Here is a 55,925-nt window from a genome sequence, read left to right as displayed (position 1 = left end):
CGGCGCCCGGATAGTGGTCGGCCGGGCGGATCTTCTCGATCGGGAAGCCCAGGCGGTACAGCCGACCGAAGATCGTGATGACCTCCGGCACCAGGTCCTGGTGCACGATCAGCTCGCCGCGGTGAGTTCGGCCGTCGAATCCGATGTGGTCGACTTCGACCCGTCGAAGCTGCGCGGGGTCCACCGGGCAGCCCGGCCGCCAGCTCGGGCCGAGCTCGGCCGCGGTGACCGGCCGAACGCTAGCGGCGGGCGCCGGCGGCGGGCCGGTCGGCGACGACGCCACCGACGTTGGCCCGGCCGCGAGAGGTGGCGGCGCGGCAGCGCACTGCGTCAACGCGACACCGGCCGCCAAGGCGCCCGCCAGCATGGCAACTACCCGCCTGCCGGAGGTCAACGGGGGTGGGTCCTCACCGCTTGCTCCATCCCGCCAGACCGCCGCGACCAGGTGCCGCGAGCAAGGTCCGACGCCAACGCTACTGCACATTGGATTATGCGCTTGCTCGCTGCGCGCTGGGACCTGGTGCGCAACAGCCGCTTTGCGCCGAACCTGAAAGGCATAGTGCGGGCCGCCGGTCCGTCGACTTACCCTTGCCGTATGCCGGTAGTCAGGGGCAGGCGGAAGTCCTGGCCACCACCGCTTCGCAAGACGGTTGTTGTCGCCGTTGTGTTGCTTGCCCTCATCGCGGCTTCCCCGTGGGCCTTTACGGCACACACACCGGTCACCGACCGCCCACCGCAGCCGGCGTCCGCGCCCGCACCCCCGCCGGCCGCGGTTCCCGCACCGGCTCCCGCACCCGAGTTCGCGGCCATCTCCACGCTGATGAACGATGCGATCGCCGCGGACGGGTTGCCGGGTGGCGTGGTGGTGGTCGGTCATGGCGGACAGGTCGTCTTCCACCAGGCCTACGGGTCGCGCAAGCTGCCCGGTGAACCGGGCCTGGACGGGTCACCCGCACCTGCGGAGCCGATGACCGAGGACACCATCTTCGACTTGGCGTCGTTGACGAAGTGCCTCGCAACGGCGGTCGCCATCATGCAGCTCTACGAGCAGGGCAAGGTTGCGTTCGACGATCCGGTGCAGAAATATCTGCCCGACTTCAACGCGGCGAACGATCCACGGCGGGCGCAGGTCACCGTTCGCATGTTGCTGACCAACACCTCGGGCGAGGGGATCGACGTGAGCGTCGGCGATCCGTGGGGGCTGGGTGCACCCGACAAAGCGGAAGGTGTGCATCGGGCTCTCACCACGCCGCTGCAGTCGGGGCCGGGGGAGCTCTTCCGATACTCCGACATCAACTACATCCTGCTGGGCGCGCTGCTCGAGAAGGCCACGGGCGAGGCTGAAGACACCTACGTTCAGCGCAATGTCTTTGCGCCGCTTGGCCTGCAAGACAGCCGCTATCTCCCGGTGGCCAAAGCGTGCGGCCCACACGTGGTGCGCGGTGCTGCGGTCGCCTTGGCCCCCGTGCCGACGGGCGGCGAGCCTTGTCCCGCGGGAACCTGGAACACGGGCATCCTGGCGCGCATCGCGCCGACGGCGCGAGACGAGGAAAGCAGGGACGACCCGAGCAAGAATCCGGATTTCTATGCCCTGCTTCGGGGTACGGTGCATGACCCGACCGCGCGCCGGATGGGGGGAGTGGCCGGCAATGCCGGCGTGTTCTCGACGGCGCACGATGTCGGCATCTTTGCGCAGGCGCTGCTTGATCGGCTAGCGGGCCGCCCGAGTGAGTTTCCCTTGAGGCAAGACACTCTCGAGCTGATGACGACTCCGCAGCAGCCCGGCCACACCGCCGGACAAGTCGAAGCGGCCAACCGTGCCGCCCAACAAGCTCGCGTTCCAACGTATCCGGCGATCGAGGGGCAAAGCCTGTTCGGCTTTGGCTGGGACATCGACACGGCCTTCTCCAGGCCGCGCGGCAGGATCTTTCCCGTCGGAAGCTTTGGCAACACCGGGTTTACCGGTACCACGGTGTGGATGGACCCAGGCTCGGATACATACGTCATTCTGCTCTCGAACTCGATCCACTTGCGCGGCAGCCCGCCGATCTCGAAGCTCAGAGGCGCGGTTGCGACGGCGGCGGCGCAGGCCCTGCATCTCTACGGCGCGGCGCCACCGGCCACGATCTCGACGCCTGCACCGCGGAAAAAGCCGTAGCTCCTTGTCATTTCACGCAGGGAATGCCGTCGGCGGTCATCCGCGAGAGGTTGGTAACGGCAGGTTCCTGCGTCCCGGCACCGGTGGCCGGCACCGTGGTGACGGGCGCCGCGGCGGTCGTCGTCGTCGAATCCGACGTGTATGTGCGGTTGCGGTCAAATCGGGAGAAATCGGTCCCGACGGTCAGCCGCACCGTGTTGCGGGGCACAACGTCGGATGCGGTCGCCGTTATGTCGTACTCGTCGGCGAGCTCGGTCGCGGCCACCTTCGCGCCGGGGCCGTAGCTGATGGTGCTCGTCTCGGCAGTGGAGTCGGCGGTACTGACCTTGCCCTCACTGAATTGCCCAGTCGCCAAAAGTATTTGGACATTGGTGGCCTCGCCTCCCCGGCCCGAGGCGTTGACCACATCGAGCGCGATGCTGCCGGGGGTGCTCTGCGCGCCGCTGTCCGATTGGGCCGCCGTAATGGGGCTGCTGGTCGAGGGTGCGGTCGACGAATCGGCGCCCACCAGGTTGTGCACGATGGAGCGGATGGTGGGTATGTCGATGAAGTTCACGTAGGCGCCGTTCGAGAGCTCGCCGAAGCTGGTGACCGGCAGGGTGTACAGCGCGACGGGCCTGTCGGGGAATGCCAAGGCATTGTGCACGAATTCGTCGAAGTCGAAGCCGGCGTCGACGGCGACGTTCTGCTTGGCGACGTTCAACAGGGCGTGCAGTTTGGTGGGGTCCGACAACGTCCCGCCGCGACGCATCGCACCGACCACCGAGACGATGAAGGCCTGCTGGCGCCTGCTTCGATCAAGGTCGGTGAACGCCGCGTCGTTGGGGTCGCGGCGTTGCCGAACGAAGGCCAACGCCTGAGTCGCGCTGATCTGTTGCACCCCTTTATGAAAGTCCGCGCCGGAGTAGTAGCGGTCCGACGTGTCCGCGGCGAGGCACACCGTGATCGGTTCGACCACCCGCGCGAGTTGAAAGAACCCGGCCAGGGTGATTTCGATGAAATGATCGATCGGGATTTGCAGAAGACTTTTGACGGTGCTGATTTCGGCCCTGCGGCCCGCCTCCCGCGCCGCCTGTTCTTTGGCCGTCGAGTCTTGCCCTTGCAGCGGCGTCGGATTCGGCTGCGAGCCCGCGGAGCCATGGCCGGCCATCACCCGCTGGTAGGCGTAGGCGTATGCCTCCTTGATCTTGCCGCGGCAATCCGAGGTTGGGCATCCGGCCAGATCGACATAGTCGTCGCGGGGGATCGAGATCGCCGTGGCTGGACCGTCGCCACCGGGTAGGTGCACGATGATGAGCGCGTCGGAATCGCCGTCAGCGGAGTCCTCGTTACCCGCGTGCAGGGCGTCATAGATCTCCGGCGGTAGCGGCTGTCCGTGCTGGTCACGGCGGCTATCGAGGCCCATGATCAGGATGTTTTGATCGCTTCCGGTGGACGCGGGTTCACCCGCCAATGCCTCGGATCTGGTGATGCCTGCCGACGCGCTGCGGTAGGCGTGCCAGGCGATGCCGAGGACGGCCACCACGATCAGCGATATCAACGCGGCCAGCACCTTGGCACCGGCCACCATCCTGTGGTTGCGGTGCGGGCGATTCCGGGGCCCGGCCGTCGTCGAATCTGCTTCTTGCTCGCCGGGCGGGCCCGCTCGACGCGTCATGACAGAACTGAGAATAGCCAGGTAGCGGCGCTTCAAACCGGGGATTGGGCGCATCGGCCATGTTCGTGCCGGGATGCGATTGACTCATCGAAGGGGAAGCGGGACTGTGAAGCCGGCCAGCGCACGGCACATCACCACGAGCAGATCCGTGACGACGAGGGTGGGCAAGGGGCCAGAAGGCGTCACAAGCCTACGGAGCGTCAATCTCCAACAGCCGCAACGGATGCAGGCCGTCGACATTGCCGACGAACGGCGGATGGATGCTGTAGCCGAGCATCCGGCGAATGTCGTCGGAGACCGCTCGCGCGATGTCGCGCGATGTCGACAGGGTGAAGGCCTCCATCGGCCGTAACCACGGTTCGCAGTACTGGGCGGTGACGGCGAGGCGCTCGCGCTCCGTGTTGTTGGCGCCCCCGCCGTGCCACAGGGTTCCCACGAAGAAGACGCACGACCCCGCGGGCATTACGACGGGTACCGCCTGGTCGTCGGGCCCCGGCCGGCGCTTGCCCCAGCGGTGGCTGCCCGGGTAGACGACGGTGGCGCCGTTGTCGGTGGTGAAGTCGTCGATCGCCCAGATCGTCGCGGCCGCCAACGGGGCGCGGGGCCGCGGTATCGGGTAGAAACCGTCGTCGTGGTGCGCCAGCTGCGCGGCCTCACCGGGCTGAATGTTGATGGCCTGCAAGGCCGAAAGCAGATAGTTGGGCATCAGCAGGCGATCGAGCACCGCCAGCACCCGGGGAGCGTCGACCAGCCGATCACATACCCGGGTCCTGCTCAGCACGCTGTAGATGCGCTGGGTGCGCAGGCCTTCGAAGGAATTGCGTCCGGAGTGCCCCAGCCACGGGCGCACGACGTCACGGATCTGCGAGCACTGCTCGGTGCTGAGCAGGTTCTCCCAGATGACGTAGCCGTCGCGATCGAGCGCGGCCATGTCGGCCTCGACGATCGCGCTGTCCACCGAACCCCCACCGGTCGGCGTCCGCTTGTACCGCTGCGCCAGGTCGCCCCGGAGGTCCTCCAGCGTGGTGACGGATTCGTCGTCGATGCTCATTGGTGCTCGTCCTTAGTCCACTGGCGCTTCTGCCCACACTAAGCCGAGTTCGCCGCAACCCACACCCAAATCGCCGACCGGTCAACCCCGAAGGCCGGTGATGAACCGCTGAACGCTGCGCGTCAGCGACCGTGGGACGTGGTCGGGATCCATCAGGTCGTTCTCGGCCAGCGGGCCCGCCTCGTCGGCGACGGTGCGCTCGGTGAATGGGCACAACGTCTTGCCGTCCCCCAGGAGAGACTCGACCGCCTTGCGGACCGACCGGTGTTCGTTGATCGCCTCTTCCAGCTCGCCCACCGGTACGCCGAGGTGCTCGGCCACCAATTCGTTTCGCACCGAGGTGATTTCGCGGCGCAGGTCGTCGTGTTCGGAATTGGCCGGCTGCGCCTCGATGGCGACGTCGCACTCGCTGTCGAACCCCATCGAGCGGTTGTTGAAATTCGAGGAGCCGATGCGCAACAGCCGATCATCGACCGCCAGCACCTTGGAATGGACGTAGATCGGCGCGCCGCCGTCGGTCACCGGCCAGTAGACGCCCAACCGGCCATGCTTGTCGGCTTCCCACAGCAGCTGGATAAGCCGGTGGCGCGCGCTGTCCATGGTTCCCCGCTCGAGCGGATTATTGCCTTTACGCGCGAGCACGATCACGATTTCGGGCCCGTCGTCTTCCCGGAGGCGCGCGGCCAGTGCCTCGGTGATGGTGCGGGACGCCAGGTATTGGTTCTCCACGTAGATGGTGGCGCGCGCGGCCGCGATGGCGGCCAGGTTGAGCGCCTCGACCTCCCGGACCTCCCGGCGATCACCGAGCTGCGGCACGGTGCGTGCGATTCCTACGTCGACGTTGCGCAGGCTCGGCGCCAGCTTGCTGGGCCAGGCGCTGTGCTTGGCCTCGACCGGCGTCAAGGATTGCTCCGTCGCGGCCTGCCAGCGAGCCAGCGCCTGGTCGCCCAGGGCCCGTGCTGCCGCGCCGTCAACCGCCAGCCCCACGTCGTGTCGCGGGCCGTAGCCGCGTCCCGCCGTCCGGCGGTGATGATTCTCATGGCGGTGGGCCCGGGTGTCCCATCGTTCGAGGGTGAGATCGATGCCGGCGCAAAACGCCACCGCGTCGTCGACGACCACGATTTTCTGATGATGCACCGAACCGATCGGGTGCGCGCCGTCAATGGCGAAGTGCATTCGTTTGCTGCTGATCTGGTTCAGCAGCGACACGGGTGTCAGACCGAACCAGATGCCGTCGAAGGCCGGCAGCAGCCGCAGATTCGACTTCAGTAGGTAGATATCCAGCCCCGGCCGTTTCCACAGCATCCAATAAAGGAAGGCGCCCAGCTGGTTTGGCCCGGGAAGGGTCTTCTCACCCCGCTCGAACAGCACCCTGGAATCGAAATCCCAGCCGACCAGCATCAGTCGGTGACGGGCGCGCAGCATCGCGGCCTTGACGTGTTTGAAGTAGTCGGCCGCGTCGACGATGGGGGCGAACCGGTCGGCACGTGCGGTGCGCCAGCAGGTCTGGCCGGGAGTCAGAAGTCGATCGTCGTGCACGCCGGGGCTCTCAACGATGTTGATGGGGCAGCGCGGGCATAGCCACTGTGTACCACATCGCGGCCGTGCGCCAGGATTGGTGAGGACGAGCCATAACCGGCTCGACTTGCGGTTATAAACAGCCCAGGGGCTCGGCAGGACAACGGAGGCGATCTATATGAGGATGAAGCCATGCGAATGCTGGTAGTGCTTGCCGGCTGCGCCGCCCTTATCGGTGTGGCCGCGCCGGCGTACGCCGACCCGGTCGGCACTTCGGGACCCGATGCGAGCTTCCTCGCCGCGCTCAACCAAGCGGGCATCACCTATCAGGACCCCGATGCCGCCGTCGGGGTGGGTAAAAGGGCGTGCCAACTGATGGACGAGGGCAGTCCCCAGGTCGAGGTCATCAAGAGCGTGTCGTCGAGCAATCCGGGGTTCACGGTGGACGGCGCCGCCCAATTCACCATGATCGCGGCGAGCGCCTACTGCCCGCAGCACCTGGGACAACAGGCCACCAAGGCGCCGACGCCGACGCCGGCGTCGACGCCACAGCCGGCGCCGGTCATCGACCTTCCGCCCCTTACGCCGGGCGCCGCGTAGTAGTCCGTATCGGGTTTTGCTGCAACGGGATTCGTTGTGACCCGAGCTACGCTGCGGCCTCGAGAGTGAGCAGGATGCGTTTGGCTTCCGCGCCGCCGAGATAGCCACCCATCGCGCCGTCGCTGCGTACCACGCGGTGGCAGGGCACCACGACCGGTAGCGGATTGGTGGCACAGGCGCTGCCGACGGCGCGAACCGCGTTGGGATTGCCGGCCAGCTTGGCCACCGCGGCGTAGCTTGCGGTGTGGCCGTAGCCGATCTCGGGCAGATGACGCAGCACCGTGGCGCGGAATCCGGCCGACAGCCGCCAGTCCAGCGGCACGCTGAATTCCTGGCGCTTGGCGCCGAAGTACTCGTCGAGTTGCCGTGCGGCCGCGTCGAGCCGGTCGGGTGCGAGCAGAATGCGGGGACTGATCCGGTCGGCGAGGCTTTGCAGGACGGTGTCGTGTCCCTCGCTGGCGTAGGCCACGCGGACGAGACCGAGTTCGGTGGCCGCCAGCAGCAGGGCGCCGACCGGGCTGTCGACGACGCGGTAGGCGATGTCGAGGATGCCGTCGCGTTGCGCCGCGGCGGCAAGCCGGGCGTGCAGTGCGTCGAGGTCGTCGGCGGTGGCGTCGGTGATCCGTGCCAGGTCGACGGCCATTTCGTGTTCGTTGCTCATCGGTGTTCTCCCGTCGTGCCGGCCGCGATGCCGGGGTATGTGCGTCTGAGGGTGGCGATGCCGTCGGCGGCGGCGCGCCGCGCGGCGTCGGAGCTGCCGCCGAGGATGGCGGCGATCTCGGAATAGGGCAGGCCGCCCAGGTAGTGGTAGGCCACGGCCTGCTTCTGTTTGGCGGGGAGCCGGGCCAGCGCGTCGGCGAGGTCGTCGTCCCTGCCGGGAGCTGCCGGGCCGCCGGTCTCGGGGACCTTGTCGGTCGGCACCGCGCGTCGCGCCCGGGCTCGGGTGAGGTCCATCGCCTTGCGGTGCGCGATGGTGACCAGCCAGGCCTCGACGTTGGCGTTCGCGGGCAGATCCGGGTAGCCGCGCAACGCGGACAAAAAGGTCTCCGACCAGGCATCGTCGGCATCGATCGGCCCGACGATGGCCCGGCAGACCCGCAGGACGGCGGAGCCGTGGTCGACGACCACCGCCTCAAACGGTTGTTTGACTGTCACGCTGTGTAGACGTTTCGCCGGGGGACTTTGTGAGATGTCCCCAGTGTCGAGCATCCGTGGCAGCGGCAGCGACTAGACCGACTGGAAGCTGCGCTCCACCTCGGAGCGACTGCGAACCTGATCGCTGCCGAGCACGTAGGTCGGCAGGGTGTGCGGGACCGTCGTGCCCCCCTTGACCCTGGCCTGCGCCTGCTGGAACTCGGGGGTCGGCCCCGATGCGGCGTTGATGCCGTTGATGATCGACCACACCGCGGTGCGGCGGGCGGTCCGTTCGACGATGTTGCAGTCGCGGTGTTGCAGCATCTGTTTCGCCCATTTCGGCATGGTGTCGCGGATGGCCCAGTCGACCGCCGCCTGCGGCATGGAGACGTTGGGGCCGGTGCCCATCGCTTTCCCATGGGTGACAGCCAATTTCGGCAAATATGACTCCAGGCACTCGAGCGTGTCGGCCTTGGTGGTCGGCAGATCGGTGCCTCCCAGCGCGTGCCCGACCCGGACGAACTCGCCGTAGTACCGGTCGAGTCTCTTGCCGCGCAACGGCATTGGGTGATATAGCTCGTGCGCGGTGGCCAGGCCCCAGACGACGGTCGCATAGTTCCACCGCAGCCATTCGGGGTCGTCGGCGTCGTAGCGGGCACCGTCGGGACGAGTGCCCTTGATGGTGTGGTGCATTGCGCGCACGGATTTCGCCAGGCGCTCGGCGGTTTCCGTCGACCCGTATGCCGTGCCGATGAAGAACGCCACCGAGTGACCGAGGCGGGTCGCGGCGCCTTCGGGATCGATTTGGGGCACTTGCGATATCGGGTTTCCGTTGCTGTCCCGCTTGATCAGCCGGGAGTGGTGCATGCCCATCCAATAGATCGACGGGTCCAGCGTTTCCATGAACGCGGCGCACTGCAGGCCGAAGATCAGCGCGGGCAAGTGCGAATGCACCCGCCACACCGCACTGTCGGGGCCGAACCAACCCGGATCGCCGACCGGCGCGGCGAACTCCATGCCGCGGAAGAAATACCGCCGCATGTTGTCGTCCAACCGTTTGTTGATCATCTGCCCGACGATCTGGTGTGGCAGAAACACAGCGCACTCCTCGAGAATTCTGGTCACGACTGTAACCAGAATAAAGTTTTGGCTACGGGTGTGACAAGTCCCGGGCCATGTCGACCTACGCTGTAGGGATGTCGAGTCCCACCCGGTGGGCCGGTATACCGCTCAAGGACCGCCGCGCCGAGCGTCGTGCGCTGCTGGTCGAGGCCGCCTATCGACTGTTCGGCAGCGGGGGTGAGGCGGCCGTCTCGGTGCGTTCGGTGTGCAGGGAATGTGGACTGAACACGCGGTACTTCTACGAAAGCTTCGGCGACACCGACGATCTGCTCGGCGCGGTCTACGACCGGGTGAGCGACCAGCTCAGCGAAGTGATCGAGGCCGCGGTCGAGCAGGCGGGGGATTCGCTGCGGGCCCGGACCCGGGCCGGCATCGCTGCGGTGCTCGGCTTCTCCTCGGCCGATCCACGCCGCGGCCGGGTGTTGTTCACCGATGCCCGCACCAACCCGGTGCTGGCCGCCCGGCGTCGCGCGACGCAGGACCTGCTGCGTGAGGGCGTGCTGACCGAAGGCTGGCGGCTCAATCCCGATTCGGATCCGATTGCCGCGGAGGTGGCCGCTGCCCTGTACACGGGCGCCATGGCCGAGCTCGCGCAGCAGTGGCTCGCCGGCCATTTGGGCACCGATCTCGACGTCGTCGTCGACTACGCTCTGAAACTGGTGTTGCGGTAGCGGGGAGTGCGGTCATGGGCGGAATCGAACACGCGATGGACCCGGTCCGGCGCATCCTCGGCCACAAGGTCAGCGTCGGCGGGCTGATCGAACTGGCGGCGTGGCTGGCCATCCCATACCTGTGTATTGGGTTCGGGTGGACCGTTGTTCACCCCGACCAGACTCAGCGAATTCAGGCGCGGATAGAGGCCGTGTCGCCCACCGGCGCTGACGCCATGGCCTTCGGGCTGGCCACGGTGCTGTGGCCGGCGTCGCTGCAGATCGCCGCCGCCTGCCCGGCGCCGTGAGCGACTCACGGAGGGAATGCGTGCACGATCGGACGGTTTACTCCTAGGCTCTGAAGACCATGTCAATTGACCGGTTCGGCCTTCTTGCGGGCACCATCCGACTTGCCTCTGGCGTTTCCTTTCTCGTCGACCCGCTCCGCGCAAACAAGCTGTGGGGCGACCCGGACGAGCCGACACCGACCGCGCAGTTGTTGCTGCGATCGATGGGCTATCGCGACGCGCTGATCGGTGTCCTGCTCGCGTCGGCGGCACTGCGCGGTAAGAACACCCGCGGCTGGTTCCTGGCCTCAGCCGGTGCCGACGTGGCCGACCTGGTCGGCGGGATGAGCGTGCACAGCGAGTTGAAGCCCTCGCAGCAGATCATCGGCCTGGGCGGCGCCGCCGTCGGTGTCGCCGCCGGGCTCTGGGGCGCGGTACGTCCGACCACCCGTACGGCGACCCGGGCGGCACCCGAAGAACCAGCGCCGTGAGCTGAAGCGAAGCAGTAAGTATTTGCTGTCCTAGACCTTGATGCAATCGGTACTCTCAATGCGTGCCGGAGACGGCGTATGCAAACTGCGGGGATCTCAGCCTCGCGTACCAGGTTTTTGGGGACGGGCCGGTCGACCTCGTCTTCGCTGGCTCGTTCGCCAGCCACGTCGAGCTGTACTGGACCATGCCCGAGTTCAAGGCCTTCATGGAGCGGCTCGCGACGTTTTGCCGCGTCATCCTTTTCGACAAAGCCGGCGTCGGGCTGTCGGACCCCGTTCCACAGGTCCGCACGCTGGACGACCGGGCGGCCGAGATCGAGGCCGTCATGGACGCCGCCGGCTTCGACAGGGCGGCCCTGCTCGGGGTGAGTGAGGGGGGCCCGGCGGCCGTCCTGTTCGCCGCGACGCGACCGGAGCGAACGCGGGCGCTGATCCTCACCGGCACGGCGGCGTATCTCCCCGGCGAAGGTTGGGATGACCTCGATGCCGATCCGGCCGAGCTCCGGGCCCGCTCCCTACGTGAGGTCGGCGAGGAGTACACGCCCTCGGAGGACCAGATCATCGGCTTCCAGAAATTCGGGCGGGCTGTCTTGTCGGCGTGGGGAAGCGGTGAGGCACTCAAGTGCCTGCTGCCGTCGGTCCGGTCAGTGCGCCAGCTGGGAATGCTCGAGCGGATGTGCGCGAGCCCCGGAATGGCGCGGGCCACCCTCGAAGCCGCGTTCCACATCGATGTACGGCCGATCCTGCCGACCCTCACCATGCCCACGCTGATCGTGCACGCCAAGCGAGATCCCGGCGTTCCGGTGCAAGCGGGCAGGTACCTCGCCGACCACATCCCCGGTGCGCGCATGGTCGAGCTCGACGGCACCGATCACGCGCCGTGGTTCACCGATCCCGACAGAATCGCGACCGAGATCGAGGAGCTTCTCACCGGCAGCCATGCGACCCCGGCGCCGTTGAGTCGCGCCCTGCGGACCGTGCTGTTCACCGACATCGTCGCGTCGACCGAACGCGTCGCGGCGACGGGCGACGAGCGATGGCGCGCGGTCCTGCAGCGCTTTGGCGACATCACCGCCGAGGCCACCGAACGATACGGCGGGACGGTGGTAAAGAGCACCGGTGACGGCTACCTCGTCACGTTCGACGGCCCGACCCAGGGCATCCGATGCGCCGAGAATTTGCGCGACGATGCCGAGAAACTGGGTATCGAGATTCGCATCGGCATCCACACCGGCGAGTGCGAACTCTTAGATGCCGACATCGGGGGGATCGCAGTGCACATCGCGGCGCGGATCCTCGGGCAAGCCGATGGCGGGGAGATCCTGGTGTCACGCACGGTTCGTGACTTGGTCGTCGGCTCCGGGATCGGTTTCCAACAGCGAGGTGTCGTCGAGTTGCGTGGTGTTCCCGGCGCCTGGGAACTGGTCGCCGTTGACCGAACGAGCAGGGAATCTCGCGAAGTGCAGCTGGCCGCCGCGCCCACGCCCGGTCCGCGAACGTCGATGCGTCGATCGGATCGCGCCATGGCGGTGATAGCGAAGCGCACGCCGTGGATCCTGCGCGGAATGGCGCGGCTGGCCCCGGTCACCGAACGCGGCCAAGTGGCCGCCGGAGCAAGTGCGCGCTGACAGGCGAGCGGTGATGCTGTTGACTGGGCGTCATGGGTTTCGGTGTGCTGACATTTGTTACCGACGACGGCATTGGCCCGGTGGACTTGGGCAGGGCACTCGAGCAGCGCGGTTTCGAATCGTTGTTCCTTGCTGAACACACCCACATCCCGGTCGACGCCAAGACCCCGTACCCGAGCGGCGGCCCGATTCCGCCGAAGTACTACCGCACGCTGGATCCGTTCGTGGCGCTGACGGCCGCGGCGGCGGTCACCGAGAACCTGCTTCTGGGAACCGGGATCGCGCTGGTCCCGCAGCGCGATCCGATTCACACCGCCAAAGAGGTGGCATCGCTGGATCTGGTGTCGCAGGGGCGATTTCGATTCGGCGTGGGGGTGGGCTGGCTACGGGAGGAAATCGCCAATCACGGCGTCGACCCGTCGGTCAGGGGACGCGTCGTCGACGAGCGACTCGACGCGATGATCGAGATCTGGACGCACGAAAAGGCGCAATTTCACGGCGAATTCGTGAACCTGGACCCCATCTACAGCTGGCCCAAGCCGTTGCAGAAGCCCTATCCGCCGCTGTATCTGGGCGGCGGGCCGGCGGGCTTCAAGCGCATCGCCCGGCTGAACGCGGGCTGGCTGTCGATGACGGCTTCAGCAGAACAACTGGCGCCTCCGCTGGCCCAACTGCGTGACGTGGCCGGCAAGGACGTGCCGGTGATCCACTTCCACGGCGGTGAGCCGACGGCGAAAGAACTCGAGGGTTACCGCGACCTGGGAGTGGAGCACCTACTGGTCGACCTGCCCACCGAACCCCGCGACCAGACGCTGCGCCGCCTCGACGAGCTACAGGCTGAGCTCGCAAAGGGGCGTAAAAGCTAAGTGCCGCAGAAGGTTTGGTACTTGCCGAAGTCCTCGGGGGCGGGAGCGGCGTAGCGTTCGAGGCCTGGCCGTTCCGTGTAGGGCTCCGTTACCGCGGCCACCAGTTGTTCCATTGGGCCCAGTTCGCCGGCCGTCGCGGCGGTGAGAGCCTCCTCGACCAGATGGTTACGCGGAATGTAGACCGGGTTGGTGCGGTCCATCGCGTCGGCGTCGGGACCCAGGGCGCGCCAACGCGTCAACCACGCGTCAAAGCCGGCGAGGTCCATGAACAATCCGCGGACGGGTTCGGCATCCATTCGCGCCGCGTGGCTGAGCCGGCGGAAGAACGAGGTGTAGTCGACGTGGTTCTGCTTGAGCAGCAGAAGCAGTTCCTCGACCAGCACAGTGGCGAATTCGGCGTCGACGTCGGCCGGCAGACCGAGTTTGGCGCGCATCCCCGAACCCCACACCGCGTCATAGCGGGTATGGAAAACCCCGAACGACTGCTCGGCGAGCGCGATCGCCTCCTCGGAGTTCTCCGAGAGCAGCGGAAGAAGCGTTTCGGCGAAACGGGCGAGGTTCCATCCGGCGATCACCGGTTGGTTGCCGTAGGCGTAGCGACCCCAGAAATCGATCGAACTGAAGACGGTGTCGGGGTCGTAGGCCTCCATGAAGGCGCACGGTCCGTAGTCGATCGTTTCGCCCGAGATCGTCATGTTGTCGGTGTTCATCACGCCATGGACGAATCCGAGCAGCATCCACTGGGCAATCAGCGAGGCCTGAACGGCAACCACCGCCTCGAACAGGGCGAGGTAGGGATTCGCCGCCTCGGCGGCGCCGGGGTGGTGACGGGCGATCGCATGGTCGGCAAGGCGGCGCAGCAGGTCCGCGTCGCCGGTGGATGCGGCGAATTGGAAGCTGCCGACCCGCAGATGGCTGCCGGCCACCCGGGTGAGCACCGCACCCGGCAGCGTTTCCTCGCGATGGACCGGACGCCCGGTACCCACCACGGCCAACGATCGTGTCGTCGGCACGCCCAGGGCGTGCATCGCCTCGCTGACGACGTATTCGCGCAGCATCGGCCCCACCGCGGCCAGGCCGTCCCCGCCGCGGGCGAACGGTGTGGCACCGGAACCCTTGAGGTGGAGGTCGCGCATCCGCCCGTCACCGTCGACCACCTCGCCGAGCAGCAGCGCGCGCCCATCGCCCAATCGGGGGACGAAGCCGCCGAATTGGTGGCCGGCGTAGGCCTGGGCTACCGGAGTGGCGCCGCCGGGCACCAGGTTGCCGACCAGGAAGCGCAGCCCCTCGGGGCGACGCAGCCAGGCGGCGTCGAGGCCCAGCTGCGCGGACAGCGGCTCATTGAGCACCAGCAACCGCAGCTCGGGGAAGGTCTCGGCCTGCCAGCGGACCGCCATCTCCGGCAACTCGCGGAAGAACCGGTCGTGGAGGGCAACGGTGGTATCCGGGGCAACACTCATCTCGTCGAGCCTACGGAAGCCCGAAGCCGCGCCGGGTTCGCTAGCCGAGGGCTTTGCCGATCAGGTCGCGGGCGCGGTCGAGCATCGACGCGAACGGGCCGAGCGCGAAGTTCAGCTTCGCCGATTCCACGCCCGGATGGGGGCGCGTCGGAGCGATGGCCTCGGCGGCGCGTACCGCCGCGCCCATTCGCTTGAGGTCGTCGGTGTCCACTTTGCGCTTCAAGACGGGAAACTCTTGGTCTTCCTCCTGCCGGGCATGCTCGAGCACGGCTTCGCGCAGTTTGGTGAGCTCTTTGATGAACTGGTCCGAGGTGATATCGAGCTTCTCGATCGCCGACAGCAGCTCCTTGGCTTCGTGCTCTTCTTCGAGCCGGGCGTCGACGATGGCGTCGCCGTCACCGTCTTCCCGCCGCACACGCGGATGCACGACCATTTCCTCGGCCGTCTCGTGCACGGCCAGCAACTGGCGCAACGTTGCGAACGGCTCCTCACGGGCTTTCGGATCCGACGCGTGCAGCACTTGGTCGAACATGTCCTCGATGAGGTTGTGCTGCGCCTTCAGGAACGCGACAACTTCCTCAGGGGACTCAACAATGAGATCTCCCATCGCCGGTACCTCCAATGACTTGGGAGTGGGATTGCGCACTGTGGGCTGAGTGCGGCTTGACCAGGAAATACCCGGCATACTCGCTGCTAAACGCCGCAGCATGTCAGGGCATCGGTGAAGCCCTATTACCCTGGGATGCAACCATTTCGGTGAGGCCGGAGACTGATCGGCGACCGCCGCGCCGCGGCCGGTCCAAACCGCCTTTCGATTACGCGGGGGAATCTGGGACCCCCGGTTCGAGATAATCGCTACGGTTAGGGACAACAAGCCCGACACCGACGCACAGAGACGACGGATCAGCCGAAATGTACGAACAGGTCAACAGCACCGCCGAGGCCGAGGACATCGGCTCTCGCATCGACCCGGTACTCGCCCGGAGTTGGCTCCTGGTCAACGGTACGCATGCCGATCGGTTCCAATCCGCGGTGAATTCGCGCGCTGACATCGTCGTTCTCGACATCGAGGACGCGGTGGCGCCCAAGGACAAGCACGCCGCCCGCGACAACGTGGTGGGTTGGCTGGGTGCCGGCAACGTCGACTGGGTGCGCATCAACGGCTTCGGCACCCCCTGGTGGGCGGACGACCTGGCCGCCCTGGCCACCACCCCGGTCGGCGGAGTGATGCTGGCGATGGTCGAATCGGTCGACCACGTCACCGAGACGGCGAAGCGCCTGCCCGATGTGCCGATTGTGGCCCTGGTCGAAACGGCCCGGGGTCTGGAACGCATCACCGAGATCGCCGCGACCAAGGGCACCTTCCGGCTCGCCTTCGGCATCGGCGACTTCCGCCGCGACACCGGCTTCGGAGACGATCCGGCCACCCTCGCGTACACGCGGTCACGCTTCACCATCGCCTCCAAGGCCGCCGACCTGCCCAGCGCGATCGACGGACCGACCATCGGCTCCAATCCCCTGAAACTGATCGAGGCCACCGCGGTGTCCACCCAGTTCGGGATGACCGGCAAGATCTGCCTGACGCCCGACCAGTGTGCCGTCGTTAATGAGGGGCTGTCGCCGTCGCAGGACGAAATATCCTGGGCGAAAGAGTTTTTCGCCGAGTTCGAGCGCGACGGGGGAGAGATCCGCAACGGCTCCGATCTGCCCCGCATCGCTCGGGCCACCAAGATTCTCGAGCTGGCTCGTGCGTACGGCATCGAAGCGCTGGACATCGACAAGGAAGAACGAGATCACTCGCCCGCCCCGTCGGATACTTATCACTACTGAGCGCCACTACCGAGCGGCGGGACGGATCCGAGATGAGCGTTGTGGTGGATTTTCATTTCGACCCGATGTGCCCGTTCGCCTACCAGACCTCGTTGTGGATCCGCGACGTTCGCGAGCAACTCGGCATCACCGTCGACTGGCGGTTCTTCAGCCTCGAGGAGATCAACCGGGCAGAGGGCCAGAAGCATCCTTGGGAGCGGGAGTGGTCCTACGGCTGGTCGTTGATGCGGATCGGTGCGCTACTGCGCCGGACGGATATGGCGCTGCTGGATCGGTGGTACGCCGCCATCGGGCGTGAACTGCACACGCTCGGCGGCAAACCCCACGACCCCGCGGTTGCCCGACGCTTGCTGAGCGACATCGGTGTAAAGGCGTCGGTGTTGGACGCGGCTCTGGACGACCCGACCACCCACGACGAGATACACCGTGATCATCAGCGGGTCGTCGATGCCGGTGGCTACGGAGTGCCGACGCTTTTCCTGTTGGGACAGTGCTTGTTTGGGCCGGTGCTGGTGGATCCGCCGACCGGCGCCGAGGCCCTGAGGCTGTGGGAGGTGGTCACCGGCATGGCCGAACTGCCCCACGTGTACGAGCTGCAGCGGCCCAAATCGGCCGCCGATGTCGAAGTCATCGGCCGAAGCCTGCGTCCCTACCTGGGCGGGCGCGATTGGGTCAGCATCAACCGCGGTGAGGTCATCGACGTCGAGCGCTTCACCGGCCAAGGGACCTAGGTTCATCGCTACGCTGGCAGGGGTGAGCGCCAAGAACCGGATCCGGGTGGCGCGGGTCTACGACGAGGTCGGCCCCGACGAGGGGCAGCGCGTGCTCGTCGATCGCGTCTGGCCGCGGGGCGTGCGCAAAGACGACCCGCGGGTCGGGATCTGGTACAGGGACGTCGCCCCGTCGAAGGACCTCCGGGAGTGGTACCAGCACGATCCGGACCGGTTCGACGAATTCGCGTCACGCTACAAGTCCGAACTGCGCGACAACAGCGCCCTGGACGAGCTGCGCAAGCTCGCCAAGCGCGGCCCCGTCACGCTGGTCACCGCGACCCGCGACCTCGACATCAGCCAGGCCGCCGTCCTGGCCAAGCTGCTCAAGGCCCACTGAACCGGCGCCGAACCGGCAGCGTCGTAGGCTCGTGCCGTTGACATGACCAATGCCGGACCCATCCTTCCGCGGGAACTGACCGACCTTCCCGAGGCGATCCGCGCCGTCCCGCCGCCGCCCATCCCGCAGCTGCCCGCGCCGTACGGTCTGCGGGTTGCCGACCCGGACGCCGACGCCGCGATGATCTCGGAGTGGATGAGCCGGCTGCATCTGGTCGAGGCCTGGGAGTCCAACTGGCCGGTGGCGCGGTGGCGTCGCTACCTTCAGGCGCAATTGGAGGGCGAGTTTTCCCGTCCGCTCATCGCCACGCTGGACGGCGTGGACCGTGCATATATCGAAATCTACAGGGCGGCAAAGGATTCCATCGCACCGCGATATGAGCATGACCCCCACGACCTGGGTTTGCACGTCGCGGTCGCGGATTTGGACCACATCGAACGCGGGCACGTCAGTTACCTGCTGCCGCATCTGGTGGCCAGCGTCCTGGCCCTCGACCCGTTGTGTCGCCGCATCATGTTCGATCCCGATCATCGCAATGCGTTGGCGCGCAAGTTCTGTGAGCGCAGCGGCTGCGCCTTTCTCGGCGAGCATGAGATGGCGAATCGGCGGATGGCGCTGTACGTGCTGCCCCGCACCCCGGGTGACGTCCCCCGTCAGCGCGACACCTGATGGCCGGGCGGGGGCGTCAAAGGTGCTGTGCGAGCTGCTGTCCGATGAGCGCCGCCGCTTCACCGAGCAAGACGCTGACGGCGATGTTTGCGAGTGCGGCATACAGTCGGCGCTCCTCGCCGAGTCGCTGCGTTTCCAGCATCCAGGTGGAGAACGTGGTGTAGGCGCCGACGAAGGCGGTGCCCGCCAGCAGGGCGGCTTCCTTGTTCAGAGCCAGCCCGCCGAGGAAGCCCAAAAGCGCTGCGCCGCTGAGGTTCACGGCGAGGGTGCCGAACGGAAACGGCCGGGACACCCGGCGCGCCACCGTGCGGTCGACGACGAAACGCAGCACCGACCCGATGCCGCCGATGAGCACGACGGCGACCCAGACCAGAGCCGTCGTCACCGTCGCCGCGCTCACCGGCGCACCCGTACCCGGCGCACCAACTTGGTGGCCAGGTGGACCGCTAGCAGTCCCAGCACGATGCTGGTGAGGCTGTAGCCCACGGCCAGCCCCCAATGGCCGTGTTGGACCATCTTCAGCGTCTCGACCTGCATCGTCGAGAAAGTGGTTAAACCGCCGCACAATCCGGTGCCGAGCAGCGGCCGCCGATAACTCGACGTCGGCAACCGCTCCAGCAGCCGGGTGGTGAAGTAACCCACCAGGAACGCCCCGACGATGTTGACCGCGAATGTGGGCCAGGGCCAGCTCGCCGGGTCACCGCCGGCGAGCGTGCTCAGCGCGGCACGGGCCAGGGAGCCGAGCGCCCCGCCGGCAAACACCGCGGCCAATTCGCGATAGTCCCGTTGCGCCACTGGTGTTGATCCCCTTCGTTCGCCGGTGCGCTACGCAGCGTATGGCCGAACTCCAGACCGGCGCAGCCCGGGGGCACGCGGAGACGGGCAGAATTGAGAACCATGGTGGCCAACCCTCGCGCCGGTCAACCGGCCCAGCCCGAAGACCTTGTCGATCTGCCCCACCTGGTGACGGCGTATTACTCGGTTCAGCCCGATCCCGGTGACGTCGCTCAACAGGTGGCATTCGGCACGTCGGGTCACCGGGGGTCGGCCCTGGCCGGGGCGTTCAACGAGGCGCACATCCTGGCGATCACCCAGGCCATCGTCGAGTACCGCACCGCGCAGGGCACGACGGGGCCGTTGTTCATCGGCCGGGACACGCACGGGCTTTCCGAGCCGGCCTGGGTGTCGGCGCTGGAGGTGCTGGCCGCCAACGACGTCGTTGCCATGATCGACTCCCGCGACCGATACACGCCGACGCCCGCAATCAGCCACGCCATCCTCACCTACAACCGCGGCCGCACCGAGGCGCTGGCCGACGGAATCGTGGTGACACCGTCGCACAACCCGCCCGCCGACGGCGGCTTCAAGTACAACCCGCCCAACGGCGGGCCGGCCGACACCGACGCGACCAACGCAATTGCCAAGCGGGCCAACGAGATCCTGCGCGACGGTGCGGGGGTCAAGCGCGTTCCGCTGGCCCGGGCTTTGCAGACCGTGCAGCGCCACGATTACCTGGGCAACTACGTCGACGACCTGCCCAACGTGGTCGACATCGATGCCATCCGCGCGGCCGGGGTGCGCATCGGCGCCGACCCGCTGGGCGGGGCCAGCGTGGACTACTGGGGTGAGATCGCTGCGCGGCACCGCCTGGATCTGACCGTGGTCAATCCGCTGGTCGATGCGACGTGGCGGTTCATGACGCTCGACCACGACGGCAAGATCCGGATGGACTGCAGCTCGCCGGACGCGATGGCCGGGCTGATCGCCAACCGGGATCGCTATCAGATCGCCACCGGCAACGACGCCGACTCCGACCGGCACGGCATCGTCACGCCCGACGGTGGGCTGCTCAACCCCAACCACTACCTGGCGGTGGCCATCGAATACCTCTACACCCGGCGGTCGTCGTGGCCGGGCGGCATCGCGGTCGGCAAGACCGCGGTCAGCTCGTCCATGATCGACCGGGTCGTCGCCGGCATCGGCCGCAAGCTGATCGAGGTGCCGGTCGGATTCAAGTGGTTCGTCGACGGCCTGATCGGCGGCACCATCGGTTTCGGCGGCGAGGAGTCGGCCGGGGCGTCGTTTTTGCGGCGGGACGGCTCGGTGTGGACCACCGACAAGGACGGCATCATCCTGGCGCTGCTGGCTTCGGAGATCCTCGCGGTCACCGGGCTGAGTCCGTCCCAGCGCTACCAGCAGCTGACCGCGGAGTACGGCACGCCGTTCTACGCGCGGGTCGACGCGCCCGCCGACCGGGACCAGAAGGCCCGGCTGTCGAAGCTCTCCGCAGACCAGGTGACCGCGACGGAATTGGCGGGGGAGCCGATCACCGGGAAGCTGACCGCAGCGCCGGGCAACGGCGCGCCACTGGGTGGATTGAAGGTGACGACGGCCAACGCGTGGTTTGCCGCGCGACCGTCGGGAACCGAGGACGTGTACAAAATTTATGCGGAATCTTTCAACGGGCCCGAGCATTTAGCGGAGGTGCAGGAAAGCGCGCGCGAGGTGGTTAATAAAGTCATCGGGTGACCCTTTCCCCTCGCCTCAACCGCACCGGGGGGCGCGGGCTGCGTTCTACGCGTCTGCCGCGCGAAGTCTGGATCCTCAGCTGGGCGAATATCATGGTCGCGCTGGGCTACGGGGTGATTTCGCCGGCGCTGCCGTCTTTCGCCCGCAGTTTCGGGGTCAGCATCAAGGCGGTGACATTTTTGGTCACCGTCTTTTCGTTGAGCCGACTGTGTTTCGCGCCGATCAGCGGCCAGCTGGTGCAGCGGCTGGGGGAGCGCCGGATTTACATCGGCGGCATGCTGATCGTCGCGGTCGCCACCGCCGCGTGCGCGTTTTCCCAGGCTTACTGGCAATTGCTGGTGTACCGCGTGATCAGCGGCGTCGGGTCGACGATGTTCTACGTCTCGGCGCTGGGACTGATGATCCATATCAGCCCGCCCGACGCGCGCGGCCGGGTGGCGGGCCTGTTCACGACGTCGTTCATGGTGGGGGCGGTGGGTGGGCCGGCGGTCGGCGCACTGGCGGCCGGCTGGGGCCTGACCGCTCCGTTCATCGTGTACGGCGTCGCACTGCTGGGCGTGGCGGTGGTGCTGTTTTTCAGCCTGCGGAATTCGGCCCTGGCCGCGCCGGGGCCGCCGACGCGATCGACGGTGACCATGCGAGAGGCGCTGCGGTTCCGCGCGTATTGGTCGTCGCTGGGCGCCAACTTCGCGACCGGCTGGTCGGCCTTCGGGCTTCGCGTCGCACTGATCCCGTTGTTCATCACCGACGTCATGGGGCGCGGCGTCGGAATCATCGGCATCGCGCTGGCGGCGTTCGCCGGAGGCAATGCGATGGCCATGATCCCCAGTGGCTACCTGTCCGATCGGATGGGACGGCGCACGTTGATGATCGTGGGCCTGGCGTTGTCCGGTGTGGCGACCGTCTTCCTGGGCGCCGCGTCGTCGTTACCGGTGTTTCTGGTCGTCGCGGTGGTGGTCGGTGCGGTGACGGGCATCTACATGTCGCCGATGCAGGCCGCGGTCGCCGACATCCTGGGCAGCGAGGCGCGCGCGGGCAGTCCGGTGGCAGCGGTGCAGATGATGTCCGACCTGGGCGCGATCGTCGGCTCGATGACGCTCGGTTGGGTGGCCGAGCGGCTGAGCTACGGCTGGGGCTTCACCATCAGCGGGGTCGTTCTGCTGATCGCCGCGGTCGGCTGGGTCGCGGCGCCGGAAACGCGGACGGTGCCCGTCCCGGAGCCCGAGCCGCTGCCGTCTCCGCACACGTTGAACCTGCCTGAGCAGCAACTTTGAACGGCGGTTGCCGGTGGTGTAACTTCGATGGGCACGACTTCTCGGGGCTATGGCGCAGCTGGTAGCGCACCACACTGGCAGTGTGGGGGTCAGGGGTTCGAGTCCCCTTAGCTCCACCGAGTACCGCGGGCCGCATCCCGCATCAACCTTTCCATCTCTGTAGCGTGACGCCGCGAATGGCGTCGATCCGGATCCCGCATCGCAATAAGCAGGACAACTCTCAGCATCCTGATACCGCCGGTATGCATAACCGGCCACTCGGGCGGGTACGCGGCCCAGTGAACGGTTGTTCGCAGCAATCCGCGCTTGCAGTCCGATTCGGCCGCGGGTCGACCTTCCTGGGACGAGAAGGGATCGACCGACACTGCAATGGTCGGTCGGCGGGAGGAGTTTTTGATGCCCGAGGTCCAACTTCACCACGACGGACACCCGCGCTACCGCCGGATGGTCCGATTCGACTGGTCCGAGACGCCACTGCACTGGGTGCCCGACGACCCGTTCTCAACGCACATGATGAACGTCCTGCATCTGCTCCTGCCCGAAGGGGAGCGGCACTTCATCAAGGCCGTTCTCGAGGCATCGTCGCTGGTCGATGACCCAGAGCTGGAGGCGGCGATCAAACCGTTCATCCAACAGGAGTCCTGGCACGCGTGGGCGCATCAGGTGGTGCTCGATCACCTGGCCGAACAGGGCATTGACACCAAGCCGTACACCTCGCGACTCCGGAAAATGCTGTCGGTGGCGCTGGGTGATCCGCCGAAATTCTTCCCACCGGCGTTGAAGCGCTGGTGGTTGTATCGGCGGCTGGCCGACGTGGCGGCGCTGGAACATTACACCGCGATGTTGGGCCAATGGGTGCTGCAGAACCGCGGCCTTGATTACGCCGGAACTGACCCGATGATGCTTGATCTGCTGCGCTGGCACGGCGCCGAGGAGGTCGAACACCGCTCACTGGTCTTCGACGTCTACCAGCACGTCTGCGGCAACTATTTCATCAGAGCCTTCTCGATGTTGATGACCACCCCGCTGTTTTACGGGTGGTGGATTGCCGGAGCGAAATACCTGATGGCCCACGACCCGACCATCGATCAGAAATGGCGCTGGCGCGATTGGCTGCGCGCGGCCCGAGAGTACAAGTTGCCCGGTCCCTGGCAGCTGATGGTGACGCAACCCGCTAGGTACATGCGACCCCACCATCATCCGGGTCCCGAAGCGGTCACGGAGATGGCGGTCGAGTACATCAGGAATTCGCCGGCGGCGAAGGCCGCCCGCGAACGGGCACAGATAGAAGGAAAGGCCGCAGTGCGATGAAGGTTTCGGTGGACCTTGACACCTGCGATGGCAACGGCGTTTGTATGAGCCTGTGCCACGAGGTTTTCGACGTACGCGAGGACGGGCTGCACCTGCTCCAAGAGCAGCCACGGCGGGAGCTGCGCGGACCGCTGAAAGCCGCCGAAGTGTCCTGCCCCACACGGGCGATCGTGGTGGAGGACTGACGCGATGCCCACCAATCGTCGACTACGTCAGGTCGTCGTCGTGGGCGCTGGGGTGGCCGGAATGCGGGCGGCGGAGACGCTGCGACGCGACGGCTACGACGGCGCCCTCACCATCGTCGGTGCCGAAAGGCAGGCGCCGTACCATCGGCCGCCGTTGTCGAAGAAGCTGCTCAGCGGCCAGGTGCACCGGGCGGGCATCGACATGGCGCCGCAGTTCGACATGGATGCGCGGGTGCTCAGAGGCGCAACCGCGGTCGGCCTCGACATGTCCGGACGTACTGTCCAGGTCCGCGACGACGGCCAGAACCTGTCCTTGGATTTCGACGGAGTCGTCATCGCAAGCGGCGCCGAGCCGCGCGAATGGCCGGGCGGTCAGGCCCCCGATGGCGTGCTGCTGCTGCGGACGGTCGAGGATTGTCTGAGCATCCGGGAACGACTCGGTTCGCGGCCTCGGGTCGTGGTGGTCGGGGGCGGATTCATCGGCAGCGAGGTCGCCGCGACCTGCCGACTGCTGGGGCTCGATGTGGTGCTGGTAGAGAAGGCCTCCGGGCCGCTGGTGCAAGCGCTGGGCGCTGAGCTGGCGCCGCTCTGGGCGAAGTTGCATCGCGAGCATGGCGTGGACCTGCGCGTCGGCGTGGGCGTCGACGGATTCGTCGGCAAGGGGCGGGTAGAAGCAGTTCGACTCACCGACGGTTCGCACGTCCCGGCCGACGTCGTCATCGTCGGGCTGGGCGTTACGCCCGCCACGGGCTGGCTGGACGGGTCGGGTCTGCATTTGGACGACGGGGTGGTCTGCGATGCCACCGGCGCCGCCGAGGGCACCACCGGCGACGGCACTGTGGTCGCCGCCGGGGACGTGGCGCGCTGGTGGCATCCGATCTACGAGCGGCATCTGCGTACCGAACACTGGGACGACGCGGCACGTCAGGGCGAGGCCGCGGCGCGCACACTGCTGGCCGGGCCCGAGCACGCCGAAGCCTTCGACGCGGTGCCGTATTTCTGGTCCGATCAATACGATGTCAAGCTGCAGATGCTGGGCGTGCCAACTGATTACGACGCTGTCGAGGTCATCGAAGGGAATCCGGAGGGCTGGGAATTCGTCGGCGCTTACGGGCGGGGCGGTCGCACCATCGCGGTGCTCGGGACGATCCCGGGCCGGGTACATGCCTATCGGGAGGCCATCGAGAAGCGCGCCGAATTCCCGCCGAGCCGACCCGATTAACAAAAGTCGACGGCCGTTGCTCCCGATTTGACTTGAGAGCGACTCGACACATGCCTTTTTGGGTACAGCATCCACAAGCCGACGGGAAGACTGAGCGGACCGACATGACCGCATGCGCGACGACGGCACCATGCGCGCCGCCGAGGGACGGAGTCATCACATGCATCGCCCCGACACGATCATCGAGATTCATCGCGAACGCGTGCAGGATCAGACGGTCGACATGTTCAGCGGCGACAAGTACACGCAGTCCGTCGACGGCGCCGGCTACTCCGCGACGGCCACCCTTGACCTCACCCTGGATCGCGTCTGGTTCATCCTCGACTCACGTCGGCGGCTGTGGCAGGAGGAAGCCGACGGTGAACCCCGCGACCCGCTGCGGCACTTCGCGATAGACCTCGCGATTTTCGATTCCAAGATCGTGATCGATTCGGTTACCTGCATCCCGCTGGTATCGCTGCCCCCGGCGACGATCACGATTCCGGATGGTCCGCGTGCCGGAGAGTCACGCGAGATCGTGTACAACGAGATTCCGCTGTTGGGACGGTTGACAATTCACGATCAGCTCGAGCCGCACCAACTCGAGCCCGGCAAGCAGACGATCGCACTGAACTTCACCGCCCAGGATGCCCCCGTACTCGTGGCCAACCCGTTGCCGGATGAGCACGTGGGGTGGCTGTTCGGTCCGCACATCGAGCGGCGTGAAGGCGGGCTCACGGCTCTCGGCGGACAAGACCCGCGGATCAGCTGGGAACTCGACTATGCAGAGGCCTACTGGATAACCCACTGCATCGCCGGGGAGCTGATGGTGAACCTGGAGAAATTGCAGCACCCCGGCCTCTCCGACGATGAGGCCCGCACCAGGGTGCTCGACTCGCTTGCCGCCCAAATCGCCGATGCGGTCCGCCCGCAACTGGAGGCGATGGGAGACAACGGGATTCAGGTGCTGCTGCCGTCGCCGGTGGACGTCGACCCCGAGGCCGCAGACGACAGCACGGTCAAGGAACTCGACGCCATCGTGCAGCGATTCGACGTCGGCGAGGCCGCCGAGGAATCCATGGTGGTGCAACTGAAGACACTGCGCGAATTGCCCGCCGGCGAGGAGCTACCCGCGTCGGTTCTCGCCGAAAACCCCCGCGAGAGGGCGGCTTTGGCCGTCACCGGATGGAGCATTCTGCGGCAGGTCCGTGACACCGTGATGAACAGTTTCGATCTCGAGGAGAGCGACTTCGACCCCGAGGCACCATGTGCGCTGGCGGGTCCGAAGACCATCAGCATCGGCGGACAGGACCGCAGCCTCGACGCCCTCGACGCCGACATCGTCCCGCGAACCGAGGACGGCCGATTGGTCGTCGACGGCACCGTGAGCGCCGATAGCAAGCTGTACGACTTCAAGGCCAACTTCAAGGTGACCTACGAAATGGGCCTCGGCGGCATCCCGCGCGACCCCAAGGGCAAAGAGCTGCTGCGAGAGGACACAGACAGCATCGAGCTCCTCGAACAGACGCTGAGTCTGGCCGGTCGCAAGAAGCGCGCCGGTCACCTCAGCACCGAGGAATACGAGGCGGAAGTCAAGCGAGTTCGCGACCGATTCGACCGGCTACCGCGAACCGTGGGGGTGCGCCCGGCGCAGAACTCCGAGCCGGACGTCAATGCGGACTTCAGCCTGACCGCCGCGGGGAAAGTGGCCACGGCCGCGGGTGCGGCGGCCATCGTCGGTCTGCTCGCGCTGCCGGTGACCTGGGTGGCGGGGGCCGCCGGTGTCGGGGCCGCCGGGGCGGGCGGCTTGTTGACCCTGGCGATCGCTCAGTACTTCACCACCGTCCTGACCATCGACTGGTTCGGCACTGGCATCGGTTCTCGTCAGGTCAAGAAATCGCTGAACGACCAACCCGAGGGCACCTCGCTTCCGCCGATCGGAATGCCGGTCGACCTGGACCTGAACCGCCAACGCCTCGCGGTGTACTTCCGGCCGGTGCCGGCGAAATTGTGGATCGATTGCGTCGAGGCTGAGGCGGACGAGGACCAGGCGGGTGATGGCGATGAAATTCGGGTCGTCGGTGGCCGGTGGCCCACCGATGGCCATCCGTGGAGGCTGTCGCACGATGATGCCGTGCTGTTCGTCGACTCCGACGAACTGCAGCTTCTCGTCGACCCGGCCGGCGCGGGCGGCGACGAGTTGCCCGTCGGCGTTGACGTCGACGAAGACGGGCGACGCCGCCTGTGTGTGCGGAGCGACCCCGACACCCTGCGCCGGCTTGCGCAATGCTCTGCCGACGACCGGGACGAGTCTGACGTCAGCGCATGACCTGGTGGCGCAACGCCGCCGCAGAGGTGGTCAGCAGAGGGCGGCGGCCGAGAACCATCCACCGGCCACGAGCGCTATGAGGAGAGCGGCGGTGCTTTGCCCCATCATCGCGGCTGCGACGACGCCCACGATCGCGCAGATGAAAACGGTGACGGTCAGGATGGCGACGAGCAGCCGGTGTGAATTGACCGCCGCGCCGGCACGGGGGGCGATCACGGCCTTCCTGGAACGATCCACGCCAACCATGAAATCTCCTTTGGTGTGACGCCCGCAACACACTGCGACTGGATGTGGTCTACGTCACATTATAGCGGCGCCGTCGGTGGTTCGGCGGTAAGCCGCGATGGCCGAGCGAATTCGAGCCACCCAGTCCAAAACCCCCGTCGGTTTGGTCAACACTCGATAACCGTCACCTGCAGCGTCGGCTACGCGCTCGGCGCCGCGGGCGAGCCGGTCGACGGGATGGTGAGCCGTGCCGACGAGGCCCTCTACCGCGCTAAAGCCAACGGCCGAAATCGGGTCGAGCCGTTGACAATTGGGCCGAACGACCCCCAACCGCGTCACCGTCCGGTCGTATGGCGCAGCAAGGAATTCGAGGCCTGCGGCGGCTAGCGCGACGCGGCCCGCGCTGACCGGCGGGTTTCACCGTTATCGGGGCGAGACTGCCGATTAGGTTTTCGCCTCGATGCGGATTAATCTTGCCCGCGGTTCGTTCGCGACTCAGGAAAGCAGCCATGTCTGTTCAGCCCACACTGCTGCGACGTCAATCGTTGCGCAGCGCCCGCCGCCAGCGGGTCGCTCCCCGCGTGAAGTGTCCGATGGTCGGCCAGTGCTTCGATATCGAAATCACTCGCGACGCGGACGGATGGATGATCCGGGTTCCCGAAATCGGCAGGGCCACCCGCGCCGGCAGCCGCGCCACCGTCGAGGTGGCGGCGCGCGAATGCATCGCGACCTGGACCGGCATCCCCATCGGGTACGTTGCGGTTTACGTCGCGAGCGAGACCAGCTAGCTGCCTAGCCCCTGGGCGCGATCGCGATTGATTTCGTGTCGAGGTATCCGTCGAGCCCTTCGGGTCCGAGTTCGCGGCCGTAACCGCTGCCCTTGACGCCGCCGAAGGGCGCGAACGGGTCCATTGTGTAGCCCTGGTTGATGCCGAGGGTGCCGGTGTGGATCCGCGCCGCCAGTGCCAGGGCCCGGTCGGTGTCGTTGCTCCAGACCGCTCCGGCCAGGCCGTAGTCGGAGTCGTTGGCGATCTGGACCGCCTGTTCCTCGTCGCGGTAGGGGATGACCGTGATGACGGGGCCGAAAATCTCTTCGCGGGCGATGCGCATGGCGTTGTCGGCCGCCGCGAACAGGGTGGGTCGGACGTACCAGCCGCGGTCGAGTCCGTCGGGCATGTCGGCGCCGCCGACGATCAACCGCGCGCCCTCGTCCTGACCGACCTGGATGTAGTCGCGCACGCGCTGCTGCTGGCGACGAGACACCAGGGGACCGAGCTGGGTCTCGGGGTCGCCGGGATCGCCGACGCGAAGGCCGCTCATCTCGGTGGCGAGCGCGTCGACGTATTCGTCGTGACGCGCCTGGGGCACCAGCACGCGGGTCAGCGCGTTGCAGATCTGTCCGCTGTTGGACAGGCTGGCCGATCGCACCCCGGCCGCGACCTTGTCCGGCGCCGCGTCGTCGAGAATCAGCGCCGCCGACTTGCCGCCGAGTTCGAGGCTGACCTTGGTCAGGTTGGCCGCGCAGGCCGCGGCGACGGCGCGGCCCGCGGCGGTGGAGCCGGTGAACGACACCTTGTCCACGCCGCGGTGGGCAACGAGGTAGGCACCGAGCTCGGCGTCGCCGGGCAGGACGCTGACGGCGCCGGGTGGCAGGCCGGCCTCGTCGAGCATCTCGCTTAACAGCAGCGCGTCCAACGGGCTTTCGGGCGCGGGCTTGAGCACGACGGTGCAACCGGCCAACAGCGCGGGCACCAGTTTGGTGACGATGAGGAACTGGGGCATGTTCCACGGCACGATCGCCGCGACGACGCCGACGGGCTCTTTGCGGATAAGGACGTCACTGCCGAAGAACCCCGGCCTGGTCTCCTGCCACCGGTGCCGCTCGGCCAGGTCGCAGAACGCGCGGATCATGAACGCGGGCAGGCCGACTTGGGCGCGCTGGGCGAAGCTGATCGGGGCGCCGATCTCGGCGGTGATGGTCTCGGCCATCTCGGCGCGGCGCCGGTCGTAGATGTCGGCCAGGCGCCGGATGGTGGCGATCCGTTCCGACGGGTCGCTGTGGGCCCAGGGCGCAGAGGTCAAGGCCGCGCGCGCGGTGGCGACCGCGGCGTCGACGTCGCCGGGTCCCGCCGTATCGACCTCGGCGATGGATTCCTCGGTACTTGGTGAGATGACATGCAGCTTGCGGTCCATCCGCGCCTCCCGAGGCCAATATCAACTACTTGCTATTGATGGGTCGAGGATATACCGTCGGCCGTGACGGAGCTCTCAGGGATCGGTGAAACCGGTGCGCAGGTGGTTGTTTCGCGCAGCCAGTACGGCCGTGAGGGGCCGGGTGCCGAAGACGTCGGTGAGACTGAACTGCATAAGGAGCGATGATGGCTCGATTCCCCAAACCGCCGGAGGGCAGCTGGACCGAGCACTACCCCGAATTGGGCACCGATCCGGTGTCGTACGAGGACTCCATCAGCCCCGAGATCTACGAGCTGGAACGCGAGGCCATCTTCAAACGGGCCTGGCTCAATGTCGGTCGCGTTGAACAGCTTCCACGCAAGGGCAGTTACCTCACCCGGGAACTGAAAGTCGTCAATACCTCAATCATTCTGGTTCGCACGACATCCGGCGACATCAAGGCCTACCACAACGTCTGCCGCCACCGCGGCAACAAGCTGGTATGGAACGATATGCCCCAGGAAGAAACGCGGGGCGTGTGCCGGCAGTTCACCTGCAAGTACCACGCCTGGCGCTACGACCTGGACGGCAACCTCACGTTTGTGCAGCAGGAGGAGGAGTTCTTCAACCTCGACAAGAGTCGCTACGGCCTGGTGCCGGTGCACTGCGACGTCTGGGAAGGCTTCATCTTCGTCAACTTCGCCAAGCAGCCCGAACAGTCGTTGCGAGAGTTCCTGGGGCCCATGATCATTGGGCTGGAGGGCTACCCCTTCGACAAGATGACCTCCCGCTGGTACTACCGCTCGGAGGTCAAGGCGAACTGGAAGCTCTACATGGACGCCTTCCAGGAGTTCTACCACGCGCCCGTGTTGCATGCGAACCAGTCGCCGACCGCGTACTCAAAGGCGGCCGCCGAGGCGGGTTTTGAAGCCCCGCACTACCGGCTGGACGGACCACACCGTCTGGTCAGCACCTCGGGGGTGCGGGCCTGGGAAATGGCCGAAGAGATGCGCAAGCCGATGGAGGACATCTGCCAGAGCGGCCTGTTCGGCCCCTGGGACAAGCCCGATCTGGGGCCGCTGCCCGAGGGGCTCAACCCCGCGAAATGTGATCCGTGGGGCCTGGATTCGTTCCAGCTGTTCCCCAATTTCGTGATCCTGTTCTGGGGCCAGGGCTGGTATTTGACCTACCACTACTGGCCGACGTCGTACAACAGCCACCTATTCGAGGGCACGCTGTACTTCCCCGCGCCGCGTACCCCGCGCGAGCGGGTGGCCCAGGAACTGGCCGCGGTGTCGTTCAAGGAATACGGGTTGCAGGACGCCAATACGCTCGAGGCGACCCAGACGATGCTCGAATCACAGGTGATCGAGGACTTCTTGCTCTGCGACCAGGAGGTCCTGATCCGTCACCTGCACAAGGAGACCGCGGCCTGGATCGATGACTATCGCCGGACTTCCACTGCAGGAGTGTGAGGACGATGCCGATGTTGCCCGCCGAGTTCGCCGACCTAGAACGGTTCGCGGACTGGTGTCTGCCCAGCGAGCCCGAACGCTACGCCAAGAGGCTGGCCAGCTCCATGACGGAGATGAAGGCCTTTTACGACGCGATCACACCGCGGGCCGAAGAGGCTCTGGCGTTCTGCGACAAGTTCTCTCTCGACGACTTGCCCGAGGACGTCCAGAATCTGATGCACCTGCTCTATTCCATGATCATGGTGTCGTTCCCGGTGGAGTGCTGGAAACAGCCCCGCGTCCCCGACTCGGGTGCGTCGACCCTGGACTGTGTGTCCGAGCCCGTTCCATGAGAATGGTGCTGCGGGCGGCGCGATGGGCTGACGTCGTGACCGGCAAGATCCACACGCCGGCGGAGGTGGTGATCGACGGCGAACGCATCACCGCGATCAATCCGCCAGAGCCGCTTCCGGATTCGGCCACCATCATCGACCTCGGCGACGTGACGCTGCTCCCGGGCCTGATGGACATGGAGCTCAACCTGCTCATCGGCGGGCCCGGCGGCCCGGAGGGCCTACCCGCGCCGATGCACGGCGTGCAGGACGACCCCGCGTATCGCACGCTGCGCGGCGCGGTCAACGCGCGCACCACCCTGGAGGCCGGGTTCACCACCGTGCGCAATCTCGGGTTGATGGTCAAGACCGGGGGATACCTGCTCGACGTGGCGTTGCAGCGCGCCATCGACCAGGGCTGGCACGCCGGGCCGCGCGTCTATCCCGCCGGCCACGCCGTCACCCCGTACGGCGGGCATCTGGACCCGACGGTCTTCCAGCGGTTGGCCCCCGGGATCATGCCGCTGTCGGTGGCCGAGGGAATCGCCAATGGGGTGCCCGACGTGATCGCCTGTGTGCGTTACCAGATCCGGCACGGCGCCAAGCTGATCAAGGTGTCCGCTTCGGGCGGGGTGATGTCACACAGCACCGCGCCCGGCGCGCAGCAGTACTCCGATGCCGAGTTCGCCGCGATCGCCGACGAGGCCCACCGGGCCGGGGTGCGGGTTGCCGCACACGCCGTGGGGGACAGCGCAATACAAGCGTGCATCCGCGCCGGGATCGACTGCATCGAGCACGGCTTCCTGGCCAGCGACGAGACCATCCAGATGATGGTCGACCACGGCACGTTCCTGGTGTCGACCACGTACCTGACCGACGCGATGGCCATCGACCGCATCGCGCCGGAGCTCCGCAAGAAGGCGCTAGAGGTGTTCCCGCGGGCAAAGTCGATGCTGCCCAAGGCGATTGACGCCGGCGTGCGCATCGCGTGCGGCACCGACGCGCCGGCTATCCCACATGGCCAAAACGCCAAGGAACTGGGCGCGCTGGTCGAACGGGGCATGACGCCCGCGCAGGCGATCCGCGCGGCCACCGTGGTGGCCGCCGAGCTGATCGAGGCCGACGACGAGTTGGGCAGGCTGGCCCCGGGCTACCTGGCCGACATCATCGCCGTCCCAGGAGACCCCTTCGTCGACATCGCCACGGCCCTCGACGTCCGCTTTGTCATGAAAAGCGGGCAGATCTACAAAACCCCCGCGGCGTAACGGAGGCGGGTATGGAACTCACCGACAACATCCTGTGGTTGCTCAAGCAGGCCTTCTACTACTCGCTGACCACCATCAACGAGGCGATGCGCGAACACGGCGTGAGCACCGCCCAGATCGGTGTGCTGCGTCAATTGGCCAACGAACCCGGCTTGTCCGGAGCCGAATTGGCGCGACGCCTGCTGATCAGCCCGCAAGGCGTCCAGCTCGCGCTCACCGCCCTGGAGCGTCGCGGCCTGGTGGAAAGGAAGCAGGACCCCCAGCACGCGCGAATCCTGCGGGCCAACCTGACCGGGGAGGGCCGCAAGGTCGCCGAAACGGTGGTCAATGACGCGATCGCCGCACACCAGGAGGTGTTCGGTGTGCTGACCGAGCAGGAGCAGCGGACCCTGCGTGAACTACTGGGCCGCGTAGTCGAAAAGGGCACCGGCCATGAGCTGTTCGACGATCACGTCGAGGGCTGACCACCCGCGCAGCGTCGTCGCGCGGGCATCGAGGCGCGGTGCCTGTATCCAGTACTTGAGACCAATCGCAAGTAGTTGATACTCTGGCCGGGATGGGTGAAATCCGCACCACAGCGAACGTCGGTTCGGCGACGGCGACCGGCGCCGGAGCCGGCGGTGTCGACATCGCCGCGCTGCCGGAGGGCTTTGTGCCACTGCGGATCAAGCGCGTGATTCGCGAAACCCGCGACGCCGTGTCGATCGTCCTCGATGTCCCGCGCAGCGGCGCGCAGCAGTTCGGTTACCAAGCCGGGCAGTTCCTGACGCTGCTGGTCAGTGTCGACGGACGCGAGCATCGACGGTGTTACTCGATGTCGTCCTCGCCCATCGCCGGCGAAGATCTGCAGATCACCGTCAAGCGCGACCGCGACGGGGTGGTGTCGAACTGGCTCAACGACACGGCGGCGCCGGGCGATCAGCTGCCCGCCCTGCCGCCGCAGGGACGCTTCGTGCTGCGCGACAGCGACCGGGAGCTGATCGCGTTCGCCGGCGGAAGCGGCATCACGCCGGTGTTCTCGCTGCTGCGCACGGCGCTGACAAGCGGCAAGCGCCCCGCGCGGTTGTTCTACGCCAACCGAAGCCGTGACGCGGTGATCTTCGACGAGGCGCTGGCGTCGCTGGCTACCCGGCATGCCGATCGCTTCGTCCTGCACCACCACCTCGACGACAACAGCGGCTTCGTCACCCCGGCGGACATCGAGGCGTTCGTCCACGACGCCGCAGGCGCCGACGTCTACATCTGCGGGCCAAACGAATTCATGGAGACGGTGCGAACGGCCCTGTCCGCAACGGGCGTGCCGGCCGATCGGGTGCACTTGGAGCACTTCGACGTCAACGACATCGCCGCGGCGGCGCCGCCGGAGGCCGAAGTGGTCACCGCCGAGGTCACCATCGTGCTGGACGGAATCACCACCACGGCGCCGTACGATTCGGGCAACACCCTGCTGCAGACGGCCCGGATGGCCGGCCTGCGGGCGCCGTCGTCGTGTGAGATCGGTTCCTGCGGAACGTGTATGGCCCGCCTGACGCAGGGCAGCGCCCGGATGATCAACAATGACGCGCTCGAGCCGGACGAGGTCGACGACGGTTGGGTGTTGACGTGTCAGGCGCTGCCCACCAGTCCCACGGTGCGGGTGGTCTACGAGTGAGCGAGAAGGCGGTCGAGGGTGGAGCGGAGTCGATGACCAGGGTGGCGGTGGTGACCGGCGGTGCCTCCGGCATGGGCGAGGCGACCTGCCATGAACTGGGCCGGCGCGGACTCAAAGTCGCCGTCCTCGACGTCAATGAGCATGCCGCACAACGCGTCACCGACGACCTGCGCGCCAGCGGCGTGACCGCGCTCGGGGTGGGTGCCGACGTCACCGATCGGCCCGGCGTCGAGCAGGCCTTCGCGAAGGTGCGCAGCGAGCTGGGCCCGGTGACGGTCTTGGTGACCAGCGCAGGCATGTTCGACTTTTCGCCCTTCGAGGAGATCACCACCGAAACCTGGTCGCGGATCATCGATGTCAATCTCACCGGCACCTTTCACTGTTGCCAGGTGGCGCTGCCGGACATGGTGGACGCGCACTGGGGGAGGATCGTGATGATCTCGTCATCGAGCGCCCAGCGCGGCTCCCCGTTCGCCGCCCACTATGCGGCGTCCAAAGGGGGGGTGATCACCCTGACCAAGTCGCTGGCCCGGGAGTACGCCGCGCACGGGATCACGGTGAACAATATTCCGCCCTCGGGTATCGAGACTCCGATGCAGCATCAGGGCCAGGCTGCCGGGTACCTGCCGTCCAACGAGCAGATCGCCAGCAGTATCCCGTTGGGCTATTTGGGCACCGGGGCCGATATCGCTGCGGCCGTGGGGTTTTTATGTTCGGAAGAAGCAAGGTACATCACCGGGCAGGTCTTGGGCGTCAACGGCGGAGCGGTGATGTGATAGTGAGGATTCGATGACGAGAGCAGGCAGGCCCCCGGAGGGCTCCTGGACCGAGCACTATCCCGAATTGGGAACGGGCCCCGTGTCGTTCCGGGACTCGACGTCTCGGGAGTTCTATGAACTCGAGCGTGAGGCGATTTTCAGACGGGCGTGGCTCAACGTCGCCCGGGTTGAGGAGTTTCCGCGTGTCGGCAGCTACCTGACCAAAGAGATCGAAGTCGTCGGCGTTTCGGTGATCCTGGTCAAGGGCAAGGATGAGCGCATCCGCGCGTTCTACAACGTGTGCCGTCATCGCGGAAACAAACTGGTGTGGAACGACTTTCCCGGCGAACAGACCCGCGGGACGTGCCGGCAGTTCACCTGCAAGTACCACGGCTGGCGCTACGACCTGCAGGGTGAGCTGAAATTCGTCCAGCAGGAGTCGGAGTTCTTCGACCTCGATCCCGCGCAGTATGGGCTGCGTCCGGTGCACTGCGACGTGTGGAACGGCTTCGTATTCATCAACTTCGACACCGAACCGCGCCAGAGCCTGCGCGAGTTCCTGGGCCCGATGATCACCGGGCTCGACGATTACCCGTTCGGCAAGCTGACCGAACGCTACGACTGGGTGGCCCACAACAACAGCAACTGGAAGATCTTCGCCGACGCCTTCCAGGAGTACTACCACGTGCCCTCGCTGCACTCACAGCAGGTGCCCGCCGAGGTGCGCGAGGCCAACGCCGGATTCACGTGCGGGCATTTCCAACTCGACGGCCCGCACCGGTTGGTCTCGACGGCCGGGCGGCGTCGTTGGTTGCTGCCACCGGAATACATGTATCCGATCGAGCGGGCCACCCGCAGCGGCCTGGTGGGACCGTGGCAGACGCCCGACATCGGCGAACTGCCGCCCGGGCTCAACCCCGGGGGGATCGAGCCGTGGGGCATCAGCAATTTCCAGATCTTTCCGAACCTCGAAATCCTGATCTACGGCGGGTGGTATCTGCTGTACCGGTACTGGCCCACCTCGCACAACACGCACCGATTCGAGGCGTACACCTACTTCCACCCGGCGCGCACCGTCCGGGAGCGCATCGAGCATGAAGTCGCCTCGGTGGTGTTGAAAGAGTTTGCGCTGCAAGACGCCGGGATGCTCGGCGGGACGCAGGCGGCGCTGGAATACGGCATCGTCGACGAGTTCCCCCTCAACGACCAGGAGATCCTGGTGCGCCACCTGCACAAGGTCGCCGTCGACTGGGTCGAAGCGTATCGCCGCGAACGGGATTCGGTGGGGGTGTGACCATGGATCCCATGCTGCCCAGCGCGTTCGCCGAGCTGGAGGACTACGCCCAAACCTGGTGCCTGGCAACCGAAACCGAGCGCTGGAACGCACGGGTCAACGCGTCGATGCCCGAGCTGCGAGAATTCTACGACGCATTCTTCCCCCGCCTCGAAGAGGCGATCGACTACTGCGACAAGTTTCCCCTCGACAATGTGCCCGACGACGCACTGAACCTGCTGCACATGATCTATTCGCTGATCATGGTCGCCATGGCGGTGGAGATCATGCACCAACCCGCCCCCGTCGACGCGGCCGACGCGGTGATGATCCGCACCGGCGGACCGGTGCCCTGACCTGCACGCCCGCCGCGGCGCGTCATACATCCCTTTCCTCGAAAGGAGCGACCATGGGTCTGCTCACCATCACCAAGCTCACCGAGTCCGTCGGCGCCGAAGTCGCGGGCCTCGAGCCCAGCGCACTCGCGAGCGACGATTCGGTCGGGGCCGCGGTGCTGGATGCGTTGGAAGACAACGGAGTTCTGGTCTTTCGTGGGTTGCAGCTCGACCCGACGGCCCAGGTCGGCTTCTGCCGACGCCTCGGCGAGATCGACCACTCCTCCGACGGCCACCACCCGGTGGCCGGCATCTACCCGATCACCCTGGACAAGTCCAAGAACGCGTCGGCGGCTTACCTGAAGGCCACCTTCGACTGGCACATCGACGGCTGCACACCGCTGGGTGACGAATGCCCGCAGAAGGCCACCGTGTTGTCGGCGGTCCGGGTCGCCGAATGGGGTGGCGAAACCGAATTCGCCAACTCGTACGCCGCCTACGATGCCCTGACCGACGAGGAGAAGGAGCGGTTCGGTGGCCTGCGGGTGGTGCACTCACTGGAGGCCTCCCAGCGCCGCGTCTACCCCGACCCCTCGCCGGAACAGGTGCAGCGCTGGCGATCCCGGCGGACCCACGAACACCCTCTGGTGTGGACACACCGCAGCGGCCGCAAGTCGCTGGTGCTGGGTGCCTCCGCGGATTACATCGTCGGCATGGATCTCGATGAGGGACGCGCCCTGCTGGACGAGCTTCTCGAGCGCGCCACGGTGCCCGACAAGGTCTACAGCCACAGCTGGTCGATCGGCGACACCGTCATCTGGGACAACCGCGGGGTGCTGCACCGCGCCGCCCCGTACGACCCGGACTCGCGACGCGAGATGCTGCGCACCACCGTGCTCGGCGACGAGCGGATCCAATAGCATGGCCGCCGACCATCATCCGGTGCGTCTGACACCGTTGCCCGCCGACGAGTGGGACGAGAGCGCCCGCGCGGCGCTGGCGTCGCTGATCCCGGCCGAGCGGGCGAATCCCGTTGGCGCGGGCAATGTTTTGTCGACCCTGGTGCGCCACCCCGATCTGACCGCGGCCTACCTACCGTTCAACGCCTACCTGCTCACCCGATCGACGCTGTCGCCCCGGGTGCGGGAAGTCGCGCTGCTGCGCGTGGTGCACCGCAGCAATTGCGGCTACCTGTGGTCGCATCACATCCCGATCGCGTTGCGCGCCGGTCTTACCGAGTCCGAGATCGACGACATCCGGTCCGGGCGCTGCGCCGACCCGACCGACCAGGCAGTGATCCAGGCCGTCGACGATCTCACCGGTGACAGCACGATCAGCCAGGCGACCTGGGATCGACTGGGCGAACTGTTCACGCACCGGCAATGCATGGACCTGACGTTCACGATCGGCGGCTACCTCTTGCTGGCTCTGGCGGTCAACACCTTCGGTGTCCAGGAAGAGCACGGGTAGACGCCCGCCGTATTGCCGGAGCAAGGAACCCCGTTGCCGGCGGGAGCCCCGGTGTCCGACCACTAGGTGAGTCTCGAAAGCGCTAGCGTCCGTGCTAGCGCATCCGCGAGTCACCTCATGGCCGGTACGTGGTGCCGGTGTGACCCCGCGCGCTAGTCCTCGCGGGACAGGGCAGCGCGCGGGCACTCGGCGATGGCCCGCTCGACCAGCGCCTCCTGCTCGGCGGGGACCGGATCGGCGGTGACCACCGCATAGTCGTCATCGTCAAGCCGGAAAACATCCGGCGCGATGTTCACGCAGTAGGCATTGCCTTCACAGCGATCAAGGTTCACTACCGGCCGCATGACGATCCTCCTTTGATCCCGCGCAAAGTTTTCACAATCGGGGCTTGTGTAAATCCTAGTATGCCGCTTCTCAGTGACCTTTCAGTGGCGCGGTCTTACGCTGGGCTTCTGGGTCCGGGAGGTCGATGATGAAGATCGCATCCGTCATCGCCCGCCAACTGCTGGACTGCAAAGCCCGGCCCCTGCTCGAGGTCGAAATCACCACGGATACCGGCCATGTGGGCCGCGGCGCGTCACCGACCGGCTGTTCGGTGGGTTCCCACGAGGCGTTCGTGCTGCGCGATGGGGATCGAAGCCAATACAACGGCCTGGGCGTGCATCGCGCGATCGCGGCGGTGACCGACGAGATCGCGCCCGCCCTCGTCGGCGCGGAGCTCGACGATCCGCGGTCCCTGGACCGGGTCATGATCGAACTCGACGGAACGCCGGACAAGCACCGCCTGGGCGGCAACGCGATCTATTCCACGTCGGTCGCGCTGCTGCGCGCGGCGGCCGCCGCGGCGGGCATGCCCACGTACACCTACGTCGGCGCACTGCTCGGCCTGCAACCACCGACCACCGTCCCGGTGCCCAGCTTCAACATGATCAACGGTGGTCACTACGGCGACGTCTGCCAGACGTTCAGCGAGTTCCTCGTCGTGCCGTACGCCGCGGACTCGATCGAATCCGCGGTCGAGAAGGGCGTGAGTTTGTTCGAGACGCTCGGCGAGGTGCTCGCCGAACGGCTCGGCCGCGCACCGATGCTGGCGTCGTCGTACGGATACATCGCGCCGTCGAGCGACCCGCGTGTCGTCATGGAGGTGCTGGCCGAGGCCGTCGAGCGCGCCGGCTGCGCCGACATCATGGCGTTCGCACTGGACTGTGCGTCGAGTGAGGTCTACGACAACGGCTCTGCCACATACGCATTCAACGGTGCGCGGGTGACCGCGGAGGCGCTGATCGACTACGTCCGGGGGCTCTGCGGGGAGTTTCCGATGCTGTTCGTCGAAGACCTGCTGGACGGGGATGACTGGGCCGGGTTCGCCAAAGCGGTGCAGGCGGTGAACCGTTCCATCATCCTGGGAGACGACCTGATCGTCACCAACCCCGCCCGCTTGCAGCGCGCCGTCGAGGCATCCGCGGTCGACGGCTTCATCCTGAAGCCCAACCAGGTCGGAACCATCGCCGAAGCCCTGGACTGCTTCGAATATGCCACGCGCAACGCCGTTTTGGCGATCCCGTCGGGCCGCTCGGGCGGCGTCATCGACGATGTGGTGATGGACTTGGCGGTGGGCCTGGGAGCGCCGTTTCAGAAGAACGGCGCACCGCGGTCGGGCGAGCGCATCGCGAAACTCAACTTCCTGCTGCGCGCGGCCGAACGCATCCCGGACTGTGCGCTAGCGGACGTGCCGGCACTGGCGAAGTTCTGAGCGCGTTCCCACTCAGTGGCCGGCGACCAGCGCGAGCTCGGCCGCCAAGACGGTGCCGCACACCGCCAAGGTGATCGAAAGCGCCAGCCAATCGGCCGGTTTCGGCCGAGACGGGATCGCCGAGATCTGTCCGATGCCGCCGCGGGCGGTGATCGCATCGCCCATCTCGTCGGCACGCCGCAGGGTCACGGTGATGACCGCGACGACCACGTCGATCACGTCGGCCGCTGGGCGCCGCACGCGCGCCCAGCGCGTCCGCGGCGGCGGCTTGGGCCGCAACCGGCGAGCGGCGAACAGCACCCGGAATTCGTCGATGAGCATCGGGAAGGTGCGCAGCGCGAGCGCCAATGCGACCGCCCAGTCGTCGACCGGGATCCGCAGCGGTCGCAGGAAGCGGCCCAAAGTGGCTACCGCCGGGGCGATTTGGGCGACGTTGGTGGTCCATGACACCAGGGCGCCGAGGGCGAGCAGCACCACCGACAGCGCGGTGAGGCGCAGAAAGTCCAGCAGGCCGCCGAAGCCGAGCGTCACGGTGCCCAGGTGGACCCTGGGACTCCCGCCGGCCAACGCCGCGTTGACACCGACGATCGCCAGCACGATCCACATCCAGCGCGGCAACGACGGCAGCACACCCCGGGGGATCCGCGCGAGCCGGATTCCCGCCGCCGCCAGCGCGGCCGTGAGCCCGATCGCCACCCATCCCGGGAAGAACGTCAACAGCAACGAAATGCCGAACACGACAGACAGTTTGGTTCCGGCCCACAGCTCGTGGATGGGGGAACTGCCCGGGACGGGCCGCAGCAGCACGACCGGACGCCGGCGTCCCGACGCCCGCTTCGCCGGAGCGCCGGCAGGCTCCGGATTGCCTTGCGCCGCAGCGGGTACCGGTTCCAGCGAACCGTCACGCAGGTGCAGGGTGCGCGGGCACAGGTCCGCAAGCCCGGCGAAGTCGTGCGAAATGACCACCACGGTCAGGCCGTCGTCACGGCGCCGCCGGGCCAGCAGCTGGACGAGGCCGCGCTGGCTGGCGGCGTCCAGCCCCGCGAGCGGCTCGTCGAGGATCAACACCCGCGGTGACCGCGCCAGCAGTCCGGCCAGTACCACGCGACGCATCTGGCCACCGCTGAGCTGGTCGATGCGCCGCTTCGCCAGCCCGGCATCCAGGCCGACCGCGGCCAGCGCCGCGGTCACCCGGGCGTGATCGGCGGGTGAAAACCCGCCGGCCGATGCCACTTCCAGGTCGACCCGGCTGCGCATCAATTGCAGCCGGGCGGCCTGGAATTGCAGTGCGACCGCTCCGACCTGGTCAGCGATCGGGCGCCCGTCGAGCAGGCAGGCGCCGCTCGAAGGCGCGGTCAAGCCGGCCATGATCCACGCCAGCGTCGACTTGCCGGAACCGTTGCCGCCGTGGATCAACAGCCCGTCGCCCTCGTGCACCGCGAAGCTGACATCGCGCAGCGCGGTCTGTGCCCAGGGGGTGCCGCCGGCGTATTCGTGCCCGACGCGGACGAGTTCGAGCACCGGCGCATCGGAGGCGTGGCCGGTCGCCACCGTCGGCGCCGGTGCGGTCGCGCTTCGTACCAAATCGGTGTCGACCGACGCCTCGCCGAGATTGATCGCGCGGTCGGCGTATTCGGCCTCGTCGTTGTAGTGGGTGATGTGCACCAGCGCGGTCTGGTGGCGCTCGGTCAGGCCGGACAGCACGCCGAGCAGCTTCTCCCGGCCCTGCCGGTCGACCATGCTGGTGACCTCGTCGGCGATCAGCAGGGCCGGCTCGCGCGCCAGCGCCGCGGCCACGGCCAGCCGCTGTAGTTCTCCGCCGGACAGGCTGCCGGTGTCGCGGTCGGCCAGTGCGGCCAGTCCCACCTCGCCGAGCAGCCGGGGAATGTCGGTGGTCTTGCCGGGCGGCAGTCCCCAGACCACGTCGTCGGCGACCCGCGTGCCCAGCACCTGGCTCTCGGGGTGCTGCATGATGACCGCGGTCCCGCCGAGTTCACCGAGCCCCACCGCCCCGGGACGGTCGACGGTGCCCGATGTCGGTTCGCGGCCGGCCAGGATCAGCATCAGCGTGGTTTTTCCGGAGCCGTTGGCGCCGGTGACCGCGATGTGTTCGCCGGTGCACACGTCCAGGCTGGTCGCGTGCAGCGCGTCGTGGTCGGCGTGCGGGTAGCGCAGGCGCACCTGGTCCAGTCGTACCGGGACCGGCCGGACCGGGCCGTCGCGGATCGGGGCGTCCAGCTTGTGCACATCGGGAACCCCGCGTAATCGCTCCAGCACCCGTGACAACGCCCACCAACCGACCAGCGAGGCCCCCACGATGACAAAGACGGAGTACCCGAGGGCGAGCCATTGCCAATAGTGCAGCGCCTCGGCGAAGAACGCCTTGAACTGCTGCGCCGCGGCGCGCAGCTGCGGCACCCGCGACACGACCGTCGAGGCGCCGTCCACGGTGGCGGCAGCGGTGTGAAATGCCAGTTGCCGGAACCTGGTCAGGACTGTCAGCGCGACGACCATCCCGCCGCCTGCGACGAGGGCCGCACCAAAGGACACCGCGATGACGGTGGGTGTGCCGCGGCGGTGGCGTTTGACGGTTCCGGCCAGCCCTCCGACGTAGGCGCAGAGCGCTATCGCCCAGACCCCGCTCAGGCCCACGACCAGGAAGCCGATCACGCCGGCGGCGACCGTCCCGGCGATCAGCACGCGGATCCGGTAGCGATAGGCGAGTAGCCCGGTCGGCACGCTGCCGAGCAGGCCCAGTCCGCCACCGTGTGGAAGGACGACCGCGATGATGGCGATCGCCGCACACAGCGCGCCCATCACCGATGCCTGCGCCAGCTCGCCGGGTCGCAGCGATCCAGCCCGCGTTTTCGGCTTCGCAGCGCCAGGCCCCTTCACGACACGATTATGCCCGTCGTCGGCGGGGGGCCTGTTGGCTCTCTTATCAGATCTTCAGGTAGCCCTTGTCGGCGGGAATTTGCGCCGCCGTCACGAGCGAGGACGCGTCGCTGGCCAGCCACAAACGATGTCGGAAACCAGGTTCGGATCCGCGAGTGAGTCGGTGGGTAGTGCGCCGGGGGAGAAGCTGTGAATGTAGGTCTGGTTGTCGGCGAACAGCTGCCACATCGAGGGATCGTTGCCCATCGGGGTGTCGGTGCCGTACGGGTGTACCGAGTTGACCCGGATGCCATATCCGCCGAGTTCCACCGCCAGCGAATTCGTCAGCCCGACCACGCCGAACTTACTGGCGCAGTAATGACCGCAACCCGGTACGGCCTTCACGCCGGCGGCGGAGCTGATGGTGATGATCGAGCCGCCGTTACCCGCCTGAATCATCGCGGGCACAGTGGCTTTGATGGTGTTCCAGACGCCGGTCAGGTTGGTGTCGAGGACGTCTTGCCATTGCTGAGCCGAAATCTCCCACAGCCGGCCCCAATTCAGCACGCCGGCGTTGGCGACGACGATGTCCAGGCGGCCGAACTGGGTGATGGCTTCGTCGACCACCCGCTGTTGGCCCGCGGCGTCGCGGACATCGACCTGCGCCGCCAGCATCTTGCGGCCTTCGCTTTCCACCAGGCTGGTCGTTTCAGCCAGGTCCTCCGGCGTCGACGCCGGGTAACCGTTGTTCACCGCCACCGGGCCGCACGCGTCGATGGCGACGATGTCGGCCCCGGCTCGGGCCAGCCGCACGCAATGCGAACGGCCTTGTCCGCGCGCGGCGCCGGTGACGAACGCGACCCGTCCGGCCAGGGGTGTGTCGTTGTCGCTCATGCGATCTGGGCCTTCTGGGTTGGCGGCAGCGGACGGGTACGCACCAGTGTGGGCCACCAGAACCAGGGTCCCATGATCCGCAGGATGCACGGCACTACGAACGAACGCACGATCAGTGTGTCGAGTAGCAGACCGATGCAGACGGTGGAACCCACCTGACCTACGGTTCTTAGCTGACTGCTCAGCATCGCGAGCATGGTGAACGCGAACACCAAACCCGCCGAGGTCACCACGCCACCCGTACTTCCGAGCGCGCGGATGAGGCCGGTGTGAATTCCGGCGTGCAGTTCCTCTTTGACACGCAGGATCAACAGCAGGTTGTAGTCCGAACCCACGGCCACCAGGATGATGAACGTCAGCGGAAGGATCAGCCAGTACAGGGGCAGGCCGATGAGGTGTTGCCAGACGAGTATGGACAGCCCGAACGCTCCGGCATAGGAGAACGCCACCGTGGCGGGGATGACCAAGGCGGCCATCAGACTTCGCGTCAGGAACAGCATGATCAAGAAGATCAGCACGAAGGCGGCGATCGCCACGATAAGCAGATCAGAGGCGGCGTATTGCTTGATGTCCTTGTTGGTTGCCCCCGAACCGCCGATATAAACTTTCGCGCCGGCCAGCGAGGTCTCTTTCAGCGCAGTGGTTATCGCGGTGGGGAACTGTCCGACATGCTGCACGCCATCCGGTCCGTTTGCGTCCCCCGTGTGAGTGATGATGAACCGAGCGGCCTTGCCGTCCGGGGACATCAGAAGCTTCATGCCGGTCTTGACGTCTTCGTTGTCGAAGCCCTCGTGCGGGATGTAGAAGAAGTCATCGCTGCGCGACTGGTCGAAGTCGAGCCCCACATTGATCTGGTCGAAGTATGTCTGGTCGGTCTGGGTGGTTTGCAGAGACGAGGAACCATAGGTGTTGGTTAAAAGAGCCGCCAAAGACTCCGAGTCGTCGGCCGTGAGTTTCAGTTGCTCGATGATCTGCGGGAACGCCTTATCCACCTCCACGAGAGAGACTCTCGCGAACTTGATGTCTTCGGCCAGGTGGTCGATGTGGTCGATCGTGTCAAACAACGATCTGAACGCCCAGCAGATGGGGATGTCGAAACAGTGCTTCTCCCAATAGAAGTAGCTCTTGACCGGGCGGAAGAAGTCGTCAAGGTTGGAGACTTCCTCGTTCATCTCGTTGCTGACCCGTTCCAGGTCCTCAACGGTGAGCACCGTCTGATGCAGTTCGTCGGACACCTTCTGAAAGAAGCCGATTTCCTTGCGCAAGACCTCGACAGTGTGTGTCGTGATCTGTGCCTGCTGGCTGGTATTGGCGTTTTGCTGCTGGTTGAACGGCAGCTGTTGACCGTTGCCGCTGCCTTGTGTGGTGAACAAGTAGGGAATCGTGGCGTGTTCCAAAGCTCGCCCCATGGGCCTGGTGATGCTTTGCACCATCGCGACGCCCGGAAGGCGTTCGAGCGCCTTGGCCGCCCGGTCTAGCGAGATGAAGTCGGCCGAGTTTCGCAGGTCGTGGTCGGACTCGATCATCACCATCTCGGAGAACAGCTTGCTCTTCGGGAAGTGCCGATCCGCCGCCGCGAAACCCTGATTGGCGAGACCCTTGATCGGCTGGTATTGACGGTCGTCATAGTTCTGCCGGTATGTCGGCACGAAGATCGCGCCGAGTAACACCGCAGCGGAGCTGGCGAACAGGATCGGCACCGGCCACCGGACCACACTCGTCCCGATCCGCCGGTACAGATGCGCCTTGGCCTTGTTTTTCGGGTCGAACAGCCCGAAGAGGCTGCCGACAGTCAAGAAGGCCGGGCCGAGCGTCAGCGCCGCCGAGATGGTGAACAGCATGGAGATAGCGACGGCCGGGCCCATGGTGTGGAAGTAGTTGAGCCGCGCGAACGTCAAGCAGTAACACGCCCCCGCGATCGTCAGCCCGGAGCCAAGAATGACCGGCACGACACTCTTGTATGCGGTGTAAAACGCCTCCTCCCTGCTTTCGCCGTCGTGTCGCGCCTCGTGATAGCGGCCGATCAAGAAGATGCCGTAATCGGTCCCAGCTCCCAGTGTCAGCGCGACGACGATGTTCACCGCGAATGACGAGAGCTCGATGTACCCGAGATGCCCGAGGGTTGCGGTAACCCCCTTCGCGACCAGCAGCTCGAACAGAACGCCGGCCAAGGGCACAAACAGGGTGACGATCGAGCGGTACACCAGCAGCAACATCCCGAGGATGAGGAAGATCGTCACGATCGTGATGTTGTTCAAGCTGTTATTCGCAATGGCCACAGTGTCTTTGGCGAGCGGGGCCGCGCCGCTGACGTACACCTTGAGCCCGGGCGGCGGCGTGTCCTTCGCGACGATGTCCCGAACGGCGGCGACGGACTCGTTGGCTTGCATTTGGCCGATATCGCCCGCGAGACGCAACAGCACGTAGGTGGCCTTGCCGTCCAGGCTCTGCGCCCCCGCCGCGGTGATCGGCTTCCCCCACAGATCGATGGCGGACTGCACATGCTTGGTGTCCCGCAACAGCCGGCGCATCAACTCGTCGTAGTACCGATGGTCTCCGTCGCTCAGCGGCCGGTTGGCTTCCAGCACGACCATGGCCAAGCTGGTCGAATTGGACTCCTGGAATTTCGCGCCGATGGCCAGCAGCGCCCGCTGCGAGGGCGCGTAGTGCGGGACCACCGGCCCGGCGAGTTCTTCTGCGACCCGCTCTACCTGCGGCATGAAGGTGTTTGTCGAAATGGCAAGAAGGGCCCAGAAGGCAATGATCGGGATCGCGAAGATGCGGACCATTCTGGGCACGAAAGGTCGCTTTACGCGGTGCTCGGCTAGATGCTCGCTCATGCGGATTTCACCAGACAAAAGACGTGCGCATCCTGATGGGTATCGGACTGTTCAGCGCGGACAACGCCATTCACCCGCAGCCGGCAGCCGACTGAACCACCATGAACCTGCGCCGAGATGCTGCCGGACACCACGGTGAGGGTGGTCGACTCCGTGTGCGACCACGGCAAAGCCGTGAGATTGACCGTATGCGGATGTCCGTTGTAGTCCACCCAGACGAGCGTCCCCCCTTGCCCGGAGCCGAACACCTCGTAGTCGATTCGTTTGATACTGAACTCCGGCGGCGCTGCCGGTTCATTGACAGTGACGACAGGCGGGGGTTCGGAGAACTGGTGCACCTTCCACATGGCCACCGCCCCCACGCCGACCGCAACGACTGCAACCAAAGGCATCCAGGCCCGGGCCAAGACGGTCCTGCCGACTGAACGGGGGCTCACGCCATCACCCTTCGGAACCCGGTCCGCACATCGTGTTGTCGCCCCCGCTCCCGCGCTCGTGCACCTGCGGATAGTAGACGGTCATGTATCCAATTGACATATGATCGTGCAAAGACTAGCGACAACGCAACCGCAACGCGACCCCGAACCGCTGCCGGTGTCCCGATCTGCCCGTGACCGCATCGGACGCCCGGTCGGGTGTCTGATCAAGACAATTTCCGCAGCCGCCTTCTCAAACGGATGCTGCGCAGAATCTGAGTCGTGAAGTTGATGGCGGCCAACATCGGGAACACCCCGAGAAATGTCCGTTCGGAGGGCGTCGCTCCGTGCAAGTGGTAAAGGCTGCCGAACACATAGAAGCATCCCGCACTGAATAGAGCAGCGGGGATGGAGAACGTCATCAAGGAGCCGCGACGGCCGACGATCTCCCTCGCATAATCCAACTCTTCCTGCGACATTGGTTCGCCTTTGCGCACTTTACGGGTAACGGCTTTGGCACTGCCTATTTCGTCGCTTATCGGAAGAGGTGTTCGGTCTCCCAGCCGTTTCACGTATACCGCGGCGAGAGCAACGAACACCAACGCCAGCGAAAGGCTAACTACTGTGAGAAAACCGAATAGACCCGACTCCAGCATTTCGGTCATGTGCTCTCCTGCCGAACCATCGAAGACTCCTCAGAACGCTACCTCAGAAGCCGTCGCGACCGGGCTTCAGTGCTTTCCGGAGTCCTGGCCCTTGATCACATCGCGGACGATCAGCCCGAGCAAGACGATCAGGCCGAGCGGGACCAGCAGCTTGAAGACGATTGACGCGTGGCTGTACAGCAAGCCGTAGGCGACCGCCCCGATCACCACCATCACGAGCAGGATGGCGCGATTGATCTTGTCTGTACTCATTGAAGGAACCTAACTTCTCGATCGGCGGGGCGTCGCAAGACGTCAAAATCCGAAGTCGCCGCCACCGCCGGAATCGGACCCACCGCCGCCGAAATCGGAGCCGCCGCCGAAATCCGATCCGCCGCCGAAATCCGAGCCGCTGGAGTCCCAGCCGCCGCCAAAGCCGACGTCACCCCCGCCGGAGTATGAGGCGTCGCCGCCGGCGAATCCGACGTCAGCGCCACCCGAATGCTCGCCGGCGAACCCCACATCGGCCGGCGGGCTGTCGTAACCGGCGCCCTGTCCGGCGTCGTAGCCGTAGCTGTTGGCGTCTGCGAAGGCGGAATCGCGGCCGGCCTCGAAGCCGCGGTCGTAGCTGCCGCCCCAGTGGTCGTCCAGCAGCGCATCCATCAGCAGCACATCGGCCAGCGCCCACGTCCAGCCCGGGCCCCAGAACGCGTACGGGTAATAGCCGGGGTAGAAGAACATTCCGTTGTGGTATCCGCCGCCGTAGTAGTACGGGTAGCCCGGCTGCGCAGTGGTGCTGTAGTTGTTGTTGTTGATCGTCACCGACTCACCGGTGTCGGGGTTCGTGGTGCGCACCGCGGCCTGCTTGCGATCACCGGTCGGCACCGAAGTCACGGCGGCGGCGTCGGGCGTGGGTTGCCGCGGGTTGAGCTTGCGGTTGGCCTTGGCGACCGTGGCGTCCACCACCCGCAGATGCGCCCTCGCCGCCCCGTAATCGCCTTTCTCATAAGCCTTTCGGGCGTCGTACAGGCTGGAGTTGGCCTTCAGCGACTCGGCACTGACGTCGGCGCTGCTATCGGTCAGCACCGCGTTGTCGAGGTCGCCGACATTCGACGTGGCCGCGATGAGCTCCTGCTTGATCTCCTCACGCGCCTCGGTAGCCTTGCGGTGCTTACGATTTCGGCGCACGGCGAACCAGAGCAGGCCGGCCATGGCCAGCGCGATGCCGAAAATGACCAGCATGACCTTCAGCCAGGCCCAGTCGTCGTGCTTTTCGTGCGCGACCGGAGAGGTGGTCACCGGTCCGCGGGAGGCCGGGTTGGCGTTCGCCAGCTTGCCGACGAAGGCGCTCGTCGCGGCGTAGGGGTCGTTGCGGTGTTCTTTCGCCGATTCGTTCATGAATTGATCGACGTTGTCCGCGATGGCCTTGGGCACGTTGTAGGCGCGCACGTGGTATCCGCCCGAGTCGATGACCAGGATGACACCGCTGAATTCGGCGTTGCGGCCCAGCATGGCGTCGTGTACGGCGTCGGCTGTGGTCACACCGCTCTGCGCGGGCGACACCGCCGCCACCCAGATCGGTGGCCCCGAACTCCACGTCCACGAGCTGGTGAGGATCTGCTGGTTCAGCTTGTCGGCGTTCTGCAGCGGCGGTCTGGCCCCCGGGTCGACCACCACATGCGTTTCGGCGTCGAACCTGTTCACCAGCTGGTCTGTGTACGTGTCGGCCGAGGCGGTGGGAACGAGCAGCATTGCCAGCGTCACGGTCAATGCAGCCAGCATCAACCTGCGGAAGCGTAGATTCACATCTCTCCTGCCACGAGTCGTCGTATCGATCCTTGCGGCGGACTGCGAAAACGTCCAATTGCGGCGCAACCGCGTGAGCGCCCACCCTAGCCAGTTTCGGGCGGATTCGCCGCGGGGCAGGGGGCATTGGTCGACCGCTAGGTCTGGGTTTGTCCGATATACCCGCGGGGGAGCACCGAGAAGTCGACGCACGCCGCGGCCAAGACGTCGCCCAGATACGGGTTGACCGGCGCGGCCAGGGTGAGCATTGCACCCGCCGACGGCGCCTTCAGGGTTGCGACGTTGTGGTTGGAGAGCAATTGAATCGCTTCGGATTCAATGTCGCTCCAACCGGTGTGAACGGTCATCAGGGTGAGGACACCGAGCGCCTCCCCGGTCGGTGACACCAGGCGATGATGCCAGGCGCTGTCGGCCTTGTGGCCGGTGTGCGGCTGGACGACCGCCAGCACCGTGCCACCACCGTCTTCCAGGCGGGCGGCGCCGTCGGCGGGGACGATCTTTCCCACCGGGGTGCCCCGGTTGGTGATGGTGGTGGTTGCGGCCACCGCGATCTTGAGTTCGTCTCCGTTGGCCGCGGTCAGGGTGTACTCGCTGTTGCCCCCGTTCTTGAAGCCGAATAGCACTGCGGCGCCGCCCTTTTGTTGGGCGCGCGCCAACTCGGCGCCCTCGGGGGTGGCGAGTTCGACGCGGAGCGCGTTGGCTGGCGACCTCGTCACGCGCGCGAGGACGACCGTTGCGTTGCCCAGTATCGGCATGGCGAGATCCTAGGCCCGGGCGTCGCGATAATCTGCCGATTTCTCAGATCTTGACGGTCAGCGGCCACACGTTCCAGATGTCGTCGCAGTACTCGGTGATGGCCCGATCCGACGAGAACTTGCCGCTGCGAGCGGTATTGAGGATCGACATCCTCGTCCACGACTCGGTGTCCCGCCACGCGGCGCTCACCCGCTCCTGACAGGTCACATAGGACGCGTAGTCGGCGCACACCAGGAACGGATCGTCATTGCGGAGGTTGTCCACCAGCGGCCAGAAAACCTCGGTGTCGCCGTGCGAAAACGTGCCGCCGGCAATCAGATCCAGCACCGTGCGCAGCTCCTCGTCGCCATCGATGTGCTCGGCCGGGCGGTATCCGCCCGCCTTGGCCGCCTCGACCTCCTGCTCCGTCAGGCCGAACAGGAAGAAGTTCTCCGGCCCCGCCTCGTCGCGCATCTCCACGTTCGCACCGTCGAGCGTGCCGATGGTCAGGGCGCCGTTGATCATGAACTTCATGTTCCCGGTGCCGGACGCCTCCTTGCCCGCCGTGGAGATCTGCTCGGACAGGTCGGCGGCCGGATAGATCATGTGGGCGTTCTGCACGTTGAAGTTCGGCACGAACGCCACCTTCAGGAACCGGTTGACGTCCGGGTCGGCGTTGACGGTCTCCGCAACGGCGTTGATCAGCTTGATGATTCGTTTCGCCATGAAGTACCCGGGGGCCGCCTTGCCACCGAAGATGAAGGCCCGCTGCGGAATCGACAGGCTCGGGTCCTGTTTGAGCCGGTGATACAGCGCCACGACGTGCAGGACATTGAGATGCTGGCGCTTGTACTCGTGGATGCGCTTGACCTGGACGTCGAACATCCAGTCCGGGTTGAGTTCGACGCCGGCCACCGAGTGGATGTACTTGGCGAGGCGCGCTTTGTTGTTGCGTTTGATGTCGCGCCATTCGCGGCGGAAGGCCGCGTCGTCGACGACCCGCTCGAGCCCGCGCAGGCGCCCCAGGTCGGTCAGCCAGCCGTCTCCGACGGTGCGGTCCAGCAATTCCCGAAGCCCGGGGTTGGCCAGCGCCAGGAAGCGGCGCGGCGTCACGCCGTTGGTCTTGTTGCTGAACCGCTCCGGCCACATCTCGTAGAAGTCTTTGAGCACACTGCTTTTCAGCAGCTCCGAATGCAGTGCGGCGACACCGTTGATGGCGTGGCTGCCCACGGTGGCCAGGTGCGCCATCCGGACGCTCTTGCCGCCGTTCTCGCCGATGAGCGACATCCGGCCGACCCGCTCGTCGTCGCCGGGGAACCGGGCGCGCACCTCGTCGAGGAACCGGCGGTTGATCTCGTAGATAATCTCCAGGTGGCGGGGCAGCGCCTCGGCGAACATGTCCAGCGGCCAGGTCTCCAGCGCCTCGGGCAGCAAGGTGTGGTTGGTGTAGCCGAACGTCGCGACCGTGATCTCCCACGCCTCCTCCCAGTCCAGTTCGCGCTCGTCGACGAGCAACCGCATCAGCTCGGCCACGCCGATCGACGGATGGGTGTCGTTGAGCTGCAAGGCAAACCGCTGGGGCAGCTCCTTGACGGAGACGTCGGCGAGATCGTCCATGATGTGCAGCACGTGCTGCAGCGAGCAGGACACGAAGAAGTACTGCTGCAGCAGGCGCAGCTGTTTGCCCGCCTCGGGCTCGTCGTTCGGATAGAGCACCTTGGTGACCGTCTCCGACATGACCTCGTCCTCGACGGCGCCGTAGTAGTCGCCGGTGTTGAAGGCTTCCAACGCGAACGACTTGACGGCCCGCGCGCTCCACAGCGTCAGCACGTTGCAGGTGTTGACGCCATAACCCTGGATGGGCGTGTCATACGCGACGCCCTTCAGCACCCGTCCCGGCACCCATCGGACGCGGTCGTGGCCGGTGTCGTCCGTGTAGTGAGCGGCGTAGCCGCCCCACTTGACCAGGTAGTTGACGTCGGGTTTGGCTATCTCCCAAGGGTTTCCGTGGTCCAACCAGTTGTCGGTCTGCTCGACCTGCCAGCCGTCGTGGATTTCCTGGTCGAAAATGCCGAACTCGTAACGGATTCCGTAACCGATCGCCGGACGCTCCAGGGTGGCCAGCGAGTCCAGGTAGCACGCGGCGAGGCGGCCGAGGCCGCCGTTGCCCAGGCCCGGTTCCTCTTCGCACGCCAGGACCGTGTCCAAGTTCTGGCCCATCGCCGCCAGCGCATCGCGGGCCGCCCGCTCCATGCCGAGGTTCAGCAGGTTGTTGCCCAGTTGGGGTCCCATCAGGAATTCCGCCGACAGGTAGCAGGTCACCTTGCGCCCCAGATCGAGCGAGGTCTGGGTGGACACCACGCGGCGGTCCTGCATGCGGTCGCGCACGGCCAGCGCGAGCGCCCGGTAGTAGTGCTCGGGCCGCCGGGCCGCGGCCGGGCGGCCAATCGAATAGCGCAGGTGATCGTTGATCGCCCGCTGTAGCGCGGCCGCGCTCATCCCGGTCCGGGAGTGTTCGACCAAGTCGGCCCGGGTGGGGTTGCCGGGGGAGAGTCCGTCGGAGGGCGTCTGGTCGACATCGGTCATGGTGGTCCTACTCCCTGGAGGTTGCCGCATTCAACCGGTCCGCCCGAGGGCGAACAGACCGACAGTCTGGCAGCGATGTTTGCACACCAGGCGCGCAGTTGAAGGCTGTTACGTAAACACCGGCTCACGGGCCGGCGACGAAGCGGCGTTGATGGTGGCGGTCAGTGCGCGCCGGACAGGTTCAGCGTGACCACACCGGCGATGATCAGCCCCACCCCGACGATCTTCGTGACGGAGATCGTCGAACCGAGGAACAGCACCGCGATCAGCACGATGAGGGCGGTGCCGATCGCCGACCATAACGCGTAGGCGACGTCTGTCTGCATGCCGCGTGAAATCGACAGCGCCAAGAGCGCGAAGGAGACGGCATATCCGGTCAGACAGATGACGGTCGGCCACAGCCGGGTGAAGCCCTCCGTGCTTTTCAGCAGGCTGGTCGCCATCACCTCTGCGAAGATCGCGCAGAGGAGGAACAGATAGGTCAAGACGCCTCCTTGCGTGCGTTCGTACATGTATGTGTGTACAGGACATGTCGTGGAAGGATTGCGCCGTATGACGTTTCCCGCGCAGCCATTGACGTTCGACGTCGGCGACGTGATCGGGGAGCAGGCGGCGCTGGCGGCGACCTACTATCCCGCGCGCACCGGCGCGCAGCCGCGCGGGCTGTTGGTCTGTCTGCCGGGTGGCACCTACAGCCGGGATTATTGGGACCTGCGCATCCCCGGCCGCGACGGATACAGCTTCGCCGATTTCGCCACCGGGAACGGCTACGCCGTGGTGACCATCGACCCGTTGGGTACCGGCGAAAGTTCGCAACCCGCACGTGATTTCGGATTCGACGAGATCGCCGCCACGCTCGCACACGCCGTCTCCGCCCTGCCCGGCGCCATCGGAATCCACGCGCCCCCGGTGGCGGTGGCGCATTCGCTGGGCGGGTATCTGGCGATCACTCAACAGGCGCTGTTCTCCAGCTTCGCCGCACTGGCCCTGCTCGGGTGCACCAACCAACACGTCGCGCCGCTGAACCTGGACCCGGCATTCATCGCCCGGGCGGCGTCCGCGCGGGGACGAGCCGAGCTCGCCGGCGAGATCCTGTCCGCCCTGCCGCAGCCCTACTTCGAGGGGCCGCGCGAGTACTTGCAGAGCTGGTTTCACCTTGCCGACGTCCCCGCGGCCGTCGTGGCGGCGGACTGCGTCGTCGCGAAATCGATGGTGCCGCGCGTGTTCGGTACCGCCATGATCCCCGGTGTCGTCGTCGACCGCGCCGCGCTGGTCGACGTCCCGGTTTTGGTCGGCTATGGCGTGGTCGACGTCTCACCTGACCCGCGGGCCGAGGCCGGCCTCTACCGCAACAGCCCGGACATCACCACCCTCGTCCTGGCCGACAGCGCCCACTGCCACAACATGGCGTCGAGCCGGCACCGGCTTTGGCGCCGTCTGCTCGACTGGGCCGCGACCGTAACCTGTCGATCGTGACAACCGATACCGACGAACGACTGGGGCGCCACGCGCCGGCCGTGCTGAGCGTGTTCCGGATCGTCTACGGCTTGCTGTTCGCCGCCTACGGCTCGCGCAGCCTGTTCGATTGGCCCATCCCTTCGCCGGTGCGGGTGGACTTCGGATCCTGGCCCGGCTGGTATGCGGGGTTGATCGAAATCGTCGCGGGGCTGCTGATCGCCGCCGGACTGTTCACCCGCGCCGTCGCGTTCGTGGCCTCGGGGGAGATGGCGGTCGCCTATTTCTGGATCCATCAACCCAAGGCGCTCTGGCCCGTCGCCGATCCGCCGGCGGGCAACGGCGGGGCATTGGCGATCCTCTTCTGCTTCGCGTTCTTCCTGCTGACCTTCACGGGCGGCGGTAACTACTCGATCGACGCGCTGCGCGGGAGGGCACTTCCGCTCGATCGGCGATAATGGCATTCTCTGATGCGGAGAAGCCGTTTCCGGAGGAGGTCGAGGATGGGCGCACAACGCTGCGACGGGATGGTGGCTCTGGTCACCGGAAGCAGCCGGGGCCTGGGTAGGGCAATCGCCGCGCGACTGGCCTCGGAGGGTGCGACGGTGGCGTTGACCGCCCGCACGATGGACCCCGATCCGAAGTACCAGGGGTCGCTGAGCCAGACCCGCGACGAGATTGCCGCCGCGGGCGGGAAAGCCATTGCGGTGCAGGCGGATCTATCGCAATCCGAAGAAAGGGAAAGGCTTTTCGCCGAAGTGGCCGGCGCCGTCGGCGCGCCCGACATCCTGGTCAACAACGCGGCGGTGACCTTCCTGCGGCCCCTCGACGGGTTTCCCGAGCGGCGGGCCCGGCTGATGATGGAGATGCACGTGCTGGGGCCCCTGCATCTGTGTCAGCTGGCGATACCCGCGATGCGCGAGCGCGGCCGGGGCTGGATCTTGAACCTGACCTCGGTGGGCGGCGACCTGCCGCCCGGGCCGCCGTTTTCGGAGTTCGACCGGACCGCGGGCTTCGGCATCTACGGCACGGCCAAGGCCGCACTCAACCGATTGACGAAAAGCCTTGCGGCCGAACTGTACGACGACGCAATCGCGGTCAACGCCGCCGCCCCGTCCAATCCCGTGGCCACCCCGGGCGCCGGCACCCTCGATCTGGCCAAGACCGACACCGAGGACATCGCGCTGATCACCGAGACGGCCTTCCGGTTGTGCACGGGCGACCCGAAGACCCTGACCGGGCGCATCGCCCACACCCAGCCTTTCCTCGCCGAAGTCGGCTGGACCGCTCCGGCGGGCTGAATGGCCGAGCTCGATCTGGGCGACCTGCGCCGGCGACTCGGCGGCGCGGGTATCGCCGATGTCGCTCCGCTGTCCGGCGGAGCCTCCGGTCTCACCTTCGTGGGCACCGCGTCCGGCGAGCGTGTTGTGATCAAGGTCGCCCCGCCGGGTGTCGAGCCGGTCGCGCATCGCGACGTGCTGCGTCAGGCCCGCATCATCAAAGCGCTTGCCGGGAGCGGTGTTCCGGTTCCCGCGGTGCTGTGGGAGGACGTGGGAGATCCGCCCGGCACGCCCCCGCTGTACGTGATGGCGCATGTCGAAGGCGATTGTGTGGAGCCGTTATTCGACGATTGCCCGCCGATCGGCGGCCTGTCCGATCGGTACCGGAATGTGTGCCGTGCCATGGCCGCGCTGCACACGCTCGCGCCAACGGACCTCGGGCTGGGCGATGAACCGGCGGTCGATCCGGTCGCCGAGGTGCACCGGTGGTCCGGCACGCTGCGGACCGTCGACCCGGCGTTGGTACCTGACTGGCCGAAAGTGCGCGACGCACTGCTGGATTGCGCACCGCGCGCGATGACGCCCCGGGTGGTGCACGGAGACTTTCGGTTGGGCAACGTGCTCGCGACCGGATCGCGCGTGAACGC

57 protein-coding genes, 1 tRNA gene and 1 pseudogene (2 of these 59 cut by a window edge) are annotated in these 55,925 nt (G+C 66.5%); 35 read left to right on the top strand and 24 right to left on the bottom strand.

The genetic code is table 11. The features are described from left to right. Window positions 1-367 carry the 5' portion of a M15 family metallopeptidase gene (locus A5688_RS04910; protein ID WP_067909041.1) on the bottom strand. The gene continues 308 nt to the left of window position 1, outside the view, so only the first 367 of its 675 coding nucleotides appear in the window; its start codon is at window positions 365-367; its stop codon lies beyond the left edge, outside the window. A gap of 228 nt (window positions 368-595) precedes the next feature. Here A5688_RS04910 and A5688_RS04905 point away from each other — a divergent pair, with 228 nt between their 5' ends. Continuing rightward, the gene (locus A5688_RS04905; protein WP_067909043.1) at window positions 596-2,158 is read left to right on the top strand and encodes a serine hydrolase domain-containing protein; all 1,563 of its coding nucleotides are present in this window, start codon (window positions 596-598) and stop codon (window positions 2,156-2,158) included. 7 nt (window positions 2,159-2,165) lie between these two features. Here A5688_RS04905 and A5688_RS04900 read toward each other — a convergent pair whose 3' ends face one another. The 3 genes from A5688_RS04900 to A5688_RS04890 form a co-directional block, all read right to left on the bottom strand. After that, window positions 2,166-3,728, bottom strand: a complete 1,563-nt coding sequence (locus A5688_RS04900) for an LCP family protein (protein WP_067909046.1) — start codon at window positions 3,726-3,728, stop codon at window positions 2,166-2,168. Between the two features lie 277 nt (window positions 3,729-4,005). Then, complete coding sequence (locus tag A5688_RS04895) at window positions 4,006-4,866, bottom strand: phytanoyl-CoA dioxygenase family protein (RefSeq protein WP_067827168.1); 861 nt, start codon at window positions 4,864-4,866, stop codon at window positions 4,006-4,008. Window positions 4,867-4,947: 81 nt separating this feature from the next. Further along, complete coding sequence (locus tag A5688_RS04890) at window positions 4,948-6,405, bottom strand: phospholipase D-like domain-containing protein (RefSeq protein WP_067909049.1); 1,458 nt, start codon at window positions 6,403-6,405, stop codon at window positions 4,948-4,950. A gap of 171 nt (window positions 6,406-6,576) precedes the next feature. Between A5688_RS04890 and A5688_RS04885 the strand changes: the two genes are divergently transcribed. Then, window positions 6,577-6,984 (top strand): DUF732 domain-containing protein, encoded by a 408-nt coding sequence (locus tag A5688_RS04885; RefSeq protein WP_165607450.1) that lies wholly within the window; start codon window positions 6,577-6,579, stop codon window positions 6,982-6,984. Window positions 6,985-7,030: 46 nt separating this feature from the next. Here the strand turns inward: A5688_RS04885 and A5688_RS04880 are convergent, their stop codons facing one another. From A5688_RS04880 to A5688_RS04870, 3 genes are all read right to left on the bottom strand, one after another. Next, entirely contained in the window at window positions 7,031-7,627 is a 597-nt protein-coding gene (locus A5688_RS04880) for a methylated-DNA--[protein]-cysteine S-methyltransferase (RefSeq protein ID WP_431602646.1), read from the bottom strand. 14 nt (window positions 7,628-7,641) lie between these two features. Further along, a complete protein-coding gene (locus A5688_RS04875; protein ID WP_242660220.1) occupies window positions 7,642-8,139 on the bottom strand; it encodes an RNA polymerase sigma factor in 498 nt (165 codons plus the stop codon). A gap of 72 nt (window positions 8,140-8,211) precedes the next feature. Next, window positions 8,212-9,216, bottom strand: a complete 1,005-nt coding sequence (locus A5688_RS04870) for an oxygenase MpaB family protein (RefSeq protein ID WP_067909057.1) — start codon at window positions 9,214-9,216, stop codon at window positions 8,212-8,214. 98 nt (window positions 9,217-9,314) lie between these two features. On the opposite strand from A5688_RS04870, the gene A5688_RS04865 reads away from it, so the two are divergent. From A5688_RS04865 to A5688_RS04845, 5 genes are all read left to right on the top strand, one after another. After that, a complete protein-coding gene (locus A5688_RS04865; RefSeq protein WP_067827188.1) occupies window positions 9,315-9,911 on the top strand; it encodes a TetR/AcrR family transcriptional regulator in 597 nt (198 codons plus the stop codon). Between the two features lie 14 nt (window positions 9,912-9,925). Then, the gene (locus A5688_RS04860; protein ID WP_067909060.1) at window positions 9,926-10,198 is read left to right on the top strand and encodes a hypothetical protein; all 273 of its coding nucleotides are present in this window, start codon (window positions 9,926-9,928) and stop codon (window positions 10,196-10,198) included. 59 nt (window positions 10,199-10,257) lie between these two features. Then, window positions 10,258-10,668, top strand: coding sequence for a DUF4267 domain-containing protein (locus tag A5688_RS04855; protein WP_067827194.1), 411 nt, complete (start codon window positions 10,258-10,260; stop codon window positions 10,666-10,668). A gap of 62 nt (window positions 10,669-10,730) precedes the next feature. Then, window positions 10,731-12,296 carry an adenylate/guanylate cyclase domain-containing protein gene (locus A5688_RS04850; protein WP_067909063.1) on the top strand — a complete coding sequence of 522 codons (1,566 nt, stop codon included), beginning with the start codon at window positions 10,731-10,733 and terminating at the stop codon, window positions 12,294-12,296. A 32-nt stretch (window positions 12,297-12,328) separates the two neighbouring features. Next, window positions 12,329-13,162 (top strand): LLM class F420-dependent oxidoreductase, encoded by an 834-nt coding sequence (locus tag A5688_RS04845; protein ID WP_067909065.1) that lies wholly within the window; start codon window positions 12,329-12,331, stop codon window positions 13,160-13,162. On the opposite strand, the gene A5688_RS04840 is transcribed toward A5688_RS04845, so the two are convergent. Next, window positions 13,159-14,622, bottom strand: coding sequence for a protein adenylyltransferase SelO (locus tag A5688_RS04840; RefSeq protein ID WP_067909068.1), 1,464 nt, complete (start codon window positions 14,620-14,622; stop codon window positions 13,159-13,161). The two genes, A5688_RS04845 and A5688_RS04840, sit on opposite strands and share 4 nt — an antisense overlap. A 40-nt stretch (window positions 14,623-14,662) precedes the next feature. Further along, the gene (locus A5688_RS04835; RefSeq protein WP_067827206.1) at window positions 14,663-15,229 is read right to left on the bottom strand and encodes a hemerythrin domain-containing protein; all 567 of its coding nucleotides are present in this window, start codon (window positions 15,227-15,229) and stop codon (window positions 14,663-14,665) included. Between the two features lie 305 nt (window positions 15,230-15,534). Here A5688_RS04835 and A5688_RS04830 point away from each other — a divergent pair, with 305 nt between their 5' ends. From A5688_RS04830 to A5688_RS04815, 4 genes are read left to right on the top strand one after another with little or no spacing between them, the layout of a single operon-like run. Next, window positions 15,535-16,452, top strand: a complete 918-nt coding sequence (locus tag A5688_RS04830) for an HpcH/HpaI aldolase/citrate lyase family protein (RefSeq protein ID WP_067827210.1) — start codon at window positions 15,535-15,537, stop codon at window positions 16,450-16,452. A gap of 32 nt (window positions 16,453-16,484) precedes the next feature. Next, the gene (locus A5688_RS04825; protein ID WP_067827212.1) at window positions 16,485-17,183 is read left to right on the top strand and encodes a DsbA family protein; all 699 of its coding nucleotides are present in this window, start codon (window positions 16,485-16,487) and stop codon (window positions 17,181-17,183) included. 22 nt (window positions 17,184-17,205) lie between these two features. Continuing rightward, window positions 17,206-17,562, top strand: coding sequence for a DUF488 domain-containing protein (locus A5688_RS04820; protein ID WP_067909070.1), 357 nt, complete (start codon window positions 17,206-17,208; stop codon window positions 17,560-17,562). Window positions 17,563-17,604: 42 nt separating this feature from the next. Continuing rightward, window positions 17,605-18,231 (top strand): GNAT family N-acetyltransferase, encoded by a 627-nt coding sequence (locus tag A5688_RS04815; protein WP_067909073.1) that lies wholly within the window; start codon window positions 17,605-17,607, stop codon window positions 18,229-18,231. 16 nt (window positions 18,232-18,247) lie between these two features. Here A5688_RS04815 and crcB (A5688_RS04810) read toward each other — a convergent pair whose 3' ends face one another. Together crcB (A5688_RS04810) and crcB (A5688_RS04805) are read right to left on the bottom strand one after the other, a co-directional pair. Next, entirely contained in the window at window positions 18,248-18,616 is a 369-nt protein-coding gene (gene crcB / locus A5688_RS04810) for a fluoride efflux transporter CrcB (protein ID WP_067827273.1), read from the bottom strand. Window positions 18,617-18,627: 11 nt separating this feature from the next. Then, window positions 18,628-19,026 carry a fluoride efflux transporter CrcB gene (gene crcB, locus A5688_RS04805; protein WP_067827220.1) on the bottom strand — a complete coding sequence of 133 codons (399 nt, stop codon included), beginning with the start codon at window positions 19,024-19,026 and terminating at the stop codon, window positions 18,628-18,630. A gap of 102 nt (window positions 19,027-19,128) precedes the next feature. Here crcB (A5688_RS04805) and pgm point away from each other — a divergent pair, with 102 nt between their 5' ends. The 7 genes from pgm to A5688_RS04770 all read left to right on the top strand — a co-directional run bounded on the left by pgm (window position 19,129) and on the right by A5688_RS04770 (window position 27,060). Next, the gene (pgm, locus tag A5688_RS04800) at window positions 19,129-20,760 is read left to right on the top strand and encodes a phosphoglucomutase (alpha-D-glucose-1,6-bisphosphate-dependent) (RefSeq protein ID WP_067909076.1); all 1,632 of its coding nucleotides are present in this window, start codon (window positions 19,129-19,131) and stop codon (window positions 20,758-20,760) included. Between the two features lie 92 nt (window positions 20,761-20,852). Beyond that, window positions 20,853-22,034: an MFS transporter gene (locus A5688_RS04795; protein ID WP_067827226.1), complete on the top strand. Its 1,182-nt coding sequence runs from the start codon at window positions 20,853-20,855 to the stop codon at window positions 22,032-22,034. 43 nt (window positions 22,035-22,077) lie between these two features. After that, a tRNA-Ala gene (locus A5688_RS04790) sits at window positions 22,078-22,150 on the top strand. A gap of 280 nt (window positions 22,151-22,430) precedes the next feature. Then, entirely contained in the window at window positions 22,431-23,345 is a 915-nt protein-coding gene (locus A5688_RS04785; protein WP_067827276.1) for a metal-dependent hydrolase, read from the top strand. Beyond that, on the top strand, window positions 23,342-23,530 hold the full coding sequence (locus A5688_RS04780) for a ferredoxin (RefSeq protein WP_067909082.1): 189 nt from the start codon (window positions 23,342-23,344) through the stop codon (window positions 23,528-23,530). Before A5688_RS04785 ends, A5688_RS04780 begins: the two co-directional genes overlap by 4 nt. A 4-nt stretch (window positions 23,531-23,534) precedes the next feature. After that, window positions 23,535-24,752, top strand: coding sequence for an NAD(P)/FAD-dependent oxidoreductase (locus A5688_RS04775; protein ID WP_067909083.1), 1,218 nt, complete (start codon window positions 23,535-23,537; stop codon window positions 24,750-24,752). A 112-nt stretch (window positions 24,753-24,864) separates the two neighbouring features. Further along, window positions 24,865-27,060: a hypothetical protein gene (locus A5688_RS04770; protein WP_067909086.1), complete on the top strand. Its 2,196-nt coding sequence runs from the start codon at window positions 24,865-24,867 to the stop codon at window positions 27,058-27,060. Between the two features lie 30 nt (window positions 27,061-27,090). On the opposite strand, the gene A5688_RS04765 is transcribed toward A5688_RS04770, so the two are convergent. Continuing rightward, window positions 27,091-27,306 carry a hypothetical protein gene (locus A5688_RS04765; RefSeq protein ID WP_067827239.1) on the bottom strand — a complete coding sequence of 72 codons (216 nt, stop codon included), beginning with the start codon at window positions 27,304-27,306 and terminating at the stop codon, window positions 27,091-27,093. Window positions 27,307-27,348: 42 nt separating this feature from the next. Between A5688_RS04765 and A5688_RS28505 the strand changes: the two genes are divergently transcribed. Together A5688_RS28505 and A5688_RS04760 are read left to right on the top strand one after the other, a co-directional pair. Then, window positions 27,349-27,672, top strand: a complete 324-nt coding sequence (locus tag A5688_RS28505; protein WP_082955032.1) for a diguanylate cyclase domain-containing protein — start codon at window positions 27,349-27,351, stop codon at window positions 27,670-27,672. 206 nt (window positions 27,673-27,878) lie between these two features. Then, window positions 27,879-28,073: a long chain fatty acid-CoA synthetase Faa4p gene (locus A5688_RS04760; RefSeq protein ID WP_067827242.1), complete on the top strand. Its 195-nt coding sequence runs from the start codon at window positions 27,879-27,881 to the stop codon at window positions 28,071-28,073. A gap of 4 nt (window positions 28,074-28,077) precedes the next feature. Here A5688_RS04760 and A5688_RS04755 read toward each other — a convergent pair whose 3' ends face one another. Then, window positions 28,078-29,478 (bottom strand): aldehyde dehydrogenase, encoded by a 1,401-nt coding sequence (locus A5688_RS04755; RefSeq protein ID WP_067909089.1) that lies wholly within the window; start codon window positions 29,476-29,478, stop codon window positions 28,078-28,080. A gap of 185 nt (window positions 29,479-29,663) precedes the next feature. Here A5688_RS04755 and A5688_RS04750 point away from each other — a divergent pair, with 185 nt between their 5' ends. The 10 genes from A5688_RS04750 to A5688_RS04705 all read left to right on the top strand — a co-directional run bounded on the left by A5688_RS04750 (window position 29,664) and on the right by A5688_RS04705 (window position 37,995). After that, entirely contained in the window at window positions 29,664-30,932 is a 1,269-nt protein-coding gene (locus tag A5688_RS04750) for an aromatic ring-hydroxylating oxygenase subunit alpha (protein ID WP_067909098.1), read from the top strand. Beyond that, on the top strand, window positions 30,929-31,264 hold the full coding sequence (locus tag A5688_RS04745; protein WP_207546600.1) for a hypothetical protein: 336 nt from the start codon (window positions 30,929-30,931) through the stop codon (window positions 31,262-31,264). The genes A5688_RS04750 and A5688_RS04745 overlap by 4 nt, the downstream gene beginning before the upstream one ends. After that, the gene (locus A5688_RS04740; RefSeq protein ID WP_068268068.1) at window positions 31,261-32,508 is read left to right on the top strand and encodes a metal-dependent hydrolase family protein; all 1,248 of its coding nucleotides are present in this window, start codon (window positions 31,261-31,263) and stop codon (window positions 32,506-32,508) included. The genes A5688_RS04745 and A5688_RS04740 overlap by 4 nt, the downstream gene beginning before the upstream one ends. Window positions 32,509-32,519: 11 nt before the next feature. Then, a complete protein-coding gene (locus A5688_RS04735; RefSeq protein WP_067827250.1) occupies window positions 32,520-32,972 on the top strand; it encodes a MarR family winged helix-turn-helix transcriptional regulator in 453 nt (150 codons plus the stop codon). 164 nt (window positions 32,973-33,136) lie between these two features. Next, complete coding sequence (locus tag A5688_RS04730) at window positions 33,137-34,159, top strand: ferredoxin--NADP reductase (RefSeq protein ID WP_347503014.1); 1,023 nt, start codon at window positions 33,137-33,139, stop codon at window positions 34,157-34,159. 32 nt (window positions 34,160-34,191) lie between these two features. Next, entirely contained in the window at window positions 34,192-34,935 is a 744-nt protein-coding gene (locus A5688_RS04725) for an SDR family NAD(P)-dependent oxidoreductase (RefSeq protein WP_067827284.1), read from the top strand. Window positions 34,936-34,948: 13 nt separating this feature from the next. Continuing rightward, on the top strand, window positions 34,949-36,211 hold the full coding sequence (locus A5688_RS04720; protein ID WP_067827255.1) for an aromatic ring-hydroxylating oxygenase subunit alpha: 1,263 nt from the start codon (window positions 34,949-34,951) through the stop codon (window positions 36,209-36,211). After that, window positions 36,208-36,546: a hypothetical protein gene (locus tag A5688_RS04715; RefSeq protein ID WP_067827258.1), complete on the top strand. Its 339-nt coding sequence runs from the start codon at window positions 36,208-36,210 to the stop codon at window positions 36,544-36,546. Before A5688_RS04720 ends, A5688_RS04715 begins: the two co-directional genes overlap by 4 nt. A 53-nt stretch (window positions 36,547-36,599) precedes the next feature. Continuing rightward, window positions 36,600-37,445: a TauD/TfdA dioxygenase family protein gene (locus A5688_RS04710; RefSeq protein WP_067827261.1), complete on the top strand. Its 846-nt coding sequence runs from the start codon at window positions 36,600-36,602 to the stop codon at window positions 37,443-37,445. A 1-nt stretch (window position 37,446) separates the two neighbouring features. Further along, on the top strand, window positions 37,447-37,995 hold the full coding sequence (locus tag A5688_RS04705) for a carboxymuconolactone decarboxylase family protein (protein ID WP_067827264.1): 549 nt from the start codon (window positions 37,447-37,449) through the stop codon (window positions 37,993-37,995). Between the two features lie 152 nt (window positions 37,996-38,147). Here the strand turns inward: A5688_RS04705 and A5688_RS04700 are convergent, their stop codons facing one another. Further along, on the bottom strand, window positions 38,148-38,339 hold the full coding sequence (locus tag A5688_RS04700) for a ferredoxin (protein WP_067827267.1): 192 nt from the start codon (window positions 38,337-38,339) through the stop codon (window positions 38,148-38,150). A 125-nt stretch (window positions 38,340-38,464) separates the two neighbouring features. Between A5688_RS04700 and eno the strand changes: the two genes are divergently transcribed. After that, entirely contained in the window at window positions 38,465-39,748 is a 1,284-nt protein-coding gene (gene eno / locus A5688_RS04695) for a phosphopyruvate hydratase (RefSeq protein WP_067827269.1), read from the top strand. A 12-nt stretch (window positions 39,749-39,760) separates the two neighbouring features. On the opposite strand, the gene A5688_RS28400 is transcribed toward eno, so the two are convergent. The 10 genes and pseudogenes from A5688_RS28400 to A5688_RS04645 all read right to left on the bottom strand — a co-directional run bounded on the left by A5688_RS28400 (window position 39,761) and on the right by A5688_RS04645 (window position 53,028). After that, a complete protein-coding gene (locus A5688_RS28400) occupies window positions 39,761-42,643 on the bottom strand; it encodes an ATP-binding cassette domain-containing protein (protein WP_068268066.1) in 2,883 nt (960 codons plus the stop codon). 46 nt (window positions 42,644-42,689) lie between these two features. Continuing rightward, window positions 42,690-43,516: pseudogene (locus tag A5688_RS04685) on the bottom strand (mycofactocin-coupled SDR family oxidoreductase). Then, a complete protein-coding gene (locus A5688_RS04680; protein ID WP_067914495.1) occupies window positions 43,513-46,356 on the bottom strand; it encodes an RND family transporter in 2,844 nt (947 codons plus the stop codon). Before A5688_RS04680 ends, A5688_RS04685 begins: the two are co-directional and overlap by 4 nt. Next, window positions 46,353-46,793 (bottom strand): MmpS family transport accessory protein, encoded by a 441-nt coding sequence (locus A5688_RS04675; protein ID WP_082951152.1) that lies wholly within the window; start codon window positions 46,791-46,793, stop codon window positions 46,353-46,355. The genes A5688_RS04680 and A5688_RS04675 overlap by 4 nt, the downstream gene beginning before the upstream one ends. A gap of 206 nt (window positions 46,794-46,999) precedes the next feature. Then, complete coding sequence (locus A5688_RS04670) at window positions 47,000-47,428, bottom strand: hypothetical protein (RefSeq protein WP_067914536.1); 429 nt, start codon at window positions 47,426-47,428, stop codon at window positions 47,000-47,002. 75 nt (window positions 47,429-47,503) lie between these two features. Further along, the gene (locus tag A5688_RS04665) at window positions 47,504-47,689 is read right to left on the bottom strand and encodes a hypothetical protein (RefSeq protein ID WP_067832101.1); all 186 of its coding nucleotides are present in this window, start codon (window positions 47,687-47,689) and stop codon (window positions 47,504-47,506) included. 42 nt (window positions 47,690-47,731) lie between these two features. Continuing rightward, window positions 47,732-49,198 (bottom strand): hypothetical protein, encoded by a 1,467-nt coding sequence (locus A5688_RS04660; RefSeq protein ID WP_067914538.1) that lies wholly within the window; start codon window positions 49,196-49,198, stop codon window positions 47,732-47,734. A gap of 161 nt (window positions 49,199-49,359) precedes the next feature. Beyond that, complete coding sequence (locus A5688_RS04655) at window positions 49,360-49,938, bottom strand: hypothetical protein (protein WP_131812166.1); 579 nt, start codon at window positions 49,936-49,938, stop codon at window positions 49,360-49,362. An 82-nt stretch (window positions 49,939-50,020) separates the two neighbouring features. Next, the gene (locus A5688_RS04650) at window positions 50,021-52,456 is read right to left on the bottom strand and encodes a glycogen/starch/alpha-glucan phosphorylase (RefSeq protein ID WP_068268075.1); all 2,436 of its coding nucleotides are present in this window, start codon (window positions 52,454-52,456) and stop codon (window positions 50,021-50,023) included. A 248-nt stretch (window positions 52,457-52,704) separates the two neighbouring features. After that, entirely contained in the window at window positions 52,705-53,028 is a 324-nt protein-coding gene (locus A5688_RS04645) for a DMT family transporter (protein WP_082951080.1), read from the bottom strand. A 67-nt stretch (window positions 53,029-53,095) separates the two neighbouring features. On the opposite strand from A5688_RS04645, the gene A5688_RS04640 reads away from it, so the two are divergent. The 4 genes in view from A5688_RS04640 to A5688_RS04625 are tightly spaced (at most 45 nt apart) and all read left to right on the top strand, a layout consistent with a single transcriptional unit that may run on beyond the window. Continuing rightward, window positions 53,096-54,019 (top strand): alpha/beta hydrolase, encoded by a 924-nt coding sequence (locus tag A5688_RS04640; protein ID WP_082955209.1) that lies wholly within the window; start codon window positions 53,096-53,098, stop codon window positions 54,017-54,019. Continuing rightward, the gene (locus tag A5688_RS04635) at window positions 54,016-54,456 is read left to right on the top strand and encodes a DoxX family protein (protein WP_067914504.1); all 441 of its coding nucleotides are present in this window, start codon (window positions 54,016-54,018) and stop codon (window positions 54,454-54,456) included. The genes A5688_RS04640 and A5688_RS04635 overlap by 4 nt, the downstream gene beginning before the upstream one ends. Window positions 54,457-54,501: 45 nt before the next feature. Continuing rightward, window positions 54,502-55,299 carry an SDR family NAD(P)-dependent oxidoreductase gene (locus A5688_RS04630; RefSeq protein WP_067829680.1) on the top strand — a complete coding sequence of 266 codons (798 nt, stop codon included), beginning with the start codon at window positions 54,502-54,504 and terminating at the stop codon, window positions 55,297-55,299. After that, window positions 55,300-55,925, top strand: the 5' portion of a protein-coding gene (locus tag A5688_RS04625) for a phosphotransferase family protein (protein ID WP_067914507.1). 331 nt of this gene lie beyond the right edge of the window; only the first 626 of its 957 coding nucleotides appear in the window; the start codon lies at window positions 55,300-55,302; its stop codon lies beyond the right edge, outside the window.

Origin of the sequence: Mycobacterium mantenii (assembly GCF_001667865.1) — a bacterium.
GTDB classification, from domain to species: domain Bacteria; phylum Actinomycetota; class Actinomycetes; order Mycobacteriales; family Mycobacteriaceae; genus Mycobacterium; species Mycobacterium mantenii_A.
Note: the sequence above shows the minus strand (reverse complement) of the source record. Positions and strands in the feature narration are given on the sequence as shown.

Bases quoted from the DNA above. Each gene is read 5' to 3' on its own strand.
- A5688_RS04905 (WP_067909043.1), top strand. From the start codon at position 596: ATGCCGGTAGTCAGGGGCAGGCGGAAGTCCTGGCCACCACCGCTTCGC.
- A5688_RS04900 (WP_067909046.1), bottom strand. From the start codon at position 3,728: ATGGTGGCCGGTGCCAAGGTGCTGGCCGCGTTGATATCGCTGATCGTG.
- A5688_RS04895 (WP_067827168.1), bottom strand. From the start codon at position 4,866: ATGAGCATCGACGACGAATCCGTCACCACGCTGGAGGACCTCCGGGGC.
- A5688_RS04885 (WP_165607450.1), top strand. From the start codon at position 6,577: ATGCGAATGCTGGTAGTGCTTGCCGGCTGCGCCGCCCTTATCGGTGTG.
- A5688_RS04880 (WP_431602646.1), bottom strand. From the start codon at position 7,627: ATGGCCGTCGACCTGGCACGGATCACCGACGCCACCGCCGACGACCTC.
- A5688_RS04865 (WP_067827188.1), top strand. From the start codon at position 9,315: ATGTCGAGTCCCACCCGGTGGGCCGGTATACCGCTCAAGGACCGCCGC.
- A5688_RS04860 (WP_067909060.1), top strand. From the start codon at position 9,926: ATGGGCGGAATCGAACACGCGATGGACCCGGTCCGGCGCATCCTCGGC.
- A5688_RS04855 (WP_067827194.1), top strand. From the start codon at position 10,258: ATGTCAATTGACCGGTTCGGCCTTCTTGCGGGCACCATCCGACTTGCC.
- A5688_RS04845 (WP_067909065.1), top strand. From the start codon at position 12,329: ATGGGTTTCGGTGTGCTGACATTTGTTACCGACGACGGCATTGGCCCG.
- A5688_RS04840 (WP_067909068.1), bottom strand. From the start codon at position 14,622: ATGAGTGTTGCCCCGGATACCACCGTTGCCCTCCACGACCGGTTCTTC.
- A5688_RS04835 (WP_067827206.1), bottom strand. From the start codon at position 15,229: ATGGGAGATCTCATTGTTGAGTCCCCTGAGGAAGTTGTCGCGTTCCTG.
- A5688_RS04830 (WP_067827210.1), top strand. From the start codon at position 15,535: ATGTACGAACAGGTCAACAGCACCGCCGAGGCCGAGGACATCGGCTCT.
- A5688_RS04825 (WP_067827212.1), top strand. From the start codon at position 16,485: ATGAGCGTTGTGGTGGATTTTCATTTCGACCCGATGTGCCCGTTCGCC.
- A5688_RS04815 (WP_067909073.1), top strand. From the start codon at position 17,605: ATGACCAATGCCGGACCCATCCTTCCGCGGGAACTGACCGACCTTCCC.
- pgm (WP_067909076.1), top strand. From the start codon at position 19,129: ATGGTGGCCAACCCTCGCGCCGGTCAACCGGCCCAGCCCGAAGACCTT.
- A5688_RS04795 (WP_067827226.1), top strand. From the start codon at position 20,853: ATGGTCGCGCTGGGCTACGGGGTGATTTCGCCGGCGCTGCCGTCTTTC.
- A5688_RS04785 (WP_067827276.1), top strand. From the start codon at position 22,431: ATGCCCGAGGTCCAACTTCACCACGACGGACACCCGCGCTACCGCCGG.
- A5688_RS04780 (WP_067909082.1), top strand. From the start codon at position 23,342: ATGAAGGTTTCGGTGGACCTTGACACCTGCGATGGCAACGGCGTTTGT.
- A5688_RS04775 (WP_067909083.1), top strand. From the start codon at position 23,535: ATGCCCACCAATCGTCGACTACGTCAGGTCGTCGTCGTGGGCGCTGGG.
- A5688_RS04770 (WP_067909086.1), top strand. From the start codon at position 24,865: ATGCGCGACGACGGCACCATGCGCGCCGCCGAGGGACGGAGTCATCAC.
- A5688_RS04765 (WP_067827239.1), bottom strand. From the start codon at position 27,306: ATGGTTGGCGTGGATCGTTCCAGGAAGGCCGTGATCGCCCCCCGTGCC.
- A5688_RS28505 (WP_082955032.1), top strand. From the start codon at position 27,349: ATGTGGTCTACGTCACATTATAGCGGCGCCGTCGGTGGTTCGGCGGTA.
- A5688_RS04760 (WP_067827242.1), top strand. From the start codon at position 27,879: ATGGTCGGCCAGTGCTTCGATATCGAAATCACTCGCGACGCGGACGGA.
- A5688_RS04755 (WP_067909089.1), bottom strand. From the start codon at position 29,478: ATGGACCGCAAGCTGCATGTCATCTCACCAAGTACCGAGGAATCCATC.
- A5688_RS04750 (WP_067909098.1), top strand. From the start codon at position 29,664: ATGGCTCGATTCCCCAAACCGCCGGAGGGCAGCTGGACCGAGCACTAC.
- A5688_RS04740 (WP_068268068.1), top strand. From the start codon at position 31,261: ATGAGAATGGTGCTGCGGGCGGCGCGATGGGCTGACGTCGTGACCGGC.
- A5688_RS04735 (WP_067827250.1), top strand. From the start codon at position 32,520: ATGGAACTCACCGACAACATCCTGTGGTTGCTCAAGCAGGCCTTCTAC.
- A5688_RS04725 (WP_067827284.1), top strand. From the start codon at position 34,192: ATGACCAGGGTGGCGGTGGTGACCGGCGGTGCCTCCGGCATGGGCGAG.
- A5688_RS04720 (WP_067827255.1), top strand. From the start codon at position 34,949: ATGACGAGAGCAGGCAGGCCCCCGGAGGGCTCCTGGACCGAGCACTAT.
- A5688_RS04710 (WP_067827261.1), top strand. From the start codon at position 36,600: ATGGGTCTGCTCACCATCACCAAGCTCACCGAGTCCGTCGGCGCCGAA.
- A5688_RS04705 (WP_067827264.1), top strand. From the start codon at position 37,447: ATGGCCGCCGACCATCATCCGGTGCGTCTGACACCGTTGCCCGCCGAC.
- A5688_RS04700 (WP_067827267.1), bottom strand. From the start codon at position 38,339: ATGCGGCCGGTAGTGAACCTTGATCGCTGTGAAGGCAATGCCTACTGC.
- eno (WP_067827269.1), top strand. From the start codon at position 38,465: ATGATGAAGATCGCATCCGTCATCGCCCGCCAACTGCTGGACTGCAAA.
- A5688_RS04680 (WP_067914495.1), bottom strand. From the start codon at position 46,356: ATGAGCGAGCATCTAGCCGAGCACCGCGTAAAGCGACCTTTCGTGCCC.
- A5688_RS04670 (WP_067914536.1), bottom strand. From the start codon at position 47,428: ATGCTGGAGTCGGGTCTATTCGGTTTTCTCACAGTAGTTAGCCTTTCG.
- A5688_RS04665 (WP_067832101.1), bottom strand. From the start codon at position 47,689: ATGAGTACAGACAAGATCAATCGCGCCATCCTGCTCGTGATGGTGGTG.
- A5688_RS04660 (WP_067914538.1), bottom strand. From the start codon at position 49,198: ATGCTGGCTGCATTGACCGTGACGCTGGCAATGCTGCTCGTTCCCACC.
- A5688_RS04650 (WP_068268075.1), bottom strand. From the start codon at position 52,456: ATGAGCGCGGCCGCGCTACAGCGGGCGATCAACGATCACCTGCGCTAT.
- A5688_RS04640 (WP_082955209.1), top strand. From the start codon at position 53,096: ATGACGTTTCCCGCGCAGCCATTGACGTTCGACGTCGGCGACGTGATC.
- A5688_RS04630 (WP_067829680.1), top strand. From the start codon at position 54,502: ATGGGCGCACAACGCTGCGACGGGATGGTGGCTCTGGTCACCGGAAGC.